The 54,144-nt window shown below is 38.7% G+C and carries 57 protein-coding genes, 1 tRNA gene and 1 riboswitch (1 of these 59 running past the window's edge); of the genes, 10 read left to right on the forward strand and 48 right to left on the reverse strand.

The genetic code is table 11. The annotated features are described in order from the left end of the window. The 8 genes from A3G9_RS0105270 to A3G9_RS0105305 form a co-directional block, all read right to left on the reverse strand. Window positions 1-120 carry the start of a hypothetical protein gene (locus A3G9_RS0105270; RefSeq protein ID WP_002818441.1) on the reverse strand. 321 nt of this gene lie to the left of the window's left edge, so 120 of the gene's 441 nt are visible here — the first part of the coding sequence; its start codon is at window positions 118-120; the stop codon falls past the left edge of the window. A gap of 38 nt (window positions 121-158) precedes the next feature. Then, window positions 159-380 (reverse strand): hypothetical protein, encoded by a 222-nt coding sequence (locus A3G9_RS0105275; RefSeq protein ID WP_002818440.1) that lies wholly within the window; start codon window positions 378-380, stop codon window positions 159-161. After that, window positions 377-3,211, reverse strand: coding sequence for a translation elongation factor 4 (lepA, locus tag A3G9_RS1000000110430; protein WP_002820997.1), 2,835 nt, complete (start codon window positions 3,209-3,211; stop codon window positions 377-379). The genes A3G9_RS0105275 and lepA overlap by 4 nt, the downstream gene beginning before the upstream one ends. Before the next feature lie 112 nt (window positions 3,212-3,323). Beyond that, complete coding sequence (queA, locus tag A3G9_RS0105285; RefSeq protein ID WP_002818438.1) at window positions 3,324-4,403, reverse strand: tRNA preQ1(34) S-adenosylmethionine ribosyltransferase-isomerase QueA; 1,080 nt, start codon at window positions 4,401-4,403, stop codon at window positions 3,324-3,326. Window positions 4,404-4,526: 123 nt separating this feature from the next. Beyond that, window positions 4,527-5,543 carry a Holliday junction branch migration DNA helicase RuvB gene (gene ruvB / locus A3G9_RS0105290; protein ID WP_002818435.1) on the reverse strand — a complete coding sequence of 339 codons (1,017 nt, stop codon included), beginning with the start codon at window positions 5,541-5,543 and terminating at the stop codon, window positions 4,527-4,529. Continuing rightward, on the reverse strand, window positions 5,540-6,124 hold the full coding sequence (ruvA, locus tag A3G9_RS0105295; RefSeq protein ID WP_011677520.1) for a Holliday junction branch migration protein RuvA: 585 nt from the start codon (window positions 6,122-6,124) through the stop codon (window positions 5,540-5,542). The genes ruvB and ruvA overlap by 4 nt, the downstream gene beginning before the upstream one ends. A 50-nt stretch (window positions 6,125-6,174) precedes the next feature. Next, window positions 6,175-7,086 carry a proline iminopeptidase-family hydrolase gene (locus A3G9_RS0105300; RefSeq protein ID WP_002821407.1) on the reverse strand — a complete coding sequence of 304 codons (912 nt, stop codon included), beginning with the start codon at window positions 7,084-7,086 and terminating at the stop codon, window positions 6,175-6,177. Continuing rightward, window positions 7,086-8,060, reverse strand: a complete 975-nt coding sequence (locus A3G9_RS0105305) for a phosphoglycerate dehydrogenase (protein ID WP_002821408.1) — start codon at window positions 8,058-8,060, stop codon at window positions 7,086-7,088. Before A3G9_RS0105305 ends, A3G9_RS0105300 begins: the two co-directional genes overlap by 1 nt. Window positions 8,061-8,100: 40 nt before the next feature. Between A3G9_RS0105305 and A3G9_RS0105310 the strand changes: the two genes are divergently transcribed. After that, complete coding sequence (locus tag A3G9_RS0105310) at window positions 8,101-9,210, forward strand: aminopeptidase P family protein (protein ID WP_002818429.1); 1,110 nt, start codon at window positions 8,101-8,103, stop codon at window positions 9,208-9,210. Window positions 9,211-9,356: 146 nt separating this feature from the next. Next, window positions 9,357-10,322 (forward strand): LacI family DNA-binding transcriptional regulator, encoded by a 966-nt coding sequence (locus tag A3G9_RS0105315; RefSeq protein ID WP_002818428.1) that lies wholly within the window; start codon window positions 9,357-9,359, stop codon window positions 10,320-10,322. A 44-nt stretch (window positions 10,323-10,366) separates the two neighbouring features. On the opposite strand, the gene A3G9_RS0105320 is transcribed toward A3G9_RS0105315, so the two are convergent. From A3G9_RS0105320 to A3G9_RS0105440, 24 genes are all read right to left on the reverse strand, one after another. Next, the gene (locus A3G9_RS0105320) at window positions 10,367-12,529 is read right to left on the reverse strand and encodes an ATP-dependent Clp protease ATP-binding subunit (RefSeq protein ID WP_002818426.1); all 2,163 of its coding nucleotides are present in this window, start codon (window positions 12,527-12,529) and stop codon (window positions 10,367-10,369) included. A 15-nt stretch (window positions 12,530-12,544) separates the two neighbouring features. Then, window positions 12,545-12,769, reverse strand: a complete 225-nt coding sequence (locus A3G9_RS0105325) for a hypothetical protein (protein WP_002817248.1) — start codon at window positions 12,767-12,769, stop codon at window positions 12,545-12,547. Window positions 12,770-12,885: 116 nt separating this feature from the next. Beyond that, the gene (locus tag A3G9_RS0105330; RefSeq protein WP_002818424.1) at window positions 12,886-13,482 is read right to left on the reverse strand and encodes an ATP-dependent Clp protease proteolytic subunit; all 597 of its coding nucleotides are present in this window, start codon (window positions 13,480-13,482) and stop codon (window positions 12,886-12,888) included. Between the two features lie 53 nt (window positions 13,483-13,535). Continuing rightward, complete coding sequence (gene whiA, locus A3G9_RS0105335; protein WP_002817245.1) at window positions 13,536-14,483, reverse strand: DNA-binding protein WhiA; 948 nt, start codon at window positions 14,481-14,483, stop codon at window positions 13,536-13,538. Next, window positions 14,480-15,463: a gluconeogenesis factor YvcK family protein gene (locus tag A3G9_RS0105340; protein WP_002817244.1), complete on the reverse strand. Its 984-nt coding sequence runs from the start codon at window positions 15,461-15,463 to the stop codon at window positions 14,480-14,482. Before A3G9_RS0105340 ends, whiA begins: the two co-directional genes overlap by 4 nt. Next, on the reverse strand, window positions 15,460-15,891 hold the full coding sequence (locus tag A3G9_RS0105345) for a RapZ C-terminal domain-containing protein (protein WP_002817243.1): 432 nt from the start codon (window positions 15,889-15,891) through the stop codon (window positions 15,460-15,462). Before A3G9_RS0105345 ends, A3G9_RS0105340 begins: the two co-directional genes overlap by 4 nt. 16 nt (window positions 15,892-15,907) lie before the next feature. Next, complete coding sequence (trxB, locus tag A3G9_RS0105350; RefSeq protein WP_002818422.1) at window positions 15,908-16,849, reverse strand: thioredoxin-disulfide reductase; 942 nt, start codon at window positions 16,847-16,849, stop codon at window positions 15,908-15,910. Between the two features lie 108 nt (window positions 16,850-16,957). After that, window positions 16,958-17,833, reverse strand: coding sequence for a UTP--glucose-1-phosphate uridylyltransferase GalU (gene galU, locus A3G9_RS0105355; protein ID WP_002818421.1), 876 nt, complete (start codon window positions 17,831-17,833; stop codon window positions 16,958-16,960). Between the two features lie 5 nt (window positions 17,834-17,838). Further along, a complete protein-coding gene (locus tag A3G9_RS0105360) occupies window positions 17,839-18,861 on the reverse strand; it encodes an NAD(P)H-dependent glycerol-3-phosphate dehydrogenase (protein WP_002818420.1) in 1,023 nt (340 codons plus the stop codon). Next, window positions 18,842-19,801 (reverse strand): HPr(Ser) kinase/phosphatase, encoded by a 960-nt coding sequence (hprK, locus tag A3G9_RS0105365; protein WP_002821409.1) that lies wholly within the window; start codon window positions 19,799-19,801, stop codon window positions 18,842-18,844. The genes A3G9_RS0105360 and hprK overlap by 20 nt, the downstream gene beginning before the upstream one ends. Further along, a complete protein-coding gene (locus tag A3G9_RS0105370) occupies window positions 19,801-20,145 on the reverse strand; it encodes a phage holin family protein (protein ID WP_002817238.1) in 345 nt (114 codons plus the stop codon). Before A3G9_RS0105370 ends, hprK begins: the two co-directional genes overlap by 1 nt. Window positions 20,146-20,157: 12 nt before the next feature. Next, window positions 20,158-20,844, reverse strand: a complete 687-nt coding sequence (gene phoU, locus A3G9_RS0105375; protein ID WP_002818415.1) for a phosphate signaling complex protein PhoU — start codon at window positions 20,842-20,844, stop codon at window positions 20,158-20,160. Between the two features lie 34 nt (window positions 20,845-20,878). Further along, window positions 20,879-21,646, reverse strand: a complete 768-nt coding sequence (gene pstB / locus A3G9_RS0105380) for a phosphate ABC transporter ATP-binding protein PstB (RefSeq protein WP_002818413.1) — start codon at window positions 21,644-21,646, stop codon at window positions 20,879-20,881. Beyond that, on the reverse strand, window positions 21,646-22,500 hold the full coding sequence (pstB, locus tag A3G9_RS0105385) for a phosphate ABC transporter ATP-binding protein PstB (protein WP_002818411.1): 855 nt from the start codon (window positions 22,498-22,500) through the stop codon (window positions 21,646-21,648). Before pstB (A3G9_RS0105385) ends, pstB (A3G9_RS0105380) begins: the two co-directional genes overlap by 1 nt. Continuing rightward, entirely contained in the window at window positions 22,500-23,396 is an 897-nt protein-coding gene (gene pstA, locus A3G9_RS0105390) for a phosphate ABC transporter permease PstA (protein WP_002818410.1), read from the reverse strand. Before pstA ends, pstB (A3G9_RS0105385) begins: the two co-directional genes overlap by 1 nt. Continuing rightward, window positions 23,396-24,355: a phosphate ABC transporter permease subunit PstC gene (gene pstC, locus A3G9_RS0105395; protein ID WP_002821410.1), complete on the reverse strand. Its 960-nt coding sequence runs from the start codon at window positions 24,353-24,355 to the stop codon at window positions 23,396-23,398. Before pstC ends, pstA begins: the two co-directional genes overlap by 1 nt. 2 nt (window positions 24,356-24,357) lie before the next feature. Further along, complete coding sequence (locus A3G9_RS0105400; protein WP_002820380.1) at window positions 24,358-25,254, reverse strand: phosphate ABC transporter substrate-binding protein; 897 nt, start codon at window positions 25,252-25,254, stop codon at window positions 24,358-24,360. Between the two features lie 63 nt (window positions 25,255-25,317). Next, window positions 25,318-26,184 (reverse strand): phosphate ABC transporter substrate-binding protein, encoded by an 867-nt coding sequence (locus A3G9_RS0105405; protein WP_002820381.1) that lies wholly within the window; start codon window positions 26,182-26,184, stop codon window positions 25,318-25,320. 115 nt (window positions 26,185-26,299) lie between these two features. Then, a complete protein-coding gene (prfB, locus tag A3G9_RS0105410) occupies window positions 26,300-27,418 on the reverse strand; it encodes a peptide chain release factor 2 (protein ID WP_002818400.1) in 1,119 nt (372 codons plus the stop codon). 182 nt (window positions 27,419-27,600) lie between these two features. Then, window positions 27,601-28,515 carry a lactate/malate family dehydrogenase gene (locus A3G9_RS0105415; protein ID WP_002818397.1) on the reverse strand — a complete coding sequence of 305 codons (915 nt, stop codon included), beginning with the start codon at window positions 28,513-28,515 and terminating at the stop codon, window positions 27,601-27,603. A 604-nt stretch (window positions 28,516-29,119) separates the two neighbouring features. Beyond that, a complete protein-coding gene (locus tag A3G9_RS0105425) occupies window positions 29,120-29,830 on the reverse strand; it encodes an ABC transporter ATP-binding protein (protein ID WP_002817226.1) in 711 nt (236 codons plus the stop codon). A 99-nt stretch (window positions 29,831-29,929) separates the two neighbouring features. Beyond that, window positions 29,930-30,685 carry an ABC transporter permease subunit gene (locus A3G9_RS0105430; RefSeq protein ID WP_002817224.1) on the reverse strand — a complete coding sequence of 252 codons (756 nt, stop codon included), beginning with the start codon at window positions 30,683-30,685 and terminating at the stop codon, window positions 29,930-29,932. A gap of 42 nt (window positions 30,686-30,727) precedes the next feature. Next, a complete protein-coding gene (locus tag A3G9_RS0105435; RefSeq protein WP_002821411.1) occupies window positions 30,728-31,459 on the reverse strand; it encodes an ABC transporter substrate-binding protein in 732 nt (243 codons plus the stop codon). Between the two features lie 53 nt (window positions 31,460-31,512). Next, window positions 31,513-31,704 (reverse strand): hypothetical protein, encoded by a 192-nt coding sequence (locus tag A3G9_RS0105440; RefSeq protein ID WP_002818388.1) that lies wholly within the window; start codon window positions 31,702-31,704, stop codon window positions 31,513-31,515. A 383-nt stretch (window positions 31,705-32,087) separates the two neighbouring features. Here A3G9_RS0105440 and A3G9_RS1000000109870 point away from each other — a divergent pair, with 383 nt between their 5' ends. Together A3G9_RS1000000109870 and A3G9_RS0105445 are read left to right on the forward strand one after the other, a co-directional pair. Next, window positions 32,088-32,267, forward strand: a complete 180-nt coding sequence (locus A3G9_RS1000000109870) for a helix-turn-helix domain-containing protein (RefSeq protein WP_002824930.1) — start codon at window positions 32,088-32,090, stop codon at window positions 32,265-32,267. Next, window positions 32,228-33,022, forward strand: coding sequence for a LysR family transcriptional regulator substrate-binding protein (locus tag A3G9_RS0105445; protein WP_002818384.1), 795 nt, complete (start codon window positions 32,228-32,230; stop codon window positions 33,020-33,022). The genes A3G9_RS1000000109870 and A3G9_RS0105445 overlap by 40 nt, the downstream gene beginning before the upstream one ends. Before the next feature lie 103 nt (window positions 33,023-33,125). On the opposite strand, the gene A3G9_RS0105450 is transcribed toward A3G9_RS0105445, so the two are convergent. From A3G9_RS0105450 to A3G9_RS0105460, 3 genes are all read right to left on the reverse strand, one after another. Then, complete coding sequence (locus A3G9_RS0105450; protein WP_002818383.1) at window positions 33,126-33,611, reverse strand: cysteine hydrolase family protein; 486 nt, start codon at window positions 33,609-33,611, stop codon at window positions 33,126-33,128. Window positions 33,612-33,679: 68 nt separating this feature from the next. Then, a complete protein-coding gene (locus A3G9_RS0105455) occupies window positions 33,680-34,162 on the reverse strand; it encodes a kinase (protein WP_002818382.1) in 483 nt (160 codons plus the stop codon). Between the two features lie 61 nt (window positions 34,163-34,223). Then, window positions 34,224-35,021, reverse strand: a complete 798-nt coding sequence (locus A3G9_RS0105460; RefSeq protein WP_002818381.1) for a helix-turn-helix domain-containing protein — start codon at window positions 35,019-35,021, stop codon at window positions 34,224-34,226. 354 nt (window positions 35,022-35,375) lie between these two features. Here A3G9_RS0105460 and A3G9_RS0105465 point away from each other — a divergent pair, with 354 nt between their 5' ends. Together A3G9_RS0105465 and A3G9_RS1000000110440 are read left to right on the forward strand one after the other, a co-directional pair. Continuing rightward, the gene (locus A3G9_RS0105465; RefSeq protein ID WP_002820382.1) at window positions 35,376-39,803 is read left to right on the forward strand and encodes a glycoside hydrolase family 70 protein; all 4,428 of its coding nucleotides are present in this window, start codon (window positions 35,376-35,378) and stop codon (window positions 39,801-39,803) included. A 14-nt stretch (window positions 39,804-39,817) separates the two neighbouring features. Further along, a complete protein-coding gene (locus A3G9_RS1000000110440; protein ID WP_219314785.1) occupies window positions 39,818-39,925 on the forward strand; it encodes a hypothetical protein in 108 nt (35 codons plus the stop codon). Between the two features lie 259 nt (window positions 39,926-40,184). Here A3G9_RS1000000110440 and A3G9_RS0105475 read toward each other — a convergent pair whose 3' ends face one another. From A3G9_RS0105475 to A3G9_RS0105495, 5 genes are all read right to left on the reverse strand, one after another. Next, window positions 40,185-41,489: an ABC transporter ATP-binding protein gene (locus tag A3G9_RS0105475; protein WP_026163837.1), complete on the reverse strand. Its 1,305-nt coding sequence runs from the start codon at window positions 41,487-41,489 to the stop codon at window positions 40,185-40,187. Then, entirely contained in the window at window positions 41,437-41,739 is a 303-nt protein-coding gene (locus A3G9_RS1000000110685; RefSeq protein WP_080003790.1) for an ABC transporter transmembrane domain-containing protein, read from the reverse strand. The genes A3G9_RS0105475 and A3G9_RS1000000110685 overlap by 53 nt, the downstream gene beginning before the upstream one ends. Beyond that, window positions 41,621-41,944: a hypothetical protein gene (locus A3G9_RS1000000110690; RefSeq protein ID WP_002818369.1), complete on the reverse strand. Its 324-nt coding sequence runs from the start codon at window positions 41,942-41,944 to the stop codon at window positions 41,621-41,623. Before A3G9_RS1000000110690 ends, A3G9_RS1000000110685 begins: the two co-directional genes overlap by 119 nt. Window positions 41,945-42,023: 79 nt before the next feature. After that, window positions 42,024-42,446 carry a MarR family winged helix-turn-helix transcriptional regulator gene (locus A3G9_RS0105485; protein WP_002820383.1) on the reverse strand — a complete coding sequence of 141 codons (423 nt, stop codon included), beginning with the start codon at window positions 42,444-42,446 and terminating at the stop codon, window positions 42,024-42,026. A gap of 396 nt (window positions 42,447-42,842) precedes the next feature. Further along, entirely contained in the window at window positions 42,843-43,385 is a 543-nt protein-coding gene (locus A3G9_RS0105495; RefSeq protein WP_002818359.1) for a GNAT family N-acetyltransferase, read from the reverse strand. A 77-nt stretch (window positions 43,386-43,462) separates the two neighbouring features. Then, window positions 43,463-43,560: riboswitch (purine riboswitch) on the forward strand. Between the two features lie 61 nt (window positions 43,561-43,621). Between A3G9_RS0105495 and A3G9_RS0105500 the strand changes: the two genes are divergently transcribed. Then, entirely contained in the window at window positions 43,622-44,218 is a 597-nt protein-coding gene (locus tag A3G9_RS0105500; protein ID WP_032825126.1) for a xanthine phosphoribosyltransferase, read from the forward strand. Then, window positions 44,208-45,554, forward strand: a complete 1,347-nt coding sequence (locus tag A3G9_RS0105505) for a nucleobase:cation symporter-2 family protein (RefSeq protein WP_002818356.1) — start codon at window positions 44,208-44,210, stop codon at window positions 45,552-45,554. Before A3G9_RS0105500 ends, A3G9_RS0105505 begins: the two co-directional genes overlap by 11 nt. 15 nt (window positions 45,555-45,569) lie before the next feature. On the opposite strand, the gene A3G9_RS0105510 is transcribed toward A3G9_RS0105505, so the two are convergent. Next, the gene (locus A3G9_RS0105510) at window positions 45,570-46,541 is read right to left on the reverse strand and encodes a GMP reductase (RefSeq protein ID WP_002817212.1); all 972 of its coding nucleotides are present in this window, start codon (window positions 46,539-46,541) and stop codon (window positions 45,570-45,572) included. A 192-nt stretch (window positions 46,542-46,733) separates the two neighbouring features. Then, window positions 46,734-47,012, reverse strand: a complete 279-nt coding sequence (locus tag A3G9_RS0105515) for a hypothetical protein (protein ID WP_002818354.1) — start codon at window positions 47,010-47,012, stop codon at window positions 46,734-46,736. Between the two features lie 277 nt (window positions 47,013-47,289). Between A3G9_RS0105515 and A3G9_RS0105520 the strand changes: the two genes are divergently transcribed. After that, window positions 47,290-47,874 carry a TetR/AcrR family transcriptional regulator gene (locus A3G9_RS0105520; protein ID WP_002818352.1) on the forward strand — a complete coding sequence of 195 codons (585 nt, stop codon included), beginning with the start codon at window positions 47,290-47,292 and terminating at the stop codon, window positions 47,872-47,874. Between the two features lie 79 nt (window positions 47,875-47,953). On the opposite strand, the gene A3G9_RS0105525 is transcribed toward A3G9_RS0105520, so the two are convergent. The 3 genes from A3G9_RS0105525 to A3G9_RS0105535 all read right to left on the reverse strand — a co-directional run bounded on the left by A3G9_RS0105525 (window position 47,954) and on the right by A3G9_RS0105535 (window position 49,899). After that, window positions 47,954-48,340, reverse strand: coding sequence for a VOC family protein (locus tag A3G9_RS0105525; protein ID WP_002820992.1), 387 nt, complete (start codon window positions 48,338-48,340; stop codon window positions 47,954-47,956). 249 nt (window positions 48,341-48,589) lie between these two features. After that, window positions 48,590-48,677, reverse strand: a tRNA-Ser gene (locus A3G9_RS0105530). Between the two features lie 67 nt (window positions 48,678-48,744). Next, entirely contained in the window at window positions 48,745-49,899 is a 1,155-nt protein-coding gene (locus A3G9_RS0105535) for a thiolase family protein (RefSeq protein WP_002818348.1), read from the reverse strand. Between the two features lie 73 nt (window positions 49,900-49,972). Between A3G9_RS0105535 and A3G9_RS0105540 the strand changes: the two genes are divergently transcribed. Then, window positions 49,973-51,154 (forward strand): hypothetical protein, encoded by a 1,182-nt coding sequence (locus tag A3G9_RS0105540; RefSeq protein ID WP_002817054.1) that lies wholly within the window; start codon window positions 49,973-49,975, stop codon window positions 51,152-51,154. A gap of 47 nt (window positions 51,155-51,201) precedes the next feature. On the opposite strand, the gene adhP is transcribed toward A3G9_RS0105540, so the two are convergent. The 3 genes from adhP to A3G9_RS0105555 all read right to left on the reverse strand — a co-directional run bounded on the left by adhP (window position 51,202) and on the right by A3G9_RS0105555 (window position 53,589). After that, window positions 51,202-52,260 carry an alcohol dehydrogenase AdhP gene (gene adhP, locus A3G9_RS0105545; RefSeq protein ID WP_026163838.1) on the reverse strand — a complete coding sequence of 353 codons (1,059 nt, stop codon included), beginning with the start codon at window positions 52,258-52,260 and terminating at the stop codon, window positions 51,202-51,204. Between the two features lie 413 nt (window positions 52,261-52,673). Next, window positions 52,674-53,225, reverse strand: coding sequence for a DNA-deoxyinosine glycosylase (locus A3G9_RS0105550; RefSeq protein ID WP_018025256.1), 552 nt, complete (start codon window positions 53,223-53,225; stop codon window positions 52,674-52,676). After that, complete coding sequence (locus A3G9_RS0105555; protein WP_002817057.1) at window positions 53,176-53,589, reverse strand: DUF488 domain-containing protein; 414 nt, start codon at window positions 53,587-53,589, stop codon at window positions 53,176-53,178. Before A3G9_RS0105555 ends, A3G9_RS0105550 begins: the two co-directional genes overlap by 50 nt. Between the last annotated feature and the right edge of the window lie 555 nt (window positions 53,590-54,144).

The raw sequence follows: 54,144 nt of genomic DNA on the forward strand, positions 1-54,144 counted from the left end.
ATTATTCAGACTGACACTTTCGATTTTCACTTGACGATTTTTAAATTCTAGACGATAAATTCTTTCGGCAATTTTATCTAAAACCTGATTTTTCTTATATTGATGATTCTTGTAAATCAAAGAATTGCTTAAAACAAGTCCATTTAATAGATTCTTTTTTATTTTTTTATATAAAGCTCTTTCGAAGTGGCCTTGCCGCCATACAAATACTTTTCCGATAGATTATTAGAAACAGCCCCTGAAAAAATGCTTTTCGCGTCTTTTTCTGCCATTGCTAGTGTCGGCCTATTTTGAAAACGATAAAAGATCGAAAAGAAAGTCAACAAAAGCACGGCAATTGTCGCCGAAAAAAATAATCCTTTGGAATGATCAATTTTCACGAGAGTCCCTTATTATACTGTTCATCATCTGAATTCTTCAAAATAGCCATAAAGGCTTCTTGGGGAACATCTACCCGCCCAATCGATTTCATTCGCGCTTTGCCGGCCCGTTGTTTATCGAGCAGTTTGGCACGTCGATCAGGATCTCCGGTGTGAATCTTAACGGTAACATCTTTTCGATAAGCCTTAATATTTGTTCGAGCAATAATTTTTGATCCAATCGCTGCCTGAATCGGAATTTCAAAGTTCTGGCGAGGAATAACTTTCTTTAGTTTTCCAGTTACGACCCGAGCCCGATTGTCGGCGAAATCTTTATGAGATATAAAACTCAAAGCATCGACCTTGTCACCATTTAACAAAATGTCGATCTTTTTTAAGTCAGAAACAAAGAATCCAGCAAGACTGTAATCGAGACTGGCATAACCCTTGGTAGAAGACTTTATTTTATCGAAGAAATCAAAAATTATCTCCGATAAAGGCATCTTATATTTAACGTTGACACGTGATTTATCGAGATAATCCATTGTATCGAAGATTCCGCGCTTAGCTTGCGCAAGTTCCATTACTGTGCCAACGTACTGTTCGGGAACCATAATCGTTGCATTGACAAAGGGTTCGCGAATTTCTTTAATGCTGCTGGCATCCGGGATATCAGACGGATTGGAAATATCTTCCTCACTCCCATCGGTTTTGATTACATGATAAGTAACCGTGGGCGCCGTAATAACGATTTCCAAGTCGAACTCGCGTTCCAAACGTTCTTGAACAACATCCATGTGCAGCAAGCCGAGAAAACCGACACGGAAACCAAAACCGAGTGCAGTTGAAGTCTCCGGTTCGTATTCTAGGCTGGCATCATTAAGACTTAATTTATCCAAAGCATCGCGAAGCTCATTATATTTACCATTATCGGTTGGATAAATACCGGCATAAACCATTGGCGTCATTGGCCGATATCCTTGAAGCGCCTTTTGAGCGGGACGATCGGCATTTGTGACTGTATCGCCGGAACGCGCTATATGGATGTCCTTGATAGAAGCGGTTAAATAGCCAACATCTCCGGCAATCAATTCTTTTCGTGGTGTAGCGTCGGGAGAAAAAACGCCCAGTTCAGTGACTTCATAATCAGCACCGGCATTCATTAAACGAATTTTATCGCCAAGATGAATTTGACCCTCTTTGACACGAATCGATAAAACAACCCCGCGATAGGAATCGTATTTCGAATCAAAAATTAGGGCCTGTAAAGGAGCATTCAAATCCCCGGTGGGAGCCGGAATTATTTTAACGATTTTCTCAAGAAGATCAGCAACTCCCAGACCAGTTTTGGCAGAAACATCAGCTGCATCACTTGTGTCGATTCCAATATCGTCTTCAATCTCTGCTTTGGTTCCTTTTGGATCGGCCGACGGAAGATCGATCTTGTTAATAACCGGCAAGATTTCCAAATCATTATCAATTGCTAAATAAACGTTCGCCAAAGTCTGGGCTTGAACTCCCTGAGTTGCATCAACGACCAAAAGCGCCCCATCAGCAGCAGCAAGAGCGCGGGAAACTTCATAGGAAAAATCCACGTGACCAGGAGTATCGATCAAATGAAAAATGTAGCGTTGGCCATCTTTGGCATCATAGTGAACTTCGACAGAATTCATCTTGATCGTGATTCCTCGTTCGCGTTCCAACGGCATGTCGTCAAGAATCTGCGCCTTCATTTGCCTTTGAGCAACCGAATGAGTCATCTCGAGAATTCGATCAGCTAAAGTCGATTTCCCGTGATCAATATGAGCAACAATACTGAAATTACGAATATGTTTTTGACGATCTAATTGTTCTTCGAATGTGGACATCATCTTAATTTTATCAATCAAGCTTCCTAAACAAAAATTATCGCTTAAGACAACAATCAATTTAAAGAAATAGTTTGAAAATTGCTTGTATCTTCTTTGAAAAAAAATCTCTTTGCTTTGTTCTAACAGACTATCATTAAGCACCAATTTAAACAATCCGGTTGCGGAATAGTTTTCGTAGTATAAAGTCCTTGTTTCCAAAGCAACCGCCGAACGATAAACCGTATAAGTGTCTGAACGGGACGACATCTTCGGAACTGTAACGGAATTTAAAATATTGCGGGCATTAACGAGCTGTTCTTCCTGATCGGCTGCCGAATCACTTCTTTCTTTTAAATAAGCTGCGCGAATAAATCTAGCGCTGGGAGTATAACCGCCCGGCAACTGTTTTTTACCGGAAAAATCTTTTGAAGCAACATGCTGGGAATTGTAGGACAGTTGTCCATTCAAGTATTCGGGAAGCAAAGGCATATAGTCATTCAGTTTATTGACTTCGCGTTTAAAATTAGGAGCATTCGTTACGACGCCCAAAGGATTTTCAATGACCCGCATCGGCATCGACAAAGGTTCGATAATAACAAAACGTCCACTAGGATCAGCAGCAGCATAATGCAGATCGGCGTCGCCATATTTGTTCAGCGCTTCGTTGTCATTTATAACCTCGATTGACGGCAAGGACTCGATCAATTCCTGGACCGAACGAAAATTTGTCATTGCCCAAAAGGCAAATTCAAAAGGAGCCAACTGAATTTTCTTTTCATTTCTCGTTTTGGCATATTGCCGACTGGCATTGGCAAAAGTCAATTTTTGTACGGATAAACCAAATTCATTCACGCCATCCGATAAATCGGCGTGCATTTTTCGGTCATGGCCTGATCCAATAGCAGCATATTTATTGATGTATTCTTTCCCATCGTAAACTGAACTCCACTTATACCCACGCGGAACAAAAAGTGGAAAGGCATATAAACCGTGCCAATCCATTGTCCGAGAAAGAAGGTGACTGTGGTCATATGCGATTTGAAATATCGAAGTACACATAATCTAATTTTAGAGCAAAGAAAAAACAGTTTTTAAAAACTGCTCAATCATAAATTCACTTATGGATGAACATCGCATCCCCGAAAGAAAAGAAACGATATTTTTCTTGAATCGCGTGCTTATATGCATTTAGGATATTTTCACGACCCGTAAACGCGGCGACCAGCATAACAAGCGTTGATTTTGGTAAATGAAAGTTGGTAATAAAAGCGTCGACAGTTGTCCATCTGAAACCAGGTTTAATAAATATATCAGTCCAACCGGAGTCCGCCTGAACATTGCCTCCATATTTATCCCTGTTAAATTTATGACCAATTGTTTCCAAAGTTCGAATCGTTGTTGTACCGGTAGCAACAATCCGACCGCCATTATTGCGAACTTGGTTGATCTGGTCGGCCGCTGCCTGGCTCAATTGGTAAAATTCGGAATGCATTTTATGTTTGTCAATATTTTCCTCTTCGACCGGACGAAAAGTTCCAAGGCCAACATGCAAAGTCAATTCGATTGTTTTAATGCCCTTTGCGCGAACCTTGTCAAGCAGTTCCGGAGTCCAATGCAAGCCGGCAGTTGGAGCTGCCGCCGATCCTTCAATTTTTGAATATACTGTTTGATAGCGTTCCTGGTCTTTTAATTTCTCTTTAATGTATGGCGGAAGCGGCATTTCGCCAAGCTTATCCAACAATTCCATAAAAATTCCATCATATTGAAATTCCACATAACGGCCACCATGTTCAAGTTCGCCAACAACTTTACCGGTCATGATCGTTTCATTCTCATTACCAAAATCAATTACCGAACCAACCGGAAATTTCTTGGCCGGTTTAATCAAAGTTTCCCAAACATCGCCATGATCCTGTCTTAATAAAAGTACTTCGACATGTCCCTTGGTTTCAGGACGCCAGCCACGCAGCCGAGCCGGAATAACACGCGAATTGTTCATTACAAGCGCATCACCAGGATTTAGATAATCGATAATGTCATAAAAATGCTTGTCTTCATAAGCGCCGGTCTTAGCATTTAAAAGGAGCAAACGTGAGGCATCTCGCTGTTTTAAAGGGGTTTGAGCAATTAATTCATGCGGCAAATTATAATCAAAATCACTCAAAGTATAGTGTGGTACTTTTTCTTCAGTCATTTTTTTCTTCTTTCAAAAAATAATTACTTGCAAACGGAGATTAAAAAACAAATCGGCCTAATCCTCTTTAAACGGCTCGGTCAAAAAAATCAATTCAAGCTATAGCTATATATATTATTCAAATCAAGACAGACCGGTCTGATAGGGAATCTGAAGATGCTCATAAGCAGCTTGGGTCGCCTGGCGACCCCGCGGAGTTCTTTGAATAAAACCGATTTGGAGTAAATAAGGTTCGACCATTTCCTCGACCGTTTCACTATCTTCGCCAATATTAGAAGCAAGGGCATTCACGCCGGCTGGACCACCTTTATATTGGTGTATCAAAGTATTGAGATATTTCAAGTCGGTCTCGTCCAATCCGCGAGCGTCAACATGTAATTTGTTTAAAGCGTTGTCAACAATCTGTTCGTCAATTGTATCTTTGCCGGCAACCTGAGCAAAATCGCGGACTCTTTTCAGCAAACGGTTAACAATTCTAGGTGTCCCCCGCGAACGCAAAGCCAATTCAGCAGCACCGGAACCGGCAATCGAAGTATCGAAAATTTCAGCTGTACGTTTGGCTATCAATTTTAAATCGCTAACCGGATAAAATTGCATATGAGCAACAATCCCAAACCGATCCCTTAATGGTGCTGAAAGCATTCCAGCTCTTGTAGTTGCACCAATCAAAGTAAAGGGCGGTAACGGAAAATGAATCGCATGAGCCGTTTCTCCCTGGCCAACAACGATATCAACATAAAAATCTTCCATTGCCGAATAAAGAACTTCTTCAACCGACTTTGGCAAGCGATGAATTTCATCGATAAATAAAATATCGCCGGCGGTCAATTCATTCAATAAAGCAACCAGATCACCGGTTTTTTCAATGGCCGGTCCCGAGGTTGTTTTAATTTTCGCTCCCATCTCGTTGGCAATAACAATCGCCAAAGTAGTTTTGCCCAACCCAGGTGGTCCAAAAAGCAAAACGTGATCAAGAGCTTCGTCCCGTTGTTTGGCGGCTTTTAAATACACAGACAGTTGATCCTTAATCTCTTTTTGACCAATATATTCCCTCAAATACTTTGGTCTCAATGTCAATTCAGAATCGATCTCGTCCGCGATTGGTTTTGCATCTAAAATTTTTTGATCTTCATCATTCATTTGGTTAATAGTTTAAGTCCTTTTTGAATATATGCATCGGTTGTTAATTCACCAAGACTGGCTAATTTTGGATTTATTTTGTTAACTTCTTTTGAAGAAAAGCCCAAAGCCACTAGGGCGGCCAAGGCATCATCCAATTCAGCAGAATTTTCCAACAGATTCTTCATCGGAGCGATATTTTTCGAAAAATCGCCCAATTTTCCCTTGAGATCAAGAACGATCTGTTGGGCGGTTTTATTTCCGATACCCGGGAACTTAGTTAAATATTTCGGTTTACCGTTCTCGACAGCGGCAATCAGCCCATCACGATCGCCACCGGCAATAATTGCCAAGGCCGATTTTGGTCCGATTCCGGAAACATTGAGCAGTTTTTGAAAAAGATTCCTTTCTTTAACTGTTTTAAAACCATAAAGACTAATCTGATTATCACGAACAATTTGTTCAGTAAAGATTGTCGTTTGATCGTTTTGATTATATTCATAAGGGTTGGGCGTAAAAACGCGAAAACCAATTCCATTAACATCGATGCCCACGTAACCCGCCGCGATCGTTTTAATGATGCCCGTCAAAAAGTCATACATATTAAAATTATAGCCGTGTTAAAAAAGACCCGCAGAAGGATCTTTCAAACTCATTGAGCCGCTTCGGTGCGCTTCAGAAAAGCCGCCAAATTGTTATAAAATTCCACCGGATGATCGACTGCATGATGGTGGCCACCGTCTTTGTTAACAAACAATTCCGCTCCGGGAATCGTTTTTGCTGTTTCTTTCATCGACCAGACAGGCATCGTATCTTTTTCGCCGGTTGTGAGAAGCATTGGAATTTTAATATTATGCAAACGCGGACGAATATTCCAATCTTTCAAAATACCGGTAACGACGAATTCGTTATTTCCTTGAAAGTGATTATAAACATCAGTTGCCAAAAGATCAGGACCGGCATCGGGATTGTAGTTCGCCGTTCTCTCGATATTCTCTTTATACAATTTATTTAGATCGGCATGATAGCGAGAATCGGAAAAATCTTCCTTGGCTTCAATTGATTTCATATAGTCTACTTCGTCCTGACCAAGCAAATCCAAACGTTCCTGATTAATCGAGGTGACATAATCCTTAATGTTATCTGTCATTGAATAAACAATTGAGCCTTTCAAATGTTCGGGATGAGCCAAACTGTATTCGTAGGTCAACACACCACCCCAGGAATGCCCTAACAGATAAAAATGATCAAGGCCCATCAAAGAGCGGACTTCTTCCAATTCATCCAAATAATATTGATAATTCAAAAATTTATCAACGTTTTCCTTCTTCGTCCAGTCGGGTGATTCCGACCAGAAAGAACCAAGCTGATCGTAAGTGAATACTTGAACATCCATACCAACATATTTTTGAAAATTTTCTGCCCACGGCCAGAATTCTTTGGAAGTTCCACCGGGTCCGCCATGAAGAGTCAACAATTTAATCGGTGCAGCGGGGTTTCCAAAAGAAGCCGACCAAATGTCGTAACCGTTTTTTAAATGCAAAATCTTTGTCTGATGTTTCATTAATAGCCTTCTTTTAAATTAACTTCGTTAACGGCCAGTTTACCATTGGCCAAATAACTTTTTAAGTTCGGTCCGAAAATTTTATAAGCATCGCGTTGGAAATGTTCCAAAAACGCTGAGGAGTGAGGAGTTACGATCACATTCTCCATCTTCCAAAGTGGTGAATCACTCGCAAGCGGTTCATGCTCAAAAACATCCAAAGCAGCACCGGATAAGATATCAGCTTTCAAAGCTTTAATTAGGTCCTTCTCAACAACACTCGGTCCCCGGCCAACATTGATAAAAATTGGTTGTTTTTTAAACAGTGAAAAGAAATCCGAGTCGAAATAACCACGAGTCTGTGTTGTCAAGGGCATGTCACTGATCAAATAGTCGGCATCCGCAAAATCTCCCAACTGCTCTTGAGTAATAACCCGATCAAAATATTTAAGATCCTTTCCGTGGCGATTAACACCAATAACTTCAACATCAAAAGCCTGCAATATTTTAGCGATTGCTGAACCAATTGCGCCAGTCCCGAAAATAAGAATTTTCTTATCCTGCAATTGCTTGATTTTTGGAAAATTAAAGTCCCAACTTTGCTTTGCTTGATTTGCAAGAGCGAATTTTAATCCGCGATTCAAAATCAAAATGTAAGCCAGAACATTTTCCGAAATTGCTTCAGAATGAAGGCCACTCATATTAGAAACCATAATTCCGCGTTTTGCCAGTTGATCAAGTGGCAAAAAATCAATCCCAGCAGAAATTGTTTGAACCCATTTTAGGGATTTACCGTTTGGAACGACTTTGCCAAACCAAGAACTGAAGCCATAACCTTTTTGAAGATGACTAAATTGGCCATAAACAATTTCAATTTGGTCGACCAGTTCATTAGTCATCTCGTCAGCGTTAATCAATTCTAAATCAGGAAAATCACGATGGATCTGTTTAAGATCCGGATCCTTAATTTTTTGCAACAACAATAATTTTGTCATATCTTCATTCTACAAAAGTTGTTTGAACTATACTCGATCTATGGCTAAATTCAATCAGACAAGATTAAACAAATTGCAAAAGACCCTTGTCGATAAACAGATCGACTTCGCTTTTATTTCAGACTATAAAACAATTCAATATATCACCGGATTCGGTTCCAATCCTTATGAAAGGATTTTGGCAATGATCGTTTTTGCCGATAAGGATCCTTTCATCTTCGCACCGGCTTTAGAAGTCGAAGTCGTTAAATCGGTTGGCTGGCCCTACGACTTATATGGCTACCAAGATAATGAAGACGGCTTAGAAATGATCTATGACCATATTAAAGAGCGTAGCGCCAATCCAAAAAAAATAGCAACCGAGCAGGGAAATTTGACTCTATCTCGTTTTAATCGCCTTCAGGCAGCTTTTCCAGATGCCGATTATTCATTTAATTTAACGCCGGTTATCGAGCATCAGCGTCTGATTAAAGACGAAGATGAAATAAAGAAGCTTGAACAAGCCGGTAGGGATGCCGATTTAGCTTTCGAAGCCGGTTTTAAGGCTCTGAAAGTCGGCAAAACAGAACTCCAAGTTGCTGCCAAACTTGAATTTGCAACAAAAAACCGCAATGTTCCGGAAATGTCCTTTGGTACTCTGGTTCAAACAGCCGAACATGCGGCCGATCCTCACGGGGAAACATCGGACTTGGCGTTAAAAAATAATTCACTGGTTCTGTTTGACCTGGGCACTGTTTATAAAGGGTATATCTCGGATGCCAGTCGGACGGTTGCTTTGGGTACGCCAACCGATCATATGCGAGAAGTTCACCAAGTAGTCTTGGAAGCCCAGTTAGCAGCTCAGGCAGCCGTTAAGCCAGGCATAACTGCTGCCTCGTTGGACAAAATAGCTCGCGATATCATTGAAAAGGCCGGTTATGGAAAATATTTCATCCACCGCTTAGGGCACGGAATGGGCATGTCCGAACACGAATACCCTTCAATTATGCAGGGCAACGATCTCGTCTTGGAACCGGGGATGTGTTTTAGTCTCGAACCCGGTGTATATATTCCAGGAGACTTGGGAGTCCGCATCGAAGACTGCGTCCACGTCACCGAAAACGGTTGTCAACCGTTCACTCACATGGATAAAAAATTACAGTTATTTTAATTAATGAAAAACCGGATTTAAATCCGGTTTTTCTTATGGAAACAACTATTAAAATCAGGGAATATTCTTAACATTAGTTTTTTTTAGAAGAGGAAGAATTCACAGGTCGGCCGAAGATTGTTAAAATGTAGCAAGAGGAATTCTTTATGGTTGCAAAATTACAGGACGTCGCTAAAAGAGCTGGCGTAACAATCACAACGGTTTCGCGCGTCTTAAACGATTTTCCACACGTTTCCAAAAAAACCCATGATAAGGTCTATGCAGCAATTAGAGCGTTGAACTATCACCCAAACGCCTTAGCGCGTTCGCTGCAAGGGAAATCATCAAAATTTATTGGTTTAATTTTCCCAACAATTGCAAATCCCTTTTTCTCAGAACTTTCAAACGAATTGGAAGTCAAGCTATCTGCTAAGGGATATAAGATCATTATTGCCAGTTCGGCAAACAATGTCGAAGCGGAAAGACGCTATCTTGGAATGCTGGCTGCCAATATGGTTGAAGGGATTATCACAGGCTCGCATAATCTTGGTGTTGAAGAGTACGATCAGGTGAATATGCCAATTGTTTCTTTCGATCGTTTTTTGTCGGACAAAATTCCAATTGTTTCTTCGGACAATCTCAATGGCGGAAAGTTGGCTACCCAGTATTTAATTGATCAAGGAGCCAAAAGAATTGCCATTATTACTGATGATGACGATTCAAAATCCCCAACCTCATTGCGGGCAATCGGTGCTTTAAATCCGATCCATAAAGCAAACGTTCAAGCTGAAGAATTTTCTTTTCCGGATGCTCACTTCACGGAAGAAAAAAAATCCGAAGAGTTGAAAGATTTGCTTTCTGGAAATAAATTCGATGGTATTTTCGCCAACAACGATACGACTGCTCTTCAAATCAATAAAATCATTAAAGAGAACAATTTTAAAAAAATCCCTGTGGTTGGTTACGACGGTACAGCTTTTGTTCGTTTGTACCTAACCGACATCGCAACAATCGTTCAGCCGATTTCCCAAATTGCCGACGCCTTGATTGATCTTCTCTTTAAACGAATAGAAAAACCGGATATCCATTTTGCCAATCCTCCATTACTTCCGGTTGAATTATTTAAAAGTTAAAAAAAAATCCCCAAAAATAATTTTTAGGGATTTTTTAATATGGGTCACTTTCCAGTGATCTTAATTGTTCCATTATCGATATCTGCTTTGAGATTCTTGGCGTTAAGATTATCGAGATAGAAATCAGTAACTTTATCACGAATCTGCTGTTCGATCACCCTTCGCAAAGGACGAGCGCCCATCGCTTCATCGTATCCTTGATTCATCAAATAATCTTTGGCCGCTTGGGTGACTTCCAGCTTGATGCCTTTCTTTGCCAACGTTTGATTAACTTCCGTAAGCATTAATTCAACAATTTGTTTTAGATTTTCTTTGCTCAAGTGGCTAAATTCAACAATGGCATTAAAACGATTCAAGAACTCCGGCCGGAAGTAGGGCTCCAAACGTTCAATAATCGACTTGTCTTGGTCTTTTTTATTATCCGATTCATTTCCAAAACCAGCATTTGAAGTAGCGATCACAACTGTGTTCTTAAAGTTGACAACATTGCCTTGACCATCTGTCAAACGGCCATCATCCAGAACTTGAAGCAATAGAGTGATGATTTGTGGATTAGCTTTTTCGATTTCATCAAGTAAAACAATCGAATAAGGATTGCGCCGGACTTTTTCTGTAAGCGTATTTTGATTATCGTTGTAACCGACATATCCAGCCGATGTACCGATAAGCTTAGAACTAGCAGTTAAATCGGAATACTCGGACATATCCAGACGAATAATCGCATCTTTGGAACCGAACATATCCAAAGCCAATTGTTTGGCCAATTCGGTTTTTCCTACTCCAGTCGGTCCAACAAATAGAAAACTTCCAATCGGGCGATTCCCTTCGTCAAAGCCGGCCCGATTACGGCGAACAGCTCGTGCAACTGCTTCAACGGCCTCGTTTTGGCCAATTACCTTGCCCTTTAAACGACCGGCGATCCCCTTTAAGCGCTCAATATCATTCGCACCCATTTTGGCAACAGGAATACCGGTTAAACGCTCGACCGATTGAGCAATATCATTCGGTTTAACAACAACTTCTTCTTTTTTATTTTCGCTGGAAACGTTTTTTAACTTATCTTCAAGCTCTTCGACCCGCTTTTTGGCAGCGGCAGCTTTCTCGAAATCTTCCTTTGCCGCAGACTGGTCCTGTTCGGTTTTGGCATTTTTCAAATCATTTTCCAAACTGACTTTGTCTGTCACCGGGTGTTGAGCCGATAAGTGAGCGGCTGTCATGTCCACCAAATCAATCGCTTTATCCGGTAAGGACCTTTGTGGAATATACTGAACTGAATAATCAACAGCCGCTTTTAAGGCATCGTCGGGAAACTTAACATGATGGTGTTTTTCATAAAGCGAACGGACACCTTTTAGAATTGCCAATGTATCTTCCGGGCTTGGCGCGTTAACAGTTACTTCGTTAAAGCGACGCGCCAAAGCAGCATTCTTCATAATCGTATTCCGATACTCGTCTTGAGTCGTGGCTCCGATCACAGAAACCTCACCTCGGCTTAAAGCCGGTTTTAAGATATCAGCCATTCCATTAGATCCGGACTCTTCTCCGGTGTTGCCGGCTCCTAATATTTGATGAATTTCATCAAAGAAAAGGATCACGTTGCCGGCACTTTTTACTTCACTAATTAATTTTTGAATATTTTCTTCAAAACTTCCACGATACTGAGTTCCTGCTTCAAGAGCAGAAATATCGATAGAATATATTTCTTTGCCTTTAATTGCTGCCGGAACATTTCCATTGATAATCGCCTGAGCCAGTCCTTCGACAACAGCCGTTTTCCCGACTCCAGCGTCGCCAACTAGAACCGGGTTGTTCTTTGTCCGTCGGCTTAAAATCTCTGCAGTCTCCTGAATTTCCTTGTTCCTGCCGATTACCGGATCTAGTTTGCCTTGTCGCGCTTCCTCGGTCAAATTACGGCCGAGTTTTTCCAAAATACCCGTTTTCTTTGATTGACCATTTTTTTGAGAAACAGCCGTCCCAAGCTGCCCGGGCTGAGCCTGTGACCCAACTTCCTGAAATTGACCGTTAATCGGCATTTTGCCACTTTGACGGTAAGCAGCAAACTCTTCCGGGCTTACTTCCTGTCCATTGATTAGATAACGGGATTCGGAATTAATTCCGTTCATTCGTCCCATTAAATTATTGAATATGTCATCCATCGAGTTGAATGGATCATTATTACTGTTATTAAAATAATCATTATTAGCCATGATTGAATCCTCCTATCAATCTTCTAAATAATCGGTTTCTAACTCTTTTAACACCTCCCACATACTGCTTTGAGTGGCTTGTGCGAGAGCATCGAGGTCCCGCAGGTTCAGACTCGTCGCATCGGATTGTGGTTTGTTAAAAGATTTATGAATTGTTGTATAGCCATATCCTCCCGCCTTGGCAACTTGATAAATCGTCAAATTGTGATCTATTAGATAGGCCTTTATGTCAATTTCCATTGGAAACCTCCTTCATTTAAAAATTATATCACTTTTGTGAAGCATTTACAAATGTGAAGTAATTAAGTTTGCCAAAAAAAAGAAGTCAAACGGCTTCTTAATAATTACTTCTTCTTTTATGATTTATTTTTTTCTTTATTAATTAAAATCTTATCAATCAAGCCATAGTCCAAGGTTTCCTTGGAATCCATCCAATGATCACGCTCGGTATCTTTTTCAATCTTCTCGATCGGCTTACCGGAATTTTCTTTTAAGATGTTATTTAATCTCTTCCGAGTCTTCAAAAGTTGATCGGCAATAATTGACATATCGGTCTGCTGGGTGCCGGCTCCGGCGCCTCCCATCGGCTGATGAATCAAGTACTCGGCATTTGGAAGCATAAAACGCTTGCCTTTGGTACCGGATGAAGCAATAATAGTTGCCATCGAGGCAGCCATTCCCATGACAATTGTTTGAACATCTGATCTGATGAAGTTCATTGTATCAACGATTGCCATACCAGCGGTAACTGATCCTCCTGGTGAATTTATATACATATATATATCTTTATTTGGATCTTGAGCATCCAAGAACAATAGTTGAGCAACAATGCTTGTTGCCATTTGATCTTCGACTTCTCCTTGAACCAAGATAATTCGGTCCTTTAAAAGACGACTTGGAAGATCATAACTCTCGCGTCCATTTGCTGTTTGTTCAATAACTCCAGGCCACATATCGCGCCTCCTTAAATTTAATAAAATTAGTATAGTTCAATGGTCAAGAAAGGTCAAACTTTTTTATGATTCAATTCCTTGACGATTTGCATCAATTTTCGCATTCGATGATTAATTCCGGATTTCGTCAATTCCTGCCCTTCGATCATTCCCGCCAAATCGCTTAAACTGGCCTCCGGGTTTTTTAAACGCAAGTCAGCAACAATCTTCAATTTTTCCGGTAAATTATCCAAACGATTCTGCTGACGCAAAAAATCCATCGCCTCGTATTGTCTTTCGGCGGCTTCGGCCATTCGGGTCACATTGGCATTATCGGCATTAGCCAAACGATTGGCCGAATTACGCATATCCGACATGATACGCGCATCTTCAAAATGCAGCATCGAACTGGTGGCTTGAATAATTGATAAAAAGTCTGAGATTCGTTCACCGGTTTTTAAATAGACGATTAATTTGTTCCGACGGTCGGCGATTTTTGCACCCAAATTAAAATTACGATTATTCATAATTGAAAAAATTTGTTCGATTAAATCTTCATCCGCGGCAGAAATTTCCAAATGATAATTTTTAGAATTCGGAGCGTTAACCGATCCGGTCGATAAAAAAGCAGCGCGTAAAAAAGCCTGTTGCTTTGCTTGAGAATTCAAAAAGACTTCCGGAACTCGTCGGTCGCTGGAGAAGGGATCAAGTTGTATATCGGCAAGAATCTGATCGGCCTGCTTCATCGTAATAACGCCATAGCGATGGAGGCCAAAAATCTTCGCCGATCCTCCTCTTTCAATGTTGGTTTGGATATCGGCTTCATAGGTTTGCGAAAGCAGCTGATAAGTCCTTCTTGCGCTGGCAGGATTTTGGGTTTGAACTTCTAAAGTATTTCCGACAGCGGTGCCGAGATGATAAATTCCATTCAGACGAAAAATCGCCGATAACTCCGACTTTGAAGTCTTAACGTTAATCGGCAATATCGAAAGTTCTTTTTTAACTTGTTGGGTAAAAGTCATTTAATTTTATTATCCAAAATATCAAGCAGTTTCCTAACGATTTTATCACCATCGTGAAAAGCGCCTTGATCGCGTAACTTAAGAAAATCTCCAGTAATCGGAGTAACGCCAAGTTTGCGATCTTCATTTGTATCGACCTTAACCTGAGTCGAAATTTCGTTCCATTTTTGATAATCGATATAATCTTCCGGAACAACAGCAGTATTAGTCAAAACATAATCAATAATATTTTTGGAAACATTATGATAAATTGCTTTAATGTGGCTGGCATCCGTGTAATTATCGGTTTCGCCTTTTTGAGTCATAATATTGGCAATATAGACCTTCTTTGCCGGACTTTCCTTAACTGCTTTGCCAACAACCGGAATAACCAAATTCGGTAAAATCGAAGTATAAAGAGAACCCGGGCCAAAGACAATCATGTCTGCATGATTAATCGCCAACAAAACTTCCGAAGTAGGTACCGGTTGTTTTCCGGCTTCGGTCGTAATTGATAATTTTTCAATCACCTTATGGGCAATCGTAATTTCATGTTCGCCGACACCGGTGCTTCCATCGGTAAATGCAGCATGCAGAACCAAAGGAACGTTAGCAACTGGATAAACTTTTCCGGAAATCATCATATAACGACCAAGCTTTTGAACTGCTCCAAAGATGTCGCCCGACATTTCCGTCATCGCAGCAATGATCAAATTTCCTAAAGCGTGATTTTTGAAAAACTCATCCGACGAGTCGAACCGATATTGAAAGATATCCAAAAAATCTTCCGGCAGCAGAGATAAAGAAACCAGAGCATTTCTAATATCTCCAGGCGGAACAATGTTCATAAAGTTTCTAATTACACCCGATGATCCACCATCATCGGCAACGGTTACGATTGCGGTCACCTCGACATTGCAGTCGCGTAAAGGGCGCAAAATAACCGGCAAGCCGGAACCGCCACCAATTACGACAATATTTCTTTTTTTTCTGCCCGTCACGGTTTGGCCTCCTCTTTGACTTTAGCAAGTTCTTTTTTTAGAGATTTCTGCAGATCGCGATGAGAAATCGTGACCTTGTATCCGTCTTTTTTTAAATCTTTTCCCAAGCGCTCAGCAAAAGCAACCGACCGATGCTGACCGCCGGTACAACCAAACGCAATCACAATTTCCGATTGTATATCGCCGCCCTTGGACTCCTTTTTTTGAGCTAGCGGCAATACCTGTTCGATTGTTCTTTTGTAATTATCATAAAATTCACTCGCTCCAGGGACCGACATAATAAAATCAGATACTTTTTCATCGAGTCCGGTCATCGTTCTCATCTCCGGCTGCCAATATGGATTATCTAAAAAACGCAAATCAAAAAGAATTGAAGCCTCTGGAAGATGTTTATATTTAAATCCAAACGATATAACCTTTATTTTCATGCCAAATATGATTATATCAGGCTTCTATCTCCGTATCAGAGAGGCTTTGAATATAATCAAATAAAATTTTTCCTGCGACCGCTCCATCACCAACCGCAGCAGCGATTTGACGGATAGAATCCTTGCGAACATCTCCAACAGCATAAATGCCGGGGACTTTGGTCTGCATATTGTCATCAGTCAAGACCCAGCCTTTTTCGTCTAAAATACCCAGATTTTCCAAGCCCTGGGTATTCGGGTCGATTCCAACATAGATAAAAACACCATTTGTCTTAATTACAGATTCTTGATTGGAAATTTTGTCAAGAACTTTAACCCCGGTAACTTTTTCATCGTCGCCGATAATTTCTTCAGTCCGTTTATTCCAAGAAAAATCAATGTTGTCTGTATCAAAAGCCCGTTTTTGAGCAATTCGAGAAGCTCTCAATTGATCGCGACGATGAACAATCGTAACATCCTTAGCTAAATTAGCTAAATAGCTGGCTTCTTCAACGGCTGAATCGCCACCGCCAATTACAACAATTTGCTCATTTTTAAAGAAAGCCCCATCACAAACAGCACAATAGGAAACGCCGCGGCCGGAATATTTATCTTCTCCGGGAACACCGATGTGACGGTGAGTCGCTCCGCTAGCAACTATCACCACCTTCGCCTCGTATTGCTCATCATCGGTAACTATCGTTTTCGTTTTACCGTGATCGATGACATTTTGGACTTCTCCAAAAGTGTATTCGGCTCCAAAACGAGTTGAGCTGGCATACATTTTCTCGGCCAAATCAGGGCCTAATATCGAATCAAAAGCCGGGTAGTTTTCAACCTCGGCTGTATCGTTCATCTGACCGCCATAAATACCTTTATTAATCATCATGACAGATAAATTTGCTCGGCTTGCATATGTTGCGGTGGTCATCCCGGCCGGTCCGGCACCAATTATCACGACATCATATTTCTGTGTCATAAAATCTCCTACTTACTAATTGTTAGTTTAGCACAGCTGCTATTTTCACTCAATTAGATAAAAAAACGCCCAATTCGGACGCGGATTGTTTGAACTTTAGTATAAAGCTTAAAGAGTCTTGGCAAGTTCTTTAATATACTTGCGAAGTTCATCGCCAGTATCGGGATGCTTTAATCCAAATTCAATATTCGTTTCAAGAAAGCCGATCTTTGAACCAATATCATAGCGTTTACCATCAAATTGATGAGCGTAAACATGTTCTTTATGGTTCAGGCTTTCAATCGCATCAGTCAACTGAATCTCGTTGCCCTTGCCGGGCATTGTATTTTCCAGTTCGGAAAAAATTGTTGGTGTAAATAGGTAACGACCAATAATTGCCAAATCGGAAGGTGCATCCTGAGGACGAGGTTTTTCAACAAAATTTTTAACTTCGAACAGTCCCGGCTTAACTTCCTTAGAAGGATCGATTACGCCATATTTTGAAGTTTCTTCATGAGGAACCGGCATGACTGCCAAAGTCGATTGCTCGGTTTCGTTATAACGATCAACCAATTGTTTAGTCAAAGGAACACGATCGGTCATCAGATCATCACCAAGCATTACAACAAAGGGTTCATTGCTAATAAAAGACTTAGCCTTTAAAACAGCATCGCCCAAACCATGTGGATGAGACTGTCTAATGAAATAGATATTCAAATCAGTCGTATCCTGAACTAATTTCAATAACTTGTCTTTACCCTTGGCAGACAAATTGTCTTCCAATTCCGTGTTGGAATCAAAATGGTCTTCAATTGATCGTTTTGATTTTCCGTCGACGATAACGATATCTTCGATTCCTGACTGAATTGCTTCTTCAACGATAAATTGGATTGTCGGCGTATCAACAATTGGCAGCATTTCCTTTGCCAAAGCCTTGGTTGCAGGCAAAAACCGTGTGCCCAATCCAGCGGCCGGAATGACGGCCTTTTTAACTTTTTGTACCATGTAGATTATTCCTCCGAGATCAGTGGCCGATTCATAAGATCAGCGACTACATCATCTATTTTCGCATTTTCATAGAGTATTTTATAGACACTTTCGCTAATTGGCATAGAAATATTGTTTTTTCTTGACAATTGGTCTACTGCTTTGGCAGTTTTAACGCCTTCAATCACCATACCCATCTCTTTTTGGACCTGTTTTAAATCTTTCCCGGAAGCAAGGCCGAGACCGGCACGAAAATTGCGGGAATTAGTTGACATAGCAGTAACGATCAAATCGCCTAAGCCAGCCAAACCATTAAATGTTTCGCTTTTTCCGCCTAAAGCAACTCCCAAACGACGCATTTCGGAAAGCCCGCGAGTAACCAAAGCTGCTTGAGTATTGTCGGTCATTTTGAGGCCTTTTATGATGCCACCAGCAATTGCAAGAACGTTTTTCAAAGCTGCTGCATATTCCGATCCGCATAAATCAGAATTGGTATATACACGAAAGAAGGAATTAGACAGCGCTGCCTGAATAATTGCCGCCCGTGCTTGATTGGAGCTTGCAACTGCAACTAAAGTAATAGCCCTTTTAACAACTGACTCGGCATGGGATGGCCCGGAAATAAAGAATAAATCATCCTCCTTGATACTCGGGATTTCCTCGCTAATCATTTGGCTGACACGCTTATTGGAATCTACTTCAATTCCTTTAATAGCATGGCCGAAGATAATTTCATTTTTCAAACTCGGCAAAATACTGGCTAATTTCCCGGCAACCTGGCGAACCGCCGAAGTTGGTACAACAAACAAAACAATCTCGGCATCTTTAACAGCATCTTTTAAATCAGTTGTTGCTTTAAGATTTTTATCCAAAAAAGCTTCTTGAAGAAACCTTCGATTTTGATGATTTTGATTAATATCATCAATATCGCTTTGGTTTTTCCCCCAAAGAATTACTTGATTACCATTCATCGAAAAGGTTGAAGCCAAAGCAGTTCCCCAAGATCCGGCTCCAAGAATAGCAATTTTACGTGTTTGCTTGATCATGGATTTCATTTTCCTTAATTAATTTTGTCTGTCGTTGTTCCAAAGTCGATAAGGCATCAAAACCCATTCTTTCTGTTCGATACTTTAGGGCAGCAGCGTCAATGACACTTGCAGTATTTCGACCAGAAGTAACCGGTAATTCCATTTTCGGAATTTCAATTCCAAGAATTTTAAAATTAGCGCCATCATCACCCAGACGGTCGAAATTTTGAACCTTTTCGTTCGAACGTTTTAAATCAATATTCAAAACAATTGTCGTGTGATCACGAATTGTTGCTGCGCCGTAAGTTTTTAAGACATCAATAATTCCTATTCCGCGGACTTCCATTAAATTAGCTAAAACTTCCGGTGGGGCACCGACTAAGCGCTGCTCGTCTTCGGCATATATATCAACTCGATCATCGGCAATCAAACGAGCTTTGCCTTGTTGAATCAATTCAAGCGCCGCTTCGGTCTTGCCGATTCCCGGGTCCCCGGTCAACAAAACGCCAATTCCGTTGATATCGATCAGCACGCCATGAACCGACTTGCGTTCCGATAATTGGGCGCCAAGATAATAAGTCATATTTGAAAGCAGGCGGGAAGAAGTCAAAGAACTGGTCAGAACCGGAATTCCAGCGTCCTTGGCAGCTTCAATCAACTCCTCTGGAATTTTTAAATTGGTTGAAATAACAAAAGCCGGTGTTGTCTCACTGGCCATCTTTTTAAAAACAATTGTCTTGTGCTCGTGAGTCATTGTTTTTGCATATTCAGTTTCATTGACACCATATAGCTGGACACGTCGAGGTTCGAAATAATCCAAAAAACCCGTCAATTGTAAACCGGGGCGAGCAATATCAGGAACAGTAATCGGCCGTTCCAAATGGTCTTCACCCCAAACAACTCGAAGAGCCGTATTTTGAACCAAATCCCTTACTGTTACATTTTGCTGTTCATCCATTATCTAATCCTTTCAGTGCTTGTAATCAAGCTTTGGGTGAAGCTGAAGACCAAGCTTAAAATGAATACCCAACCCCAGCCATGAATCGTAATTCCGGAAACCAAACTGGCATCAACGGCCAAAACTATCATGTTGATGACGATACTAAATAGTCCCAATGTGATAAAAGTAATCGGAAAAGAAATAATATGTAAAAGCGGCTTAAGAAAAGTATTTAGCAAAGCTAAAACTACCGCAGCCACAAAGGCCGAAGTCCAATCTTTGACAGTTAATCCATAAGGAAACAAATAATGAAAAACTACAAAAACCAAGGTATTGACAACCAATTTATACAAAAAACTCATATGGTCCCCTCTTTAAATAAAGCTTGAAGAACCTGGATTCAACTCGACAATTTTACCGCTGCGTTTATAAACTAACCATTCAGCTATATCGGTAGCGTGGTCGGCAGTACGTTTCAAATAACCCACAACAACCAAGTAATCAGCTCCAGCATCAATTGTATCAACATCGCCTTTCATGGAAGTTAATATATCTTTACGAATTGTTGCCGAAAGTCGGCTCACTTCTTCAGAATGATCAGCAACTTTTTGCGCATCATCAATCGAATCTGAAACATAAGCGTCCAAAATCTCATCAAAAGTTCGAGTTGCCATCAAACCCATTTCAGAAATTTTTCTTTCGATTTCAGGCATTCTACGGTCACCATTTTCACGATGATGAATTCGAATAGTCGAATAAGCAATATCACGAGCATAATCACCCATTCTTTCCAAAACAGAAACAGCCTTCAAAATCGTTACGACTTCTCTTAAATCGGTTGTGACTGGTTGATATAAAGCAATCATTTCAAAAGTCTTTTTTTCGATTGCGGCTTCCCGCTCGTTAATTTCGTGATCACGATCAATAATTTCTTCAGCAGTTTTTGTGTCGTGGGCCATAAAACCGACTACCGATTTATCAATAGTTCTGGCCACCATTTTCCCCATACTACGGAATTGATCGTCCAAATCTTCCATTTCGATATCAAAAATTCTGCTCACGGTATCTTCCTCCTTTTTCATTTATTTTTTATTTTTAACCAAATTTACCACTAACGTAGTCCTGCGTCTCTTCTTCTTTTGGATTTAAGAAAATTTCACGTGTTTTACCAACCTCAATTAAACGACCATCGTTAAAAAAGGCCGTAGTCTGGCTGATTCTAGCCGCTTGCTGCATATTATGGGTAACAATAATCAAACAATATTCTTTTTTTAAATCTAAAAGCGAGTCTTCGACAACTCGACTTGAAATCGGGTCAAGGGCGCTGGTTGGCTCATCCAATAACAAAATATCCGGTTTCGTCGCCAAAACGCGCGCGACACTGACACGTTGCTGTTGGCCACCCGATAAACCCAAAGCATTCGCTCCCAACCGGTCTTTAACTTCATTCCAAACTCCGGCTTGGCGTAAAGCTTTTTCGACATCTTCATCCAATTGATGCTTGGATATTTTTTTCCCAAGTCTCAAACCAAAAGCAACATTATCGTAAACACTAAAAGGAAAAGGAGTCGGTTGTTGAAAAACCATACCAATTCGTTTGCGCAAATCAACCAAATCAAAGTTGTCCGAATAAATGTCGTTGTTGTGAAACAAAAATTTTCCTTCAACCTTAACCCCAGGGGTCAAATCATGCATTCTATTAAGGCTGCGAAGATAAGTTGTTTTTCCAGAACCCGATGGCCCGATCAGAGCTGTGATTCCGTTTTTTGGAAAAGACAAATTTATGTCAAACAAAGCCTGTTTCTTGCCATAAAAAAGATTCACATTTTTAGTCGTTAATAAATAATTTTCTTTTTCTGCCATTAGCCAAAATTCCCCGAAACATAATCATCAGTCAATTTAACTTTGGGACGGGTAAAAATCTTTCGAGTCAAATCATACTCGATTACTTTACCTAAATGGAAAAAAGCTGTGTAATCACCAATTCTAGCAGCCTGCTGTAAATTATGCGTAACTATAATGATGGTATATTTTTTCTTTAATTCCATCATCGTTTCTTCAATTTGCATTATTGATTTTGGATCAAGCGCACTTGTCGGCTCATCCATCAACAAAATATCGGGTTTCAAAGCCAAAGCCCTGGCGATAACAAGACGTTGTGCTTGGCCTCCTGAGAGTTCCAGAGCAGATTTATTCAAGTCGTCTTTGACCTGGTCCCATAGGGCAGCCTGTTTTAATGAAGATTCAACAATCTCATCCAATTGTTCTTTCGAATATTTTCCGCGTTGGGTTAAAGCAAAAGTAATATTATTATAAATTGATTTCGCGAAGGGATTCGGCATTTGAAAAACCATCCCAATGTGTCGGCGAACTTCATAAACGTCGACATCAGGCGAATTAAGATCAAGACCACGATACATTATCTTACCACTAACACGAGCAATACCATCATTCATTCGATTCAAAGAGCGGATGAAAGTAGATTTCCCTGATCCGGAAGCTCCAATTAAAGTAGTGATTTTAAAACGTTCAAAGGCCAGATTAACCGATTTAATCGCTTCATTTTCATCATAAAAAACAGAAACGTTTTCCGCCTTAAGAGCAAGTTCGTGTTTGGAAGGGTCTGGTTCGGATATATAGCTATCCGGGTTATCCAAATTAATAATCTTCTTGATATTTTTGACTAAAGATGGTTTACTTTTTCTCGTTCTGGCCATTACTTACCTGTCCCCGATGTCATCTTCTTATACAGCATGTTGCCAAAGAAACGTGCTGAAAGATTAAAAATAAAAACCATAACAATTAAAACAGCCGATGAACCGGCAGAAACCTCCACGGCATCCGGCATTGTTCCTTCCGAATTGACCTTCCAAATATGAACAGCCAGTGTCTCGGCCGGACGCATCAAATTCAGCGGACTATTAGAATTGAGCGGATTCCAATTGTACCAGTTTAGTTGAGGCGCTGATTGTCCCGAAGTAAAAAGCAACGCAGCAGCTTCACCGAAAACTCTTCCAGCCGCTAAAACAACTCCGGTGACGATCGAAGGAACAGCGGCTGGAAAAATAACTTTTTCAGTCGTTTCCCATTTCGAAAGACCAAGTGCCAAACCAGCTTCTCTTTGCAGATTGGGAATAGCAGCCAAAGAATTTTCAATCGAACGCGTCAAAAGTGGAAGATTGAAAAAAGTTAAGGCGATTGCACCGGACAAAACAGAAAAACCCATATGAAATTTCAAAACAAACAACAGAAAACCAAACAAGCCGACAACAACCGATGGCAAAGAGCTCAAAACTTCGATTGCCGAACGAAAAACAGCAATAAATTCCGATTTGGGATCAGCAAATTCATTGAGATAAATCGCAGATCCAAGTGCGATTGGCAAAGAGATAATCATGGAAACAATTAAAAGATAAAAAGAATTGAAAAGTTGATCCGATATTCCACCACCAGATTCAAAAGAAGAAGAATGGCTAATTAAAAAGTGCCAACTAACATGAGGAAGGCCTTGACCAAGTATCGAAATTAATAAAGCTGCCAATATTAAGATTACTAAAGCAGAAATAAAATAAATAATCCCGATTGCAATTTTATTCGTTACTTTCGTATTCATTAATGCCCTCCTTGCGTGATATTAGTCCGCTTACCAATAAAACGAATAATCAAATTGAAGAAAAGCGACATGATCAAAAGCAACGTGGCCAATGTCCAAAGCACATCGTTTTGAACAGAACCATCCGAAGTATTTCCAATACCTTGAGTCAAAATAGATGTTAGAGTCGAAGCGGACTCGAGCAGACCGTTTGGCATAATTGGCGCGTTGCCTACAACCATTTGAACCGCCAAAGCCTCACCAAAGGCACGTGCCATTCCAAAGACCACTGCCGTTAAAATTCCTGGCGTGGCAGCTCGGAGAATAACTTTATAAATCATTTGCCAACGCGTTGCCCCAATTGCCAAAGCTAACTCCCGATAATGATTTGGAACATTTCTCAGCGCATCAACTGTGAGAGAAGTGATGGTAGGCAAAATCATAACAAAAAGTACAATTGTTCCTGCCAGAATCCCAAATCCCGAACCACCGAAAGTCTTTCGCAAAAGAGGAACAACAACTGTTAATCCTATAAAACCATAAACAACCGATGGAATACCAACCAGCAATTCGACAACCGGATGCATGATTTTTTTGCCCCAATTAGATTGAAGTTCGACCATAAATAAAGCCGTTGCGATTGCAAAGGGAGTCGCAACCAAGGCACTCAGCAAAGTAACCAGAAAGGAACCGACAATCATTGGAAAAGCACCAAACTGTAAATTTCCATTGGAGTCCGGTGTTGTTGGGTTCCAGACCGTTCCAAAAATGAATTTGAAAGGATTAATCCCGTCAAGAGTGAAAGCCATTAAACCACGGCTCAGAACAAAGAAAAAAATCGAAAAAACAACCACACCAATTAAAATTAATGCTGATAAACTCAATGAACGACCAAACATATCTTTTTTAGCCGAAATAGACTTTCTTAGTAACGACTCTTTAATCGGGTCTTGACTATTTTTTTTATTTCTCCTTGCCATAATTACTTGCTCGTTACCTTTCCTTGAGAATTTTTATCAACCTTCATACCGGCTAAAGGAATATAACCAAGTTCTTTGACAATTCCGTTTTGAACTTTCTTCGATTTAAAATATTTGATAAAACTAGCAGTTTGGCCTTCCGCTTTTCCGTGTGTATACATGTGCTCGTAACCCCAGATTTTCCACTTATTATTCTCAATATTTTCAGTAGTAAGGCTAACATTGTCTACCTTGACCGCCCTTAAATTCTTTCCGGAAATATAACCGGATGCTAAATAGGATATTGATCCCGGTGTAGAAGAAATAATCTTCTGTACCGTCCCGTTACTGTCTTGTTCCTGAGCTTTAACAGCAGTTTCTCCTTTTAAAACAGAATCTTCAAAAACAGTTCGAGTACCGGAACCGCTCGAACGGTTGACAACTGTAATTGCCATATCCGGTCCACCAACGTCTTTCCAATTGGTTATTTTGCCGGTAAAAATATCCCGCAATTGTTTCATGGATAGATTGCTGACGTTTATATCTTTGTTAACAACTGGTGCTATTCCTACAACAGCAACCTTGTGATCGACAATTTTGCTCGGCTTGATTCCCTCTTCTTGAGAAGCAAAGATATCCGAATCACCAATTTGGACCGAGCCAGCTTGAACTTGTGTTAAGCCGGCACCAGAGCCACCACCTTGAACCGAAATAGAAGTGTTTGGATTTTCTTTTTCATACATCGAACTTGCCTTTTCCACCAAAGGCTGAAGCGCTGTCGAGCCAACAATTAAAATGTTTTTAGTTGTTGCATGGGTAGAGCTAACCGTATTACTGGTCAAACCCCGATGAGTCGATCCATAATAGAGCGCCAAAACAGCGATTAAAATTATTCCAATTCTGATCAAATTTTTTTTCATAATAAATATGTATCCCAGAGGAACTCTCCGGATTAATGTGATTACTTGTCCTTTACTACACCGTTATCGTTTAACGACTTTCATACTTGGCAAAGGAATATAACCAAGTTTTTTAATTAAACTTTTGTTACTAGATTTGTAGAAATAATTGATAAAAGCTTTGGTAGCACCGGTCGCTTTGCCCTTGGTGTACATATGCTCATAACCCCAGACTTTCCACTTGTTGTTTTCAACATTTTTATTGGTTGGGGAAACACCATTAATTTTAAGTGCTTTTAAACCACTTTGACCTTTAATATAACTAAAAGCCAAATAAGAGATAGCGCCTGGAGTGGTTGAAACAATCTTCTGGACCGTTCCATTACTGTCTTGTTCCTGAGAACTTGCAGCAGTTGCATTGCCTAAAATAGCATTTTCAAAAACGGTACGTGTACCAGAACCAGAAGCTCTATTAATTAAATCGATCTTTTGATCTTTACCACCGACTTGGTCCCAATTTGTAACTTTACCGGTAAAAATCTTCTTTAACTGACTTTTCGTCAAACTCTTTACACCAACGTCCTTATTGACCACGGGCGCAATTCCAATAACAGCAACCTTGTGATCGACAATCTTACTAGGATCAATTCCATCTTCTTGAGAAGCAAAGATATCCGAATCACCAATTTGGACCGAGCCAGCTTGAACTTGTGTTAAGCCGGCACCAGAGCCACCACCTTGAACCGTGATTTGGACTGAAGAATTCGCACTTGAAAAACGCTCACCGAGTTGTTCGGCGAGGGGCTGAAGTGCTGTTGAACCAACAGCTAAGACCTTTCCAGTCAACTTTGACTTAGAAGCTGCGAAGGCGCTTGTACCCAGATTAGCGCTCGTCAATGACGCACCGCCAATAGCTGCCAACGCAAGTAAACTCACTAACCATTTCTTCATAATTATGAAACTCCTTGTGTCTTACTAATATTCAGTTTTCATGTGCGGGACGTATGCCACCGCATCTAAAAGATAACATAAAAAAGCCCCAAATTAATGGGACTGATTAAAAAAATTACTCCGGATTTTTTTGGGAGAGCTTCCATTTTAGATAAGCATTAATAAACGGATCCAAATTACCATCCATAACTCCATCTGTATCACCGGTTTCATAACCCGAACGTAAGTCCTTTACCATTCGATAGGGTTGAAAAACATATGAGCGAATTTGTGATCCCCAGGCAACATCCAATTTCGTGCCTGATAATTTGGCATGTTCTTCTTCACGCTTTTGTTCTTCCCGCTCATAAAGTTTGGCCTTTAACATCTTCATTGCAATGTCTCTATTACCATACTGAGTTCTTTCAACCTGGGAAGCTACAACGATTCCAGTTGGAATATGAGTCAAACGAACGGCAGTTGAAACTTTGTTGACATTTTGGCCACCGGCGCCCCCGGAACGGTACACATCCATTTTGACATCCTGAGGTTTAATCTCTATTTCAATCTCGTCATCATCTAATTCGGGCATAACATCGATGGAAACAAACGATGTATGTCGGCGCCCAGCCGAGTCGAAGGGACTGATACGAACGAAACGGTGAACTCCTTTTTCGCTTCGCAAAAAGCCATATGCGTTGTGACCGATAATTCGCAGCGTAGCCGAGTCGATTCCGGCTACATCACCGGTTTGGTAATCCGTCACTTCGACTTTGAAATCATGGGCTTGAGCCCAACGAGTGTACATTCGGTAAAGATTACTGGCCCAATCGGTTGATTCAGTACCACCCTCGCCCGGATGAATTTCCAAAATTGCATTATTTGAATCGTACTTTTCAGTTAAAAGTTGATTCAGATTATATTTTTCCAAATCCTTTTCGGTTTTTTCGATATCCGTGTCGAGTTCAGCGTGCATATCCGCATCATCCTCCTCCGACAGCAGTTCCGCCATTGCAGTCAGATCTTCAACCGATTTTTGCAGACTCAAAAAGGAATCACGCCGATTTTTCAAAGTATTAGTTTCATCAATGATTTTTTGAGCAGACTGCTGATCATCCCAAAAACCCGGTTGGCTCATCTTATCTTCATTTTCCGCAATTGATGCATCGAGAGCGTCCAGGTCTAAAGTAGAACGAAAACCATCTATTTGTTCCTGCATGTCGCTGATTGAATTTCTTGCTTGTGCTAATTCCATAACTTTAATTTTACTCACAAAAGCAGGAGAGTTTTAAATTCTCTCCCGCTCTAATTTCCTTTAACTAATAATCGTAAATTTAATTTACTAAAAACTGCAATAAACAATAAGCTGATTAAATTTATAACTTTTTCAAATTTATTCCAATTTAATTTTAAATAATAAATCGGCACAAAAATCAGTCATTCGAATAATTTTGTTTTCTTGATAATCGATTCGGCACTAGTTTTTAATTTTGTACTTTCTTTTTGATCTAATGGCAGGTAGATATCTTTGACAATCCCTTTCCGACCAATGATTGCCGGCAAAGAAATATAAATGCCGAATTTTTTATTGTAGTGTGAAACAATCACTTCGCTATGGCTGTCGGACAAAATCATTTCAATTAAAGTTGCCGCAGCCGTTGCAATTGCAATATTTGTATAGCCCTTTCCGTCAATAACCCTGAAGGCATCCTCCTTTGTTTTTTCTTCAAGATCATCAATATTTACCGAATTTTCTTTCGCAAATGAAGAGATCGGATTATCAAATATTCTAATTGATGACCAGGCAGGAAATTGTGAATTTCCATGCTCACCAATAACAAAACCGGAAACTGAACGCGGATCTATTTTAAAGCGCTCGCCAATTTCTTTTTTTAGTCTTGAACTGTCAAGAAAAGTTCCCGTTCCGATAACTTGGTTTTTGGGCAAAGCAAGTTCTCTTTGATAAACAGCAGTAATAACGTCGACCGGATTCGTAATCGTCAAAAAAACACCATCAAAATGGACTTTTTTTAACTGTTCAGCCATCGATCGAATCTGTTTGACATTAAACTGTAATTCAGCAAAACGATCGCCACTTTCAACTGTTAAATTCACATTTCCAAAGGTACTGACAATCAAATTAGCATCAGCCAAATCCTTGTAATCTCCAGCAATAATTTTAGTGTGATGCGGTAAAAAACTCTGTGCATCCCAAAAATCCAAGGCCTCGGCTTTTAAATGTTTCTGATTAATATCCAACAAAACAATTTCATCGACCATTCCGCGATCAATAACAATATGAGCCAAAGTCGAGCCGACGTGCCCCATTCCAATAATTCCGATTTTACGCATTTTATTTACCTCATTTTATTTGCAATTTAATTATAAATCCATAAGAATCAGTCGGTGGATACCTGAGATATCTTGATAAGCCTTTCTCAAAAAAGCACAAAATAGTAATTGCGAAATAAATAGACGATTTTCTTCGATGTTGGAGAAACATTGATCGACGAAAAATATAGCTATCAAAGATATTTTCGATTATGCGGAGAAAAATTGATAGATAACGGCATCCCAATCATTAAGGGCCTATACGGAAAATTAATCGAGAAAAGCTATAAGGAAAATATAAAGGGACCTTTGTATACGACCCGAAAAAATTTTAGTAAAGAATTAACAAAACCAGACTGAAAACCACTCAAAGAAAGTGTTTTCCCAAAAACAGTCGAAAGCTTGGAATATCTTAAAAAGTCTCAGATCATTTCTTCAGCCGAAATTGAGCCAATGGTTTTGTTATAGATGATCTTAGCTAAATCAAAGATATTTTTTGATTATCCAAGCTTGTTTCCCCGAACAGGGATACAAAGAGTGAATGATATCAAAGATTGATATATGGTTTATTTTGAATACGATCGCTGCTAATGAATTCAGAGGAGAAGCGAAATAGAGCGTCTATTCAATCACTTAAAATCAAAGTTTTAATTTGAGCGGCTATTAGATTTATTTCTTCAGTATTTGTTTTGTCTTCTGGAGCGGAAATTTCATCCGCTTTTCTTCCATGCTTTAAAACGACGATTCTGTTGGCCATTCTGGCAGCCTCGTCGACATCGTGAGTAACCAAAATAGTTGTTAAATGTTGCTTGGAGCATATATCCATAATCAACTCCTGCATATTCAAGCGAGTTAAAGCATCCAGAGCACTCAAGGGTTCGTCCAACAATAAAAGTTTCGGGTTGGCCATCAGCGCCCTTGCCAAAGATACTCGCTGTCTTTGTCCACCGGATAATTGAATTGGATAATAGTTTGCGAAATCTTCCAAACCAACAAGCTCTAGCAAAGAAAGAGCTTTCTCTTTAATTTGTTGGCCACGCGAACGAAAAGAAATATTCTCTGAAACCGTCATCCACGGTAATAAGCGATCTTCCTGAAACATTATCCGCATCTGTTTGTTCAAAGAAGTTATTCTCTGATTCATAAAAATAATTTCTCCGCTGCTATATGGCTCAAAACCCGCGATCAAGCGCAGCAAGGTGCTTTTTCCTCCACCACTTTTGCCAACTAGAGCAATAAAGTCATTGTCATATAAAGATAAATTTATATTTTCCAAGATCAGATGATTGCCATACTGTTTGCTGACATTTTTAATGGTCATTAAAGGTTCATTCATAAATTGATAAGGTTCCTTTGTAAAGATTTATATTTATTAAACAAATCGAGCAAGACTATAAACTCTGCTCGATTTGTCCAGATATTAAATTGATAATTATTAGCTGATCTCCCTTGGATTCTGCCAGACCAAAAAAGTATCTTCTAAAAGTTTGGCAATAAAATCAGATAATTTTCCAAACAAAGCATAAATCAAAATACATAAAATAACAGTACTCATATCAGTAAACTGTTCGGCCTCATTGGCCATGTAGCCTATTCCAGAACTGGTGGCAACAGTTTCTGCAACGATTAAAGTAGTCCACATTACACCCAAAGCATATCTGACACCCATTAAGATCGTCGGTAAAGCACCAGGAAAAATAATCTTGAAAAATACCTGCGAATTTGACAATCCATAAGACCGTCCCATTTCAACTAAGCCTTTGTCTATCGAAGTTACCCCGTGATAGGTGTTTATATACATCGGAAACATGCAGCCAACCGAAACAAGGAAAATTTTGGACGGTTCCCCAATACCAATAACCAAAATAATCAAAGGAATCAATGCTAAATGAGGTATATTACGCAACATTTGAATCGTATTGTCGAAAGCCAAACGGCATACTTTAAAAATGCCATTCAAAACTCCTAAAATAAAACCAATTCCGCCGCCAATAATAAAACCAAGTAATGCTCGGAAAAGACTAATGCCAATATTTTTTTGCAACTCTCCGCTCTTGAAAAGTTTCCAAGCATCAAGCAGAATATCGCTTGGCGCAGGCAATAACTTTCCAGAGGCAATTCCTGCAGTCACAATAAATTGCCATATTACTATTATTCCAACTGGTATTATCCAGGGAACTACTTTATCCATCTTCTTTTTTGAACGAGAAATTTCGATAATTTTCCACCTCGATTATTTCAAATTTGCAATATGATTTTTAATCACAACTTTTGTTTTTATCCATTTATACGCATAAAACTGGTTTGAAATATCCTGTTCTTCTTTAATTGCTTCACTATTCATTGCACTGATTTTGAAGGTTCGGCGATTAAGCATTTTCTTAATAACAGATTTCGACATCTTTAATTCTTTGGACATTTTTTTCGTCAAAGCAGGTGTGTTCTTATTTGCCCATTTCATGTCTTCTTCCATGTATTTAATCAGGAGTTTACTAACTTTTGTATTCTTTTTGGAGTAGCTGCTTAGAGAAACAATGAAACTTCTGTTAACGGCTTTATTCTCTTTGCCGTTAACAAGCAGCTTGGCGCTTTCTGTCAACTCGGCTTTGGCAACATATGGATCCCAAATTGCCCAAGCATCGACTTTTCCTTTTGCAAAAGCCACCGCTGCTGCAGCCGAATCCATATTTTCAAGTTTGACGTCGCTGGTTTTCAAACCGGCTAATTTTAAAGTCTTTAAGACCATATATTGGCTAGAAGTTCCAACTGTATATGCAATCGTTTTGCCCTTTAAATCGGAAATAGAATTAATTCCGGAACCTTTTTTCACAAGCACTCCACTTCCGGAAGCTTTCGTTCCCCCTTCAGCAATATAAGTAAGTTTTGTTCCCGACGCCAAGGCGGAAACAGGTGGCGTATCGCCGACACGGGCGTAATCTATTTTTCCAGAAGCCAATGCCTGCATCTCTGGAGAGCCATTTTGAAATTCCTTGAAAACAACTTTATATCCCTACTTTTTCATTTTTTTACAAGTTGTCCACGAAGACGGGAAACATCGACTTCATCAGCTGCCTGATAACCAATAGTAACGGTTTTTAATTTTCCGGAACTGCTAGTAAAAAGTTGCGATCCGCCATACCATATGCCTCCGACGATTAATGCCAAAAACAATACAAGGATTAATATTTTTCTAGACCTTTGCTGCTGCATTTTAAATTTTCCTCCGTGATACCTGAGTATCTTTTTCAGCTTATAAAAAAAGTTAAGACAAAAAAGTCCTAACCCTCTCCATTCCTTATTCTTCTAAACCTATAAATTCAAACCATGATCCCAATAAACATAATCTTTGAGTTATATTAAACACAAAAATCGCACCCATGAAAAGCAATTTTATGACTGATAATTTGAATTTCCCACTTCAAATTATCTACATAATTTCCAGTGATAACGCTGAAAAGCGGTGATCTAATAGACATAATCAATCAAGCAAAAAGACTAAATAAAATCACACTTTTAATTTTAGATGCTAATAAGGTCCCTGTAAAATAGTAATTAAGTATTGCTGATATAACTTTTTTGTTATAATAACAGCAATGAAATCCGTAACTACCGAATTTTCCTTATTGAGTTATTTGAAAATAATTATTTCAACCGGGAGCATAACAGAAGCTGCCGCCGAGTTGTATTTGTCTCAGCCGTATCTAAGCCGCTACATAAAAGATAATGAAAAAAATTGGGATTCCAATTGCTTAATAGACAGACAAGGCCAATAACCTTAACAAATAGTGGAGTTAAATATTTACAAGGTCTGGAAAAAATCGAAAGCAGTTATTCTGCCTTATTAAGCGAATCAATCAAATATTCAAAAAACAAAAAACAAATCAGTATTGGAATAAATGAAGTTCTGGCAAGCCGCTTGCTTCCTGAAATTCTGTCTGCTTATAAACAAGGTTTTCCCAATAAAAGTCAAAGAATCTTTATTGAAGAAAACTACTCCAATGCACTTGAAAATGATCTATTGGAAAAAGAAATCGACTTGCATATTCGCTTGCTACCGATTTTTTCAAATAAAATTTCTTATCAAAAGCTTTTCAAGTCTCCAATCTATTTAATCGCAGATAAAACTTTCCTTTTATTTAAAAAAAATAATCATAAAATTCTATCAGTTGAAACTATTGATCGGGAAAAATGGGAAAAAATGAAGTTCATCTTCCTTTATCCGGGTTCTGGATTTTCACGTCTTGTTGATTCATTTTTAAATAATCACAAAATCATTGTTCAAAATAGTTTTAAAATCCGCTCTTTGGAAACAGCTGCAAACCTTGCATATGAGGGCTTGGGCTGCACTTTTATCCCATCATTTTATTTGAAACAAAATTTCGATTCAAGCAAATGCAACATCTTTAAATTATCGGAAGATATTTTTTCTGTTCAGTTGGTAATTGCCTTTCTACGTGACATGAACCTTAACGAAGAAACAAAAAAATTCATCAAAGAAGTGGTGAAATATTACAAGAATAAAAAATAAATAGCATTCTTACATTCTCATCAGTTACATTTTAAATTTTTTAACGTAATACTTATTTAATTCACTAAGTAATTAGATCGATTCTTTTTTATTAAAATAAAATTTAGATTTCAACAATTTTTGCAAAAGTTCCCTGCCAAATATAAAGATGATACTGATTAATTTGTTTTGCTGTTAAAATTTCATTATCAAAGGTGGAAAATCCATCTTTTAGAACCGAGATTTGAAAGCCCAGATAAAAAGCGGCTCTGATAGTAGTGTCAACACAATATTCAGTCTGTGCTCCACATAATTCAATTGAAGATATTTTATTTAATTTCAAGAAAGACTCTAGCCCGGTTTGATAAAAAGAGTCAGGCCGATACTTATTGAAGTATCTATCAGTGGCCTGATTATGCAAATCATCAAATAAAGACCATTCACGACTAAATACAGGCATATTCTCATCAATGTGTTGTAAAAAAACTAATGGTTTTCTTTTGCTTCGATATTGATCAATTCGTTTATTAATATTGTTTATCAATTGCTTCCTTTGGTAAACATCTTCTAATCCATTTTGCATATCAATCACGATTAAAGCTTCAGACATACTGGTAACTTGCTCTTATTGAATTATTTCATGACTAATCACTAAATATAAATAAATATCAAAAACAGTTATTTAATCTTCAAAATGTATTTCATCCTGGCCGGTAAATCGTCATTTATTGTAAATACATGGTCCTCATAACCGAGCCTATCGTTATCAAGCCACCAGTCCTGCATCAATCCTCTTGAAAAAGGCTTCTTTTTTAATAGATTCCCTCGATAGGTTTCCTCGAAAAAAATATCGAAGTAAAAAGTTTTCATCTTTTTTTGATATTGATTTTTAAGTCGAAAAAGCATATTAGCGTAAACATCCCTTTTCAAAATTCCTTCAAGAATCACAAAATCGACGTTTTGATCGGCCCAATTAATCATCGTTTCAATTAAAGAAATCGACTTATTATTCGGCTTATCCTTTTCGTCCAACATTCTTTTACGAACCTCGTCTTGAGAAATAAGTAAAGTACTGTTTCCCAAAGATTTTTTTAATTCTTTAGCAGTCGATGATTTTCCACAAGCCGAGTTGCCTCTGAATACAAAAATATTTTCAAGCATGCTGTAATTTTAATATTATTGCCTGAATTAAAACTTCTTTTGAAATTAAAAATAAAAATTCTCAATCACAGCCTAGAGACTTCAAAAACCTGTCAAAAAGATAAACGGTTGCTTCACTATTGAGATACATAGCAATCTTATAAGCATGACCGATCTTTTTATTGTAGTTTTCGTTTAAATGTGTCTTTTTTTCAAAAATGCCTTTCCAAAAGAGCAGCCAGGTCTTAAATTCAAAATTTATCTGTCGGCCCTGCCATAACTCAGCCATCTGCAAAAGACATTTTGTTGTTTTGTATTCTTCTTGAACAATACTAGCCTCCAAAGCATTGATTATAATTTTTTCAATTAAATTGCTTGAACGATGGGATATTTGTTTAGAGTTGTTTCTTCTAACGATTTCAAAAACATAAGGAATTATTTTTTTAATATCTAACATATTAATGGTCCATTCCAGAAGCGATAAATCGTAATATTGCCATTCTTGAACACCGAAAAAGTATTCAATTAATTTATTTTGTTCATCAAAACTCGCCAATTTAAAATCAAAATGGAATAACGTCGCCTTGACCATCATCAATTGATGAAAAATTGCCAGATCATTTGGATCATCGGAAAAACGCTGGAAATAAAATTCTGTTAAATTATTCAACTGCTGACGGTCATTTTCAATATAACTTGTCAACAAAACACTTTCCAATTTTTCTAGAATCGATTCCCTTTGACCAAAGACGGAATTAAAGTATTCATCAAAGGAGATATTGAGTGCCCGACAAAGGAGGAAAAGCGTATGATCATTTGGTTCCGTCTGATTATTTTCAATTCGGGAAACCATTGATTGAGAACCAATTAAGGTTCCCAACTGTCGTTGAGATATTCCTCTGAGTTTTCTAATTTTTTTATAACTGATCTATGAGTATTATTCATTTTTTTACCGACTTATAAATATTCAATTCTGCATATTTTAGATTTTTAAAATTTTCCAACTGTATATTGGAACAGTTGGGTTGCATTGTTGAATAAATTACCAGCAAAATGTCAAACGTTAACCACAATTAACGAAACCCAAAAAATATATTTTTACTTTTTTGAAAAGCATAATTCAATTTATCTCGTTGTTAACAGTTTTTTTCAATAGAGAAAACAAGCGAAAAAATTCTGTTATGTTTTTTTATAGCGTTTTTACTTTATTTAAGAAAGATTAGGGATACCACAAATGAGAGATGGGGATAAAATTGTTCGGAAAAAACTGTATAAATCAGGCAAAAATTTTGTTATTGCCAGCATTATTTCAGTAGTCGGAATCGGACTGACAACTATTCCAGCCAGTGCCGACAGCAGCATCAATAATGCAGCAACCGTAAACGCGGTACAAATACAGGCAACAAAACAGGATGATTCAAAAGTTGATACCAATGGCCAAACAACGGCCAATGGTAATCAAAAGAATACTGACACAACAACGACGCCAACGCAAGCGCTCACAAAAACCAGTCAAACAACTACCGGCAATAATCAGACGACAGACAACGATAATCAGCAAAACAGCAACAATACAAAAACAGTGGCAGTAACCGAACAAACACAAGCGACAAAACAGGCCGCTGATAGCAATATCGCTAATCAGGCAAGTACCGGCAGTACCAGACAGGATAGCATCGAGGAAAAAACAGACGTTTCCGAACAAACAAAAAAAGTTGTTTCGAAAAGCGATGCCACAAATTCAGCAATAAACACTAGTAGTCAACAGGTTTATAGTTCAAAGAACATAAAAGTTATCGACGGAAAAACTTACTACGTTGATGATAACGGACAGATAAAAAAGAACTTCGCAACGATCATCAACGGCAAGGTATTGTATTTCGACAAGAACACAGGCGAACTGCTTCCCACGAATAGTTATCAGTTTAAAAGCGGGCTATCCAGTGAAAATAGCGATTATACAAGCCACAATGCGGTTAATAGCACACAGGCCGATGATTATACGGCTATTGATGGTTACCTGACTGCAGATAGTTGGTATCGACCAAAGGACATTCTGGATAACGGCCAAACTTGGACAGCAGCCTCAAAAGACGATTTACGCCCTCTTTTAATGAGCTGGTGGCCGGACAAAACGACTCAAGTGAACTATTTAAACTATATGAAAAATTTAGGATTGAGCGATAGCCCAACTAATTTTACTAATGATGAAAATCAAGGCCGGCTAAGCAAAGCTGCTGAAAATGTTCAAGTTAAAATTGAACGAAAAATAACTCAAGAAGGTCAAACACAGTGGCTAAAAGAGGTCATCACGAATTTTGTTAAAAGCCAACCGAATTGGAATATTAGTAGCGAATCGCAAACAAGCGGGAATGGCAAAGACCATTTGCAAGGTGGCGCTTTATTGTATGTGAACAACGATAAAACACCCGATGCGAATTCCGACTATCGCTTGTTGAATCGGACACCAACAAATCAAACAGGGACGCCTTTATACAGTATCGATCCGACTCAAGGCGGATATGACTTCCTTTTAGCAAACGATGTTGATAATTCGAATCCGGTTGTCCAAGCTGAGCAATTGAATTGGATGTACTATCTATTAAATTTTGGTTCAATTACCGGCAATGAAAGTAATGCCAACTTTGATAGTATTCGTGTCGATGCCGTTGATAATGTAGATGCCGATTTATTGCAAATCGCCGCTGATTATTTCAAGGCAGCTTACGGCGTTGACCAAAACGATGCCAAGGCCGATCAACATGTTTCCATTCTAGAAGACTGGAGCGACAATGACTCCGAGTACGTTAAAGACCAGGGCAGTAATCAGTTATCAATGGATAATAAAATGAGATTATCATTAAAGTATTCATTGACAATACCGGTTGTCGATAAAGAAAGCAATAAAAGAAGCGGCTTGGAGCCCTTAATAAGCAACAACCTGGTTAATCGATCAGAAGACTCGTCTACAAACGGTGCACAGCCAAATTACTCTTTCGTTAGAGCTCACGATAGCGAAGTACAAACTGTTATCGCTGAAATTATTAAAGAAAAAATCGATCCGGATTCCGACAGTTTGACGCCAACAATTGATCAATTAACAGCTGCTTTTAAAATATACGATGCTGACCAATTAAAGACGCGAAAGGAATTTACGCAATATAATATACCAAGCACTTATGCAATGATCCTGACTAACAAAGATACAGTTCCCCGTGTTTATTACGGTGACTTATATACAGATGACGGACAATATATGGCAAACAAATCACCATATTACGATTCGATTGATAATCTGTTGAAATCGCGTATTAAATACGTCACAGGTGGGCAAAGCATGTCGATACAATATGTACAAGGTGACGGCAGTATGGCCAAAGACAGTTACCGTGGTGTTTTGACATCAGTTCGTTATGGTAAAGACGCAATGAATGAAAAGGATCAAGGAACTCAAGAAACACGCACAGAGGGCCTGGCAGTTATTGAAAGTAACAATCCCGATTTGAAATTAAGCAGCAGCGACCAAATAGTAATCAATATGGGAGCGGCTCATAAAAATCAAGCATATCGACCGATGCTCTTAACAAAAACCAACGGTCTCGCCAGTTATCAATCCGACGAATCAGTCCCAGTCAACGAGATTAGATACACGAACGCCGATGGACAACTCATTTTTACAAGCGAAGACATTATTGGAACTGCTAATCCTCAGGTTTCGGGCTATTTAGCTGTCTGGGTCCCAGTCGATGCTAAAGACACGCAAGATGCCCGCAGTCAAAGCAGCGATCAGTCAACAAATGACGGCCAGATTTTGCATTCAAATGCAGCACTTGATTCTCAGGTGATTTATGAGAGTTTTTCCAATTTTCAATCATTACCGACAAAAACGAGTGAATATGAAAATGTCAAAATTGCCGAAAATACCGATTTATTTAATAGCTGGGGAATCACGAATTTTGAATTTCCACCACAATATCGATCAAGCACAGATAATAGTTTCCTAGATTCTATTGTTCAAAACGGCTATGCTTTTACAGATCGTTATGATCTCGGTTTTAACACTCCGACCAAATACGGAACCGTCGACCAGTTGCGGACGTCACTTATAGCCCTGCATAAAGCAGGTATCAAAGCGATGGCGGATTGGGTTCCGTACCAAATTTATAATTTGACCGGTATGCAGATCGTGACTGCGAAGCGCGTTAACGATTCTGGTATCTATGATCAAGATTCAGTGATCAATGATTCACTATATGCAGCACAAACCAAAGGCGGCGGAACTTATCAGGCTATGTACGGTGGTGCCTTTTTGGATAAAATCAAAGAAATGTATCCGGATTTGTTTCAAATGAATCAAATTTCAACCGGAGTTCCTATAGACCCCAACGAAAAAATAAAAGAATGGTCGGCCAAATACTTCAACGGCAGCAATATTCAAGGGCGTGGCGCTTATTATGTTTTAAAAGATTGGGCTAGTAATAGCTACTTCAAAGTTGGTTCGGATAACAGCACAGATGTCTTTCTACCAAAACAATTGTTAAACGAACCATCAAACACAGGGTTTATTTCCGACAGCCAAGGAATAAATTATTACTCGACTAGCGGTTATGAGGCAAAGAACACTTTTATTGAAGACGAAAATGAAAATTGGTACTACTTTGGCGAAGATGGATATATGAAATATGGTCTTCAAACAGTCAATAACAATCGTTATTATTTTTTGCCCAACGGAATTGAACTGCAGGATGCTTATTTAGAAGACGGCGAGGGTAATATTTATTATTTCAATCAACTGGGCAAAGAAGTAGAAAATGATTATTTTATGGATAAAGAAAAACAATGGCGTTACTTTGACAAAAACGGTGTGATGGCAAATAAGGGCCTGGCCACCATTGTAATCAATGGCATCGAGCATACCCAATACTTCGGTCAGGATGGTATTCAAGCCAAAGGCAAAGCCGTCAAAGACAACAATGGCAAACTACGGTATTTTGCCAGCGATTCCGGCGATATGGTATTCAATCGTTTTGAAAAAATAGCAGATAATACCTGGGCCTATTTTGCGGCTGATGGTGTTGCAGTCACAGGTCTTCAAAAGATTTCCGGTCAAACTCTGTATTTCGATGAAGATGGTCAGCAGATTAAGGGAAAAGAAGCCAAAGATTCAGACGGCAAAATGCGTTATTTTGATGCAGATTCTGGAGAAATGATCACTAATCGTTACGAAAAATTATCAGATGATTCTTGGGCCTATTTTGCAGCTGATGGTGTTACGTTAACCGGCGACCAACTAGTAGATGGCATACAAGTCCATTTTGATAACGACGGCCGGCAGATCAAAGGCAAAGAAGTTATCGATGCTGATGAAAATTCCGGTCAACTGGCCAAAAAACGTTTTGCTGATCTGGGCAATAACACTTGGGCATATTTTAATGCCAATGGAATTGCCGTTACGGGTTCGCAAATAATTAATGGTCAGCATCTTTATTTCCAAAACAATAGTAACCAAATTAAAGGGCACGAATATACCGATGCCAACGGCAAAATGCGTTATTTTGATGCAGATTCTGGAGAAATGATAGTCAACGTTTTGAAAGATTATCGGATGACTCCTGGGCTTATTTTGGCGCTAACGGAATTGCAGTTACAGGATCACAATTAATTAACGGCCAACACTTGTATTTTGATGTTGACGGTCGCCAAATCAAAGGCAAAAGCATAAGCGACGAAAAGGGTTTGGTTCATTACTATGATGCAGAATCAGGTGAACTGCAGCTGGACTAATCCGCTTTTAAAATCGGATTTAAATAAATTATTTTTAGCAAATAACCAAAATATGAATAATGCCCTTTTCTAATACCTACAAAACCATCAAAAAATTTATAGTTAAAATTTTTTGTGTATATTTCTTTGAGTCATTCGTTCGGTCATATATGATATATGACCTTTTTTTAGCTGCCTTGCCACATAAAATAAATACCAGAAGGGAAATTTTGTTAGTTTAATCTGTTAAAAATAAGCATACTTTCGGTCCTTATCGTTTTTATTTGAATTGAGCATTGTATAAACGTGCGTAGCTACCATTTTGTTTCAACAATTGTTCGTGCTTGCCCTTTTCAACAATTCGTCCTTGGCTCATCACAATAATTTGATCAGCATTATAAATTGTTGAAAGTCGGTGAGCAATTACTAGTGAAGTTCGATTTTTCATTAGCGCTTTTAAGGCATGCTGAATATTTTTCTCAGATTCATTATCCAGGCTGGCCGTTGCTTCATCGAGAATAACAATCGGAGCGTCTTTAAGTAAAGCCCGCGCAATTGAAATTCTTTGTTTCTGCCCCCCGGACAATTTAACCCCTCGCTCACCAACCAAAGTATTCATGCCCTTCGTTTGTTGGTGAATAAAATCGGCGATATCAGCCATTTCAGCTGCCTGCCAAATATCTTCTTCTGAAGCTCCCTGTTTGCCATAAATAATATTGTCTTTGATTGTCCCATCAACGATATAGGTATCTTGTGAAAAAATAGCAATATTTTCTCGCAGAGATCTAAGTTTTATTTTCTTAATATCAAGACGATCAAATTTGATCGAACCATTATCCAGGTCATAAAGGCGATCTATCAATTTGGTAATTGTCGTTTTTCCTGAACCAGAACGCCCAACCAAAGCCGTGGTTTTGCCGAAGGGAATCGAAAAAGTAATATCATGAATAGTTTCCTCTTTCTCATATGCGAAACTAACGTTTTCAAGATTAATTCCCTTAGAAATTTTTGGAAAATTTATTGCACCTTTGTCCTCAACGATCGAAGATTTGACCTGATTAATATCCATAATCCTTCCGTAAGATACCAAAGATTCCTGCAACTGATTCAGCAAAGAAGTCAAGGAACGAATAGGATTTTGTAAAAGTGAAACATAGCTCAAGTAAGCGACTAATTGTCCTACGGTTAATTGATCGTGAATGACAAAATAAGCTCCCAGAGTAAGAATTATCGCCGTTCCGATATAATTAACCAAATCGACTAATGGCGAAAAAATAGCCATATTGTGTGTTACCTGAATCAAATCACGCTTATTTCGATTACTGTTTTCTTCAAAACGTTCTTCTTCCAAATTTTCGCTGGCATAACTTTTGATCAATTCAATCTGTGTTAAAGTATTTTGCATTTGATTCGACATATCGGATTGAGAACGACGGGCCGCGCGAAAAGCAGTATGGATACGGCCACGAAAAACACGGTAAATTATAAACATAAATGGAAAAGTCAGACTGACAGCCAAAGCCATTTGCCAATTAACGTAAAAAATAAAGGCCCAAACACCGATAAAAGTAAAAAAAATTCCCAATTATCGAAAGCATGTTGCTTGAAATTAAATTCTGCAAATTGCTGACATCCCCAGTCAGTCTGGTCATCAAATCACCAGTTTTACTTGATTCGAAAAAATGAGTATCCAATTGAATTATTTGATGGTAAAGCTTATTGCGCAATCCTGTAATCGCCGATTGGCTCAGCACTCCCATGTAATAAACCGAAAAATAGTTCAGCAAGCCTAAAAAAACGGCCGTCAGTAATAAAACCGCAGTTGAACCGATCAGCCAGCTGAAATCTTTTTTTTGGGATCACTGAATCGATGATAAATTGTTCGATTTGCGGAATTACAAATTGTAGCATTGTAATAATCGTCAGAGCTACTACGTTTAAAATCAGTATCCAACGATTATGCAAAACCTCACCAAAAACAAAACGCAGCATTTGCCAAGTAGCGTATTTATTGCCAGCAGTATCTGCTTCTTTTTGCATATTTATACCAAATTCCCTTCAAAAAAATTAATTAACAAAAACCAACCGTAATAAGATAAAAATTATTCTATTTGTCGGTCTATCTCCCGATCAATGATCTGAAGCATTTTGACAAAGTCTTTTTTTGTTGTGTGCTGAAACTTGAGAAAATTCTCGAACCAACTTCGATATTCTGCCGGTTTATTTGCTGACGAAGTTTTTCACCTTTTTCAGTAATTTCCAAAAAGAAACTTCGATGGTCTTGAGAAACCAGACGTTTTTTAACCAGACCCTCTTCAAGAAGATTATTAATCTTCATTGTTGCTGATGGAGCTGTAATTCTCAGGTGGGCTGCAAAATCTTTGGCAGTGCAACGACCGTTTTTGTGGCTGATAGCGTTTAAAGTTCTTCCCAACTCCTGCGGAATTCCCTCAGACTTGGATCTGATACGTGCTAAGAAATGAAGTTTCCGAGCCGTATTATGCAGAATAATATAAGATTGTAGGGATAAATCGTCAGTCAAAATTGGCTCCTATTACTTAGTTAGTTTAACTAATTATATAACCAACAACCAATAATTGCGAATTAACTTTTTAAAGTAAAAACAATATTCTCGCTTCTTAATGGCCGAAAATAAATTTAAAAAAATTGTAGAATCATTAAAAGCCTTTTTCTTTTTATAAGTCAAAGAACTAATTTTATCTTCATCCCGCTTAACAGTCAGAAAAAGCAAAAAAACATTTCATACAAATCACCAATATGGTAAAAATTATTTTTGGAACTAATTTAACACCATAATCCGGCAATCACCAACTGTCTCAGTGTTCTCAAATGTTAAAGCCTTTATTTTTATCATAAAAATGTCTTTTAGGAAAGCAAACTATAAATAATGACACCAATTTATCTCGTTGGATCATATCTATCTAGCACTATTTTTATCCAAATAAAAATAAATGTCTGATTTTCCCGATTGAGTCGTGTAATTATAGTCGAAATCGTTAAATCCCCCTATTTGAAAACCGATTTTCAGGTAAAACTGGCAAGCAGCTAGGTTATTATCTTGGCATACTGCATAAACCCCCTTGTAACCTAATTGGACTGCCCTTCGGAGTCCTTCTTTAATTAACTGATTACCTATGCCCAACTTACGATGATCCCTATTAACTTTTAAATCTTTCAGATAAAGATATTTATTCCAATGTTTTTGATAAATAGCAAGGCCGACACAATTCGAATCATCATAAGCGCCCAAAGCAAATCCATTCTGATTTATTTCCTGCAAATGATATCTTTCATCTGGAAAAGCCATCGTCCTTTTGTGAGTAAATATTTCCACTTCGTACGACCAATTATTATTGAGACGATCAATTTTCATTCGACCAAAAAGTTCAAAAGGCTCGTTTTTCAATCCTAAGTCGCCACGATTATCAAAATCGATTAATTGATAATTAATTTCTGCCATTAATATCCTTTGGAATATATTTTACGTTAAGATTTCCTTGCGCCGACTTTTTTCCTGTGATAGGATACAAATAACAAATTCAGAATGTTGAAAAAGCTTATATATGGTCGTAATAAGGATGACCGTTTCTACCCGGAGCCACAAACTCAGGACTATAAGCAATTAAGTACTTGTGCTGATTTTTCATAGTCTGCGGGAAGCTTTTTCTTCTATTGAAATTAGATAGGAGATTAGTTATCAAAATTTTAGAAGAGAAAATTAAATCCGAAGGCATCGTGCTCGGATCAGATATTCTAAAGGTCGATAGTTTTTTGAATCATCAAATCGATCCTTTTTTAATGTCGCAAATCGGACAGGCTTTTGCTGAAAAGTTCAGTCACGAAAACATAAGTAAGGTACTCACAATCGAATCCTCAGGAATTGCTCCAGCTCTAATGACAAGTCTTCAGCTGCAGGTACCAATGATTTTTGCGCGCAAACACCAAAGCCGTACTTTAAATGAGGAGTTCTTTTCTGCCAGCGTTTATTCATATACAAAACAGACAGAAAACCAGATTGCCGTTTCAAAAAGGTTTATCAATCCCGGTGATCGTGTTTTGATCATTGACGATTTTCTGGCTAACGGCCAAGCGGTTCAAGGATTACTGGATATCATAAATCAGGCGGGTGCCAGCGCTGTCGGCGTCGGTATTGTAATTGAAAAACGTTTTCAAGCTGGACATCAATTAATCTTGTCAAAAAACCTGCCGCTTGTCTCGCTGGCAAGCATTGATCGTTTCGAGGATGGACAAGTCGTTTTTAGTAAACAAGGGGAAACTTCGCATGTCAATTAATAATCGGGAAAGTCAAAATAATCTTGTCGATAATTATCATTCAGCGCTTTTAGGTATTCAACATCTGTTGGCAATGTATTCCGGAGCAGTTCTTGTCCCACTACTAATCGGTGGTGCACTTAAATTCAGTGCTGCTCAAATGACCTATCTTATTTCAATTGATATCTTCATGTGTGGGCTGGCCACTTTTCTGCAATTATTTACTAATCGCATTTTTGGGATTGGATTACCGGTTATCTTAGGCTGCGCCATCCAAGCAGTCGCTCCATTGGAAATGATTGGTCAAAATTTTTCAATCGGCACTATGTATGGTGCGATCATTGCTTCAGCCGTCTTTGTCTTTTTAATTGCGGGCCTCTTTGCCAAAATCCGCAAGTTCTTTCCACCCTTGGTAACCGGAACTGTCATTACAGTAATTGGTTTAACTCTGATCCCAATCGGTTTTGTAAATCTTGGCGGCGGCAGTGCCACAGCTAAATCCTTTGGTTCCGGCAATAATTTGATTGTGGGTCTGTTCACGATTTTAGTTGTTTTGGTTTGCAGTGTTTATGGTCGTGGTTTCATCAGTCGAATCGCCGTCCTGATCGGTCTTCTACTGGGGACAATCTTAGCTTCCTTGATGGGCATGGTTTCCTTTAAAGCAGTTGTTGATGCCAGTTGGTTCCACTTCCCACAACCTTTTTACTTCGGCACTCCACGTTTTGAGGTTTCTTCTATTTTGACAATGATTGCCATTTCATTGGTTTCCTTAGTAGAATCAACTGGTGTTTTTTTCGCCCTCGGCGATATCACCAAAAAACCGATTGGCGAAAAGGATCTCAAAAAAGGTTACCGTGCCGAGGCTTTAGCCGGCATATTAGGTGGTATCTTCAATACTTTTCCGTATACGACTTTTTCACAAAACGTCAGTTTGGTCCAATTGTCCGGTATTAAAAGCCGCCAACCGATTTACTATGCTGCCGGTTTCTTAATGCTGCTCGGCCTACTGCCTAAAATCGGTGCATTAGCAACAATCATCCCCACTCCCGTGATTGGTGGTGCAACCGTGATTATGTTTGGCATGATTGCTATTCAGGGAATCCGCATACTGGAGAAAATGGATTTTTCAAACAACAAAAATATCCTTGTGGCTGCTATTTCGATTGGCGCCGGTTTAGGTGTCAGCGTCGAACCGAATATCTTCCAAAGTTTACCGGAAACAGTTAGATTAATTTTCAGTAACGGCGTTGTTATTGCCAGCTTATGTGCTGTTCTATTAAATTTGATTATCCAACCAGACAGGGTGACTAATAAAATAAAAAATCCTGCTGGAAGTGTTAAACAGCAGGAAAATTAAATTTATTTATTATCTTTAATCACCATTCATGATTGTATTTTGCACAATCACATAATTAACAGTTCTCAAAGCTTGGAGATTATTTCCTCCAGCATAAGAAATCGAGGACTGGAGATCCTGAGCCATTTCGTTTAAGGTGTTTGCAATGTCACCACGGTAAGGAACCAAAAGGTCCTTCCCCTCGACATTCTTGTAAACGCCTTTTTGTTTGGCTGAAGCTGACCCATAATACTGCTTGTAGTGACGATGGTCGATCACCAGATCACTGCCAGGAGACTGTTTATGGCCGGCAAAAAGGGAGCCAATCATAACCATGCTCGCGCCGAAACGAACCGACTTGGCGATATCACCATTATGACGAATACCACCGTCTGCAATAATCGGTTTGCGGGCTGCTTTAGCACACAAACGGACAGCTGCCAGCTGCCAACCAGCTGTCCCGAAACCTGTCTTTAATTTTGTGATGCAGGCTCTTCCAGGACCAATCCCAACTTTTGTGGCGTCGGCACCAGCGTCCTCTAATTCACGGACAGCATCCGGTGTCGCAATATTTCCAGCAACGACAAAGGCCTTCGGCAAATGTTTTTTAATATAATGGATCATATCAATCACAGTATTAGCATAGCCATGGGCAATATCAATTGTGATATAGTCCGGCGTCAAACCAGCATCAACCAGTTCGTCGATCAGACGATATTCTTCTTCTTTAACGCCGACACTGATCGAACTAATCAAACCCCTTTGCTTCATATCGGTCACAAAGTTAAATCTTTTCCCCGGTTCAAAGCGGTGCATAATGTAAAAATATCCATTTTCCGCAAGCCAAATTGCCAACTTATCGTCGATAACCGAAGCCATATTGGCTGGTACGACGGGTAATTTAAAACGATGTCCGCCAAACTCAACACTCGTATCAGCTTCTGAACGCGAGCTGATCAAACATTTGTTAGGAATCAACTGAACATTCTCATAGTCAAATACTTCCATGAAATCACATGCCTCTTTCAATCTTTAGCAGTGGCAATTTTCTCACCAACGAGATTACGATATCGGTCTTTTTCACGAATGTCAAACTTTTTTAAGACTATAGCCCAAATTCGCAATTGGTTAACGATTACTAAAAAATTGCTTGTTTAAAAATCAGTCGTTTCTTGTTAGTTTTTTAATGCACCATTCGATTCAAAAAAAGATACTTGTCGCTAAAGAAACAAAGATCAATAACATCATTATTGATCTTAGTCGATTGAAATAAATATCATTGCTATCCTTTTTATTCAAACGATCAGCTAAGAGGAATAATATCAAAACAACTAGGGCAAGCCAAATTCCCGGGATAATTGTATTCTTTGAAAACTGTTGGCAAACAACCGTAACTATGTTCTTGTGATTTGGTAAAGTTACCGTCGCCAGAATCAACAGGTTGACAATGTACATGCAGATTATTTTAAAGATCTTCATATTTCAACCTCTGTAACCGGATAATTTGTTAACACTATATGCGATGTATACACAATCGTACTACCTATTGACATTCTCTTTTAATATCTCAAAGATATCTTTCTGTACACTCTTATCAATATTATTAAGTACTTCCATCAATCAATCTTCTCATGAAAAAAAATACTATTCAATCCCTTTTGGTTGACAGTTGTCAACCGTTTATCATTGACTCATAATGAAATTAATTGTAGAATATCGGCTCATTTTCAAATAACTTTTTTAGGGGGCGTCTTAAATGCAATGTAACGAAATTGACGAACGTATTTTTACGGCTTTTGTCCTTGTCATCAAAGAATCAAGCTCATATTCCAAAATAACATTAATCAGTGTGGCAAACAAACTGGGGATGTCACGCCAAGCGTTATATAAAACTCACTATCAGAGCATCGATGAACTAGTTATTGCCCTGCATTATTTCATCGATCAGAATCCACAAATGAAATTAAAAAAATTTTTATCTCAACAAGCTGCATATCAACACACCGATTTAATTCATTTTTTTGCTGAAGAAATCCTGCCCGATCTTTACAGTAAACGACAATATTTGCAGATTTTGTACAAGGGCATAGCCTGCCCGCCTTGGACTAGATTTATTATGAAAAGTTATATTGATATTTTAGAACCTTACTTTAAAGGCTCTGAGGCCAAGACTGGTTTAAGCGTCGAATTCATGATGCAACTGGCCGTTACCCAAACACTAACCATTATTGCCAATTGGATGAACCAACCCAAGCCCGAAAATCCTGCTACCTTTTCAAAGAAATTCATCTTCTTAATGACACACTCTATTAATGACTTAATCAGTATTAACCCCGATTAACCATTTAAAGCTTCTGAAAGGTCCTCAAGATACATAAACCAAAGATTGAGTTTACTTTATACCACATACTGCCACATAACTATTGTTTGCTGTAATCAGTAATTCCCAAACGATTGCCGGATAAATCTTCGAATTCTACAGCAAGCCCAGTATGAATCTCGTATGGCTCCGACATAAAATTTACATGTCCACTTTCCTTTAAATGAGAATAGGTATCTTTCACATTCTTGACTACAAACCAAAGCGTTGATTCCGCGTCAGGAAACATGTGCCGATCTTTTAGAATAATGGCTGGTTCATTTTCACCAATTTGAAATCCTATCATCCCTTTGTCGCGGAAATCAAATTTAACAGGCAAACCCAGGACATTTTTATAAAAATCGACAGATTCCGCCATATTATCAACACCTAGAAAAAAGTTATCGTAATCCACTAGTAATAGCTCCTTTGATTGATTATCGTACATACAGTTTCCATTCAGATAAAAGCTTCGATAATAAAAGAAGAATTAAATAAACAGAATTATTCCTTAAATCCTATCATAATTGAGCTCAGCGAAAAATTCGATTAAGTCAAAATAGGAAAACATTAACGAAACCGGTCCATAACATTGGATGCCGATCTATTTTTATAAAAACTAAATATCACCTCGACAAGCGATATCAAGATGTGTAAAAACACTAATGGAGTAGTTCTTGACCTGCCAACGTCATTATGGATGGAGAGAGATTCGAACTCTCGCGCCGCATACACGACCTATCGGTTTTCTAGACCGACCCCTTCAGCCACTTGGGTATCCATCCGAACGTAAATATTTTACACTTTTAAGCCCCTAAAAATCCAGAAAAGTGCAAAATTGCTTCGGATTAGTTAAATTTTTTCAATCATTGTTGAAACACCCATGCCACCGCCGACACATAAACTGGCAATTCCGCGTTTTTTTTCTTCATGAATCAGATCGTACAATAAGGTGACTAAAATCCTTGCGCCAGAAGCACCCACCGGGTGTCCCAAAGCAATTGATCCCCCATTAGGATTAACCTTGTTTAAATTCAGATGAAGTTCCGACGTATCGACCAGCATCTGTGAAGCATAAGCTTCGTTTAACTCGTATAAGTCAATATCCTGATCACTTAGATTGTTTTTTTTATACAGATCATTAATTGCAAAAACCGGTCCGATTCCCATAATCTCCGGATTAACGCCAACGGCATTCCCAAATTTCCATTCGGCTAGAGGATTCAAATTAAGTTCTCCCACTTTTCTTTCGCTGGCTAAAATAACTCCAGCAGCTCCATCATTAATTCCCGAAGCATTTCCAGCTGTGACTTTGCCCCCTTCTTTGAAAACAGCCTTTAACTTCGACAATTGTTCTAAAGAAGTGTCGGCTCTTGGTGCTTGATCTTGCTTAACTTGATCGACAGCAACGATTTCATCATTGAAAAGACCCTTTTTCTCGGCTCTAACTGCCCGAGAATGCGATTCAAGCGCATATCTATCCATCGATTGACGACTAATAGAGTATCTTTCTGCAATGTTCTCGGCTGTAATACCCATATGGAAGTTTCCGATCGGGTCAATCAAAGCATCCCGTAACAATGTATCATCAATCTTTTCGTTTCCTAATTTATGTCCAAATCGATGATTTTTAAGCAAAAATGGAGCATTGGACATCGATTCCATTCCTCCGGCTACAATTATGTCATCAAAACCGCCAGCGATTAATTTAGCCGCCAAATTAATCGAATGCAGTCCCGACCCACAAACATCATTAATTGTCGTGCTGGGAATTGAAAAGGGAATACCGGCTAGACGAGCTGCTTGACGAGCAGGATTCTGCCCGACGCCTGCTTGAATAACATTACCCATATAAATTTCATCTATTTCCTCGGCAGATATTTCTGAACGCTTAAGCAGTGATTTAATAACCGTTGCTCCGAGTTCAACAGCCGTTTTATTTTTTAAAACGCCGCCAAATTTTCCGATCGGTGTTCGAACCGCACTTAAAATAAATACTTTTTGCATATGCAAATATTTTACGCCATATGCAGGAATAATTGAGATTATAGGAATTTACCAATTGAATTAGAATTAAGTAATGAATAAAAATGAGCAGGTAAATATCTCGATTCCAAAAAGAGCCTTTGACAAACTATATTTGAATAATGGCGGTAAAAATAAGCTCCTGGCAAGAATCGATCATAATCGAATTATTCTTCAAGCCAAAGAAACAAAAACAGAGGCACAAACACAATCACTTCGCTGGTTTATGGTTCCCGGCCTATTAGCCGGATTCGTCGCACTGGTCAATTTTTTTATTCAAAAAACAGACTACGTTAAATTATCAGGTGCCAACTCAATCAGTCAAATTACAATTTATTTAGCTGCTCTATTCGGATTTATTACTTTTTTAATCGCATTATTGTTACTAGGCAGAAAACAGTTGGTCATTACAAGTCGATTAGCAAAATTTCGCTCAATCACAACTCTGTCGATTGCGTTTACGTTGCTTGATTTTTCTTTAACTTCCTATTTCTTTTATTTCGTTGATTTGGCCTTTCACGGCGTTATTTTGGATCGGTACACAAGTTCTGCTTTGATTGCCGGCTTTGTCGGGATAGCAAGTTATTTAATGATGAACGCAGCTCAGTCAATTGATTTTTCAACAATCACAACAATTCTGATTTTCACACTTGTTGGCGGAATTTTTTTCTCAATGATCAATAACAAGCATGAAGATTGGTGGCAAATTAATTTCTCTTATTTGGGGTCGAATTTATCAAATAACTGGTGGCAGTTCAATCTGACTTTAATCTTTTCCGCCATGATTATGTTGACTTTAATTGATTATATTTTTTCTTTAATTTTTCAAATCCCTCAGTTCTTTAACACACAAATGAAGGTCTTGCGTTTGCTCTTAGCGGCAACTTCAATCGTTTTTGGTTTAGTGGGTGCTTTCCAAAATAATCGATCGATTATTTGGTTACACGAACTGCATTGGTGGTCCGCCAACGCCCTTGTCATATTAGTATTAATTTTAATTATCGGTTTGAAATGGCTACTGCCGAATGCCACCCGTGAATTTCTTCTAACGGCTTATGGTTTTGCGGGATTGTTGGCACTTTCGGAAATTCTCTTTCAAACCGTGCATTATCTATCACTAACTGCCTTTGAGATTATTTCATTCAGCCTTTCTTTTGGTTTGCTGATTTTATTAATGCAGAATTTAAATACTTTGTATATTGAAAATGCCGAAATTTTTACTGTTGAGATCAAATAAAAAAAGTTCGCTTTAAGCGAACTTTTTTAAATGATTAAATATTTATCTCACATGTGAGTAAAATCAAAGACTTTGCGACCAGTGATCGTGCCCTCTTTCATTTCTTCAATCACATCATTAATATCATTCAAATCAACCTTTTCAACAATTGGGGTAACCTTACCTTCGGCGCCAAATTGGAAAGCTTCTTTCAAATCAGCTCTTGTTCCAACTAATGAGCCACGAACTTCGATCCCATCCAAAACAGTTTTAACAATATTAAGTTCCATATCGCCCTGCGGAAGAGCAACAGCAACAAGCTTGCCCATTGGCCGAAGCGAATCAACAGCCTGCTTGAAAGCTGCATCATTAACAGCCGTAACTTGGGCGTTGTGGACACCGCCAGTGTCCTTTTGAACTTCAGCAGCAACATCGATGCCGGGCTGCTTACGGTTAATCAAAACTTCAGCGCCACCTTCTTTAGCGGCTTCCAGCTTATCCGGATTTCCATCAATTGCAACAACATGGGCACCAAAAACATTATGAGCGTATTGAACAGCCAAATTGCCTAATCCGCCGGCACCATGTACAGATACCCACTGACCAGGTTTGGTTTCGCCGACTTTCAAAGATTTGTACATTGTAACTCCGGCACAAGTAATCGAAGAAGCCTGAGCCGGATCAAGTCCTTCAGGAACTTTAACTGCATATTTAGCATCGACAACAACCTGTTGAGCCATTGCGCCATCAACTGTATAACCGGAATTTCTTACCTTGCGACAAAAAGTCTCGTTACCGGATACACAATAGTCGCAAACACCACAAGCGTCATAGAACCAAGCGATTGAAACACGATCGCCAACCTTCAAATATTGGTCTGCCCCTTCGCCCAATTTAGAAACAATTCCAACTCCTTCATGTCCAACGACACGACGGAAATCTCCGTTGCGTTCGCCTAAAGTATTTGGATCGCCAAAATCTCCGCTTGCACAATGCAGATCGGTGTGGCAAAGACCACAATACTCAACATCTACCAATGCATCGCCAAAGCCTAATTCACGTGGTTTCCAATCATCTATCAGATCAACAAACCCATCATTTTTTTCACGAACAACTGCAGCTTTCATTTTTAGTTCTCGACTTTCTTTGAATATCTTAATTCCTTCTTTTGTAGCAAATAGAAAGACCATTAAATCACGATAATTAAGCACACCGACTAAAACAAACGAACAATTTGAAAGATTCTTATTTCTTCAAACAAAACCAAATAACAGATTATTTGTTTCCAGTAATCTGTGATTTTCTGTCACAAAAGATGGTTTTACTTTTCTAAATTTTTGAGGAATTCGTAAACTTGCACCCTGAAAGTTTGTACAAAAATTTACAAAGATAATATACCATATTATTGTGAAGAAATAAACATTGTGGAAGCGCTTACTTAGATATAATTAAAAAAACTGTCTCAATTCCCCAACAGTTCCCGATTAGTGATATAAAAAATTTGAACTAAAAACGGCAGTAGCAGTATTTGCGCTTCAGATCAGTCATTAAGAGCGTCTTTAACCAAATTCCAACGTTCCATAAAAATCGGTTTGGCCTGTGTGGCCCGATTAGCAGGAGAAGTCGAGGGCAAATAAACTGATTCTTGGCCTATTTTCGGCGCTGCCAATTTGTTAAAGAGCTCCGTGGCTTTTTTTCCTTCTGTAAAAATTGTCCTAATTTGAGAATTCTTTAAAATATCGGAAAAATCATTTGGAACAGGATTCTTAATTGTTGAATCCTGTGCTCCAATAATGTCGGCTTCCTTTAAAGTTATCCATATCGCAACACGATGTTTCAAAGCAAACGATAAACGCGCTTCTTTACTTTTTTCCGGTTCATCAACACCAAGCGTTTTTGCCAAAGTCGACCAAAATATATTCTGAGGGCTGCCATAGTAAAATCCGGAAGCCAAAGATTTCGGAGACGGTAAGCTGCCTAATAATAAAACTTTTGAATTCTCATCATAAATTGGCGGCCAGGGATGGATTACATGAATAAATTCAGATTTTGCTTTCTTGGTCGTCTTTATCAGGCTCCTTTTCCGGTTCATTTTTGCTGAAATCAAATCCTTGACGTTTTAAATAATCAGCCAAAACTTTAGCATTATTTTCATGATCATCTTTAGCTGCATACAATAAAACACTGTCCTCGTGGTCTCTTAAGGTCTGCAAGAAATCTTTGCTGGCGGGATTGCTCGAAAGCTCCGTTAAATAAATTGCCCTAAAAGCCATTTCATCAATATCGTGATCGTAAAACTGTTTGCGTAAATCTGCCGAAGGGGCAATATCTTTTGCCCATAAGTCGATTGCGGCTTTTTCCTTACTAACCCCACGGGGCCAAAGACTATCAATTAAAATTCGATAACCCTTTGATTCTGTTCCATAAATTCTCTCAATTTTGACCATATAAACCATTTTAGCGCGCTAAAAAAAATAAAAATATTCTTTATAAGACCTTTAAGATTGTCAAAAGAATTTCTTGCTTCTAAAGTTTTTATGACATTTATTTAATTTACGATATACAAATTATCAAAACATTTTCCCCTTTTTCTATTAATCTAGTATGTATTGCAAACTAGATGAAATTTTGTTAAATTATTAGTTGGCAATACAAGCTAGTGAAAGAAGGCGATAGTTTTGAAACAGGAAACGTCATCGCAAATGTTAAAAGGTATTCTTCAGGGCTGCTTGCTAATATTACTGACAAAAAAGGGTCTAGAATTTTTGGTGTTGGAAAGTATTTCCATTCCAAAAGTACTAGGCCCTTTTTGATAACAAAAAAAGGCATCTAAGCCTCCCTAGTGCTATGCTTTAAGCGACGAAACTCAAGATAAGCGGGGTAGGAATAGATATCCCAACTAGATAATACACTTAAATTACTGGGAATTACAGACACAAACATTCAGGTGTTCGGTACTCGTGATGAATTTCATGGTCGGGGCTCGGGTCGCAAAAAGTATTTGGTCATCC

This window comes from Oenococcus oeni DSM 20252 = AWRIB129, from assembly GCF_000372485.1.
Lineage (GTDB): Bacteria > Bacillota > Bacilli > Lactobacillales > Lactobacillaceae > Oenococcus > Oenococcus oeni.

Coding starts and splice junctions, on each gene's coding strand:
- A3G9_RS0105325 (WP_002817248.1), bottom strand. CDS start 12,769: ATGGAAATTGACATAAAGGCCTATCTAATAGATCACAATTTGACGATT.
- A3G9_RS0105525 (WP_002820992.1), bottom strand. CDS start 48,340: ATGTACGATAATCAATCAAAGGAGCTATTACTAGTGGATTACGATAAC.
- A3G9_RS0105435 (WP_002821411.1), bottom strand. CDS start 31,459: ATGCAGGCATTGGCTTCTGGAAAAATAGATTACGCCCGTGTCGGCGAT.
- A3G9_RS0105540 (WP_002817054.1), top strand. CDS start 49,973: ATGAATAAAAATGAGCAGGTAAATATCTCGATTCCAAAAAGAGCCTTT.
- A3G9_RS0105370 (WP_002817238.1), bottom strand. CDS start 20,145: ATGAGTTTTTTGTATAAATTGGTTGTCAATACCTTGGTTTTTGTAGTT.
- prfB (WP_002818400.1), bottom strand. CDS start 27,418: ATGGAATTAGCACAAGCAAGAAATTCAATCAGCGACATGCAGGAACAA.
- whiA (WP_002817245.1), bottom strand. CDS start 14,483: ATGACTTTTACCCAACAAGTTAAAAAAGAACTTTCGATATTGCCGATT.
- A3G9_RS0105450 (WP_002818383.1), bottom strand. CDS start 33,611: ATGTCTGAAGCTTTAATCGTGATTGATATGCAAAATGGATTAGAAGAT.
- ruvB (WP_002818435.1), bottom strand. CDS start 5,543: ATGAATGATGAAGATCAAAAAATTTTAGATGCAAAACCAATCGCGGAC.
- A3G9_RS0105515 (WP_002818354.1), bottom strand. CDS start 47,012: ATGAAGATCTTTAAAATAATCTGCATGTACATTGTCAACCTGTTGATT.
- ruvA (WP_011677520.1), bottom strand. CDS start 6,124: ATGTATGACTTTTTGACGGGCATCATTAAAACGATCGCGGCGGGTTAC.
- A3G9_RS0105440 (WP_002818388.1), bottom strand. CDS start 31,704: ATGCAGCAGCAAAGGTCTAGAAAAATATTAATCCTTGTATTGTTTTTG.
- A3G9_RS1000000109870 (WP_002824930.1), top strand. CDS start 32,088: ATGAAATCCGTAACTACCGAATTTTCCTTATTGAGTTATTTGAAAATA.
- A3G9_RS0105425 (WP_002817226.1), bottom strand. CDS start 29,830: ATGAATGAACCTTTAATGACCATTAAAAATGTCAGCAAACAGTATGGC.
- A3G9_RS0105455 (WP_002818382.1), bottom strand. CDS start 34,162: ATGCTTGAAAATATTTTTGTATTCAGAGGCAACTCGGCTTGTGGAAAA.
- A3G9_RS1000000110690 (WP_002818369.1), bottom strand. CDS start 41,944: ATGCAAAAAGAAGCAGATACTGCTGGCAATAAATACGCTACTTGGCAA.
- A3G9_RS0105520 (WP_002818352.1), top strand. CDS start 47,290: ATGCAATGTAACGAAATTGACGAACGTATTTTTACGGCTTTTGTCCTT.
- queA (WP_002818438.1), bottom strand. CDS start 4,403: ATGACTGAAGAAAAAGTACCACACTATACTTTGAGTGATTTTGATTAT.
- A3G9_RS0105300 (WP_002821407.1), bottom strand. CDS start 7,086: ATGAAACATCAGACAAAGATTTTGCATTTAAAAAACGGTTACGACATT.
- A3G9_RS0105510 (WP_002817212.1), bottom strand. CDS start 46,541: ATGGAAGTATTTGACTATGAGAATGTTCAGTTGATTCCTAACAAATGT.
- A3G9_RS0105535 (WP_002818348.1), bottom strand. CDS start 49,899: ATGCAAAAAGTATTTATTTTAAGTGCGGTTCGAACACCGATCGGAAAA.
- A3G9_RS0105305 (WP_002821408.1), bottom strand. CDS start 8,060: ATGACAAAATTATTGTTGTTGCAAAAAATTAAGGATCCGGATCTTAAA.
- A3G9_RS0105555 (WP_002817057.1), bottom strand. CDS start 53,589: ATGGTTTATATGGTCAAAATTGAGAGAATTTATGGAACAGAATCAAAG.
- trxB (WP_002818422.1), bottom strand. CDS start 16,849: ATGACACAGAAATATGATGTCGTGATAATTGGTGCCGGACCGGCCGGG.
- A3G9_RS0105360 (WP_002818420.1), bottom strand. CDS start 18,861: ATGATCAAGCAAACACGTAAAATTGCTATTCTTGGAGCCGGATCTTGG.
- A3G9_RS0105405 (WP_002820381.1), bottom strand. CDS start 26,184: ATGAAGAAATGGTTAGTGAGTTTACTTGCGTTGGCAGCTATTGGCGGT.
- A3G9_RS0105320 (WP_002818426.1), bottom strand. CDS start 12,529: ATGGCTAATAATGATTATTTTAATAACAGTAATAATGATCCATTCAAC.
- galU (WP_002818421.1), bottom strand. CDS start 17,833: ATGGTACAAAAAGTTAAAAAGGCCGTCATTCCGGCCGCTGGATTGGGC.
- A3G9_RS0105315 (WP_002818428.1), top strand. CDS start 9,357: ATGGTTGCAAAATTACAGGACGTCGCTAAAAGAGCTGGCGTAACAATC.
- A3G9_RS0105430 (WP_002817224.1), bottom strand. CDS start 30,685: ATGGATAAAGTAGTTCCCTGGATAATACCAGTTGGAATAATAGTAATA.
- pstB (WP_002818413.1), bottom strand. CDS start 21,646: ATGGCAGAAAAAGAAAATTATTTATTAACGACTAAAAATGTGAATCTT.
- A3G9_RS0105495 (WP_002818359.1), bottom strand. CDS start 43,385: ATGGCAGAAATTAATTATCAATTAATCGATTTTGATAATCGTGGCGAC.
- A3G9_RS0105465 (WP_002820382.1), top strand. CDS start 35,376: ATGAGAGATGGGGATAAAATTGTTCGGAAAAAACTGTATAAATCAGGC.
- A3G9_RS0105330 (WP_002818424.1), bottom strand. CDS start 13,482: ATGTGGCCTGGAGTTATTGAACAAACAGCAAATGGACGCGAGAGTTAT.
- pstB (WP_002818411.1), bottom strand. CDS start 22,500: ATGGCCAGAACGAGAAAAAGTAAACCATCTTTAGTCAAAAATATCAAG.
- A3G9_RS0105400 (WP_002820380.1), bottom strand. CDS start 25,254: ATGAAAAAAAATTTGATCAGAATTGGAATAATTTTAATCGCTGTTTTG.
- lepA (WP_002820997.1), bottom strand. CDS start 3,211: ATGGATTGGCACGGTTTATATGCCTTTCCACTTTTTGTTCCGCGTGGG.
- adhP (WP_026163838.1), bottom strand. CDS start 52,260: ATGAAAGCTGCAGTTGTTCGTGAAAAAAATGATGGGTTTGTTGATCTG.
- A3G9_RS0105345 (WP_002817243.1), bottom strand. CDS start 15,891: ATGAAAATAAAGGTTATATCGTTTGGATTTAAATATAAACATCTTCCA.
- pstC (WP_002821410.1), bottom strand. CDS start 24,355: ATGGCAAGGAGAAATAAAAAAAATAGTCAAGACCCGATTAAAGAGTCG.
- A3G9_RS0105550 (WP_018025256.1), bottom strand. CDS start 53,225: ATGAACCGGAAAAGGAGCCTGATAAAGACGACCAAGAAAGCAAAATCT.
- A3G9_RS0105415 (WP_002818397.1), bottom strand. CDS start 28,515: ATGCGTAAAATCGGAATTATTGGAATGGGGCACGTCGGCTCGACTTTG.
- hprK (WP_002821409.1), bottom strand. CDS start 19,801: ATGGATGAACAGCAAAATGTAACAGTAAGGGATTTGGTTCAAAATACG.
- A3G9_RS0105505 (WP_002818356.1), top strand. CDS start 44,208: ATGTCAATTAATAATCGGGAAAGTCAAAATAATCTTGTCGATAATTAT.
- pstA (WP_002818410.1), bottom strand. CDS start 23,396: ATGAATACGAAAGTAACGAATAAAATTGCAATCGGGATTATTTATTTT.
- A3G9_RS0105310 (WP_002818429.1), top strand. CDS start 8,101: ATGGCTAAATTCAATCAGACAAGATTAAACAAATTGCAAAAGACCCTT.